The sequence below is a fragment of the Streptomyces bobili genome, assembly GCF_002154575.1.
Taxonomy (GTDB): domain Bacteria; phylum Actinomycetota; class Actinomycetes; order Streptomycetales; family Streptomycetaceae; genus Streptomyces; species Streptomyces bobili.
The window spans coordinates 1-48,283 of record NZ_MUBA01000189.1 but is presented as its reverse complement, the minus strand read 5'-3'; the positions used below and the strand labels follow the sequence as shown (position 1 = coordinate 48,283).

The 48,283-nt window shown below is 70.6% G+C and carries 37 protein-coding genes and 1 pseudogene; 19 read left to right on the top strand and 19 right to left on the bottom strand.

All coding sequences use genetic code 11. The annotated features are described in order from the left end of the window. The first annotated feature begins 256 nt into the window (after window positions 1-256). Both BZL64_RS16145 and BZL64_RS16140 read left to right on the top strand, forming a co-directional pair. Window positions 257-1,132: a helix-turn-helix domain-containing protein gene (locus BZL64_RS16145; RefSeq protein ID WP_086769887.1), complete on the top strand. Its 876-nt coding sequence runs from the start codon at window positions 257-259 to the stop codon at window positions 1,130-1,132. Beyond that, window positions 1,129-1,338, top strand: a complete 210-nt coding sequence (locus BZL64_RS16140; protein WP_086769886.1) for a DUF397 domain-containing protein — start codon at window positions 1,129-1,131, stop codon at window positions 1,336-1,338. Before BZL64_RS16145 ends, BZL64_RS16140 begins: the two co-directional genes overlap by 4 nt. Here BZL64_RS16140 and BZL64_RS16135 read toward each other — a convergent pair. From BZL64_RS16135 to panB, 5 genes and pseudogenes are all read right to left on the bottom strand, one after another. After that, the gene (locus tag BZL64_RS16135; protein ID WP_086769885.1) at window positions 1,328-1,693 is read right to left on the bottom strand and encodes a PH domain-containing protein; all 366 of its coding nucleotides are present in this window, start codon (window positions 1,691-1,693) and stop codon (window positions 1,328-1,330) included. The genes BZL64_RS16140 and BZL64_RS16135 overlap by 11 nt on opposite strands. Before the next feature lie 84 nt (window positions 1,694-1,777). Continuing rightward, on the bottom strand, window positions 1,778-2,260 hold the full coding sequence (locus tag BZL64_RS16130) for a hypothetical protein (protein WP_086769884.1): 483 nt from the start codon (window positions 2,258-2,260) through the stop codon (window positions 1,778-1,780). A 95-nt stretch (window positions 2,261-2,355) separates the two neighbouring features. Next, window positions 2,356-4,071, bottom strand: coding sequence for a methionine--tRNA ligase (gene metG, locus BZL64_RS16125; RefSeq protein ID WP_086769883.1), 1,716 nt, complete (start codon window positions 4,069-4,071; stop codon window positions 2,356-2,358). A gap of 128 nt (window positions 4,072-4,199) precedes the next feature. Next, a pseudogene (locus BZL64_RS16120) lies at window positions 4,200-4,844 on the bottom strand (VWA domain-containing protein); the annotation flags it as partial. A 50-nt stretch (window positions 4,845-4,894) separates the two neighbouring features. After that, entirely contained in the window at window positions 4,895-5,761 is an 867-nt protein-coding gene (gene panB, locus BZL64_RS16115; RefSeq protein ID WP_086769882.1) for a 3-methyl-2-oxobutanoate hydroxymethyltransferase, read from the bottom strand. Between the two features lie 166 nt (window positions 5,762-5,927). Here panB and BZL64_RS16110 point away from each other — a divergent pair, with 166 nt between their 5' ends. From BZL64_RS16110 to BZL64_RS16095, 4 genes are all read left to right on the top strand, one after another. Beyond that, on the top strand, window positions 5,928-7,529 hold the full coding sequence (locus BZL64_RS16110; RefSeq protein WP_086769881.1) for an MFS transporter: 1,602 nt from the start codon (window positions 5,928-5,930) through the stop codon (window positions 7,527-7,529). After that, window positions 7,526-8,242: a TetR/AcrR family transcriptional regulator gene (locus BZL64_RS16105; protein WP_244205357.1), complete on the top strand. Its 717-nt coding sequence runs from the start codon at window positions 7,526-7,528 to the stop codon at window positions 8,240-8,242. The genes BZL64_RS16110 and BZL64_RS16105 overlap by 4 nt, the downstream gene beginning before the upstream one ends. Before the next feature lie 147 nt (window positions 8,243-8,389). After that, complete coding sequence (locus tag BZL64_RS16100; RefSeq protein ID WP_086769880.1) at window positions 8,390-9,448, top strand: endonuclease/exonuclease/phosphatase family protein; 1,059 nt, start codon at window positions 8,390-8,392, stop codon at window positions 9,446-9,448. 86 nt (window positions 9,449-9,534) lie between these two features. Next, entirely contained in the window at window positions 9,535-10,749 is a 1,215-nt protein-coding gene (locus BZL64_RS16095) for an MFS transporter (RefSeq protein ID WP_086769879.1), read from the top strand. Window positions 10,750-10,851: 102 nt separating this feature from the next. On the opposite strand, the gene BZL64_RS16090 is transcribed toward BZL64_RS16095, so the two are convergent. The 4 genes from BZL64_RS16090 to BZL64_RS16075 all read right to left on the bottom strand — a co-directional run bounded on the left by BZL64_RS16090 (window position 10,852) and on the right by BZL64_RS16075 (window position 15,657). Then, entirely contained in the window at window positions 10,852-11,901 is a 1,050-nt protein-coding gene (locus BZL64_RS16090; protein ID WP_086769878.1) for a DUF6215 domain-containing protein, read from the bottom strand. A 193-nt stretch (window positions 11,902-12,094) separates the two neighbouring features. Beyond that, on the bottom strand, window positions 12,095-14,140 hold the full coding sequence (locus BZL64_RS16085) for an NAD(+) synthase (protein ID WP_086769877.1): 2,046 nt from the start codon (window positions 14,138-14,140) through the stop codon (window positions 12,095-12,097). Between the two features lie 237 nt (window positions 14,141-14,377). Next, window positions 14,378-15,001, bottom strand: coding sequence for a DUF305 domain-containing protein (locus BZL64_RS16080; protein ID WP_086769876.1), 624 nt, complete (start codon window positions 14,999-15,001; stop codon window positions 14,378-14,380). Beyond that, window positions 14,998-15,657, bottom strand: a complete 660-nt coding sequence (locus BZL64_RS16075) for a DUF3105 domain-containing protein (protein WP_086769875.1) — start codon at window positions 15,655-15,657, stop codon at window positions 14,998-15,000. Before BZL64_RS16075 ends, BZL64_RS16080 begins: the two co-directional genes overlap by 4 nt. Before the next feature lie 246 nt (window positions 15,658-15,903). Between BZL64_RS16075 and BZL64_RS16070 the strand changes: the two genes are divergently transcribed. Together BZL64_RS16070 and BZL64_RS16065 are read left to right on the top strand one after the other, a co-directional pair. Then, window positions 15,904-16,338: an RrF2 family transcriptional regulator gene (locus tag BZL64_RS16070; protein WP_086769874.1), complete on the top strand. Its 435-nt coding sequence runs from the start codon at window positions 15,904-15,906 to the stop codon at window positions 16,336-16,338. A gap of 33 nt (window positions 16,339-16,371) precedes the next feature. Next, entirely contained in the window at window positions 16,372-16,899 is a 528-nt protein-coding gene (locus tag BZL64_RS16065; RefSeq protein WP_086769873.1) for a hypothetical protein, read from the top strand. A 27-nt stretch (window positions 16,900-16,926) separates the two neighbouring features. On the opposite strand, the gene BZL64_RS16060 is transcribed toward BZL64_RS16065, so the two are convergent. Further along, window positions 16,927-18,111 carry a globin domain-containing protein gene (locus tag BZL64_RS16060; RefSeq protein ID WP_086769872.1) on the bottom strand — a complete coding sequence of 395 codons (1,185 nt, stop codon included), beginning with the start codon at window positions 18,109-18,111 and terminating at the stop codon, window positions 16,927-16,929. Between the two features lie 356 nt (window positions 18,112-18,467). On the opposite strand from BZL64_RS16060, the gene glnA reads away from it, so the two are divergent. Next, on the top strand, window positions 18,468-19,829 hold the full coding sequence (glnA, locus tag BZL64_RS16055; protein WP_073492977.1) for a type I glutamate--ammonia ligase: 1,362 nt from the start codon (window positions 18,468-18,470) through the stop codon (window positions 19,827-19,829). A gap of 85 nt (window positions 19,830-19,914) precedes the next feature. Here glnA and BZL64_RS16050 read toward each other — a convergent pair whose 3' ends face one another. Further along, window positions 19,915-20,493: an Lsr2 family DNA-binding protein gene (locus tag BZL64_RS16050; protein ID WP_158101536.1), complete on the bottom strand. Its 579-nt coding sequence runs from the start codon at window positions 20,491-20,493 to the stop codon at window positions 19,915-19,917. Window positions 20,494-20,899: 406 nt separating this feature from the next. Between BZL64_RS16050 and BZL64_RS16045 the strand changes: the two genes are divergently transcribed. After that, a complete protein-coding gene (locus BZL64_RS16045; RefSeq protein ID WP_086769870.1) occupies window positions 20,900-22,771 on the top strand; it encodes a hypothetical protein in 1,872 nt (623 codons plus the stop codon). A gap of 70 nt (window positions 22,772-22,841) precedes the next feature. On the opposite strand, the gene BZL64_RS16040 is transcribed toward BZL64_RS16045, so the two are convergent. Continuing rightward, the gene (locus tag BZL64_RS16040; RefSeq protein ID WP_086769869.1) at window positions 22,842-23,288 is read right to left on the bottom strand and encodes a VOC family protein; all 447 of its coding nucleotides are present in this window, start codon (window positions 23,286-23,288) and stop codon (window positions 22,842-22,844) included. A 181-nt stretch (window positions 23,289-23,469) separates the two neighbouring features. Here BZL64_RS16040 and BZL64_RS16035 point away from each other — a divergent pair, with 181 nt between their 5' ends. Continuing rightward, entirely contained in the window at window positions 23,470-26,466 is a 2,997-nt protein-coding gene (locus tag BZL64_RS16035; RefSeq protein WP_086769889.1) for a bifunctional [glutamine synthetase] adenylyltransferase/[glutamine synthetase]-adenylyl-L-tyrosine phosphorylase, read from the top strand. 195 nt (window positions 26,467-26,661) lie between these two features. Here BZL64_RS16035 and BZL64_RS16030 read toward each other — a convergent pair whose 3' ends face one another. Continuing rightward, window positions 26,662-27,492: a phosphatase PAP2 family protein gene (locus BZL64_RS16030; protein WP_086769868.1), complete on the bottom strand. Its 831-nt coding sequence runs from the start codon at window positions 27,490-27,492 to the stop codon at window positions 26,662-26,664. 130 nt (window positions 27,493-27,622) lie between these two features. Continuing rightward, complete coding sequence (locus BZL64_RS16025) at window positions 27,623-28,657, bottom strand: LacI family DNA-binding transcriptional regulator (RefSeq protein ID WP_266455895.1); 1,035 nt, start codon at window positions 28,655-28,657, stop codon at window positions 27,623-27,625. Window positions 28,658-29,038: 381 nt separating this feature from the next. Between BZL64_RS16025 and BZL64_RS16020 the strand changes: the two genes are divergently transcribed. The 4 genes from BZL64_RS16020 (at window position 29,039) to BZL64_RS16005 (ending at window position 34,251) form a co-directional block, all read left to right on the top strand. Continuing rightward, window positions 29,039-30,313 carry an extracellular solute-binding protein gene (locus BZL64_RS16020; RefSeq protein ID WP_086769866.1) on the top strand — a complete coding sequence of 425 codons (1,275 nt, stop codon included), beginning with the start codon at window positions 29,039-29,041 and terminating at the stop codon, window positions 30,311-30,313. Between the two features lie 107 nt (window positions 30,314-30,420). Continuing rightward, entirely contained in the window at window positions 30,421-31,422 is a 1,002-nt protein-coding gene (locus BZL64_RS16015; RefSeq protein WP_086769865.1) for a carbohydrate ABC transporter permease, read from the top strand. A 13-nt stretch (window positions 31,423-31,435) separates the two neighbouring features. Beyond that, entirely contained in the window at window positions 31,436-32,341 is a 906-nt protein-coding gene (locus BZL64_RS16010; protein WP_086769864.1) for a sugar ABC transporter permease, read from the top strand. Window positions 32,342-32,556: 215 nt separating this feature from the next. After that, on the top strand, window positions 32,557-34,251 hold the full coding sequence (locus BZL64_RS16005; RefSeq protein ID WP_086769863.1) for a glycoside hydrolase family 13 protein: 1,695 nt from the start codon (window positions 32,557-32,559) through the stop codon (window positions 34,249-34,251). Between the two features lie 132 nt (window positions 34,252-34,383). Here BZL64_RS16005 and BZL64_RS16000 read toward each other — a convergent pair whose 3' ends face one another. Further along, window positions 34,384-34,869 (bottom strand): hypothetical protein, encoded by a 486-nt coding sequence (locus BZL64_RS16000; RefSeq protein ID WP_086769862.1) that lies wholly within the window; start codon window positions 34,867-34,869, stop codon window positions 34,384-34,386. A 337-nt stretch (window positions 34,870-35,206) separates the two neighbouring features. On the opposite strand from BZL64_RS16000, the gene BZL64_RS15995 reads away from it, so the two are divergent. From BZL64_RS15995 to BZL64_RS15980, 4 genes are all read left to right on the top strand, one after another. After that, entirely contained in the window at window positions 35,207-36,580 is a 1,374-nt protein-coding gene (locus BZL64_RS15995) for an alpha-amylase (protein WP_086769861.1), read from the top strand. 161 nt (window positions 36,581-36,741) lie between these two features. After that, window positions 36,742-42,159 (top strand): pullulanase-type alpha-1,6-glucosidase, encoded by a 5,418-nt coding sequence (pulA, locus tag BZL64_RS15990; RefSeq protein WP_086769860.1) that lies wholly within the window; start codon window positions 36,742-36,744, stop codon window positions 42,157-42,159. Window positions 42,160-42,230: 71 nt separating this feature from the next. Next, a complete protein-coding gene (locus tag BZL64_RS15985; protein WP_086769859.1) occupies window positions 42,231-43,853 on the top strand; it encodes a fused response regulator/phosphatase in 1,623 nt (540 codons plus the stop codon). Between the two features lie 44 nt (window positions 43,854-43,897). Continuing rightward, window positions 43,898-44,254 (top strand): 5-carboxymethyl-2-hydroxymuconate Delta-isomerase, encoded by a 357-nt coding sequence (locus tag BZL64_RS15980; protein ID WP_086769858.1) that lies wholly within the window; start codon window positions 43,898-43,900, stop codon window positions 44,252-44,254. 19 nt (window positions 44,255-44,273) lie between these two features. Here BZL64_RS15980 and BZL64_RS15975 read toward each other — a convergent pair whose 3' ends face one another. From BZL64_RS15975 to BZL64_RS15960, 4 genes are all read right to left on the bottom strand, one after another. Further along, window positions 44,274-44,963: a TetR/AcrR family transcriptional regulator gene (locus tag BZL64_RS15975; protein WP_086769857.1), complete on the bottom strand. Its 690-nt coding sequence runs from the start codon at window positions 44,961-44,963 to the stop codon at window positions 44,274-44,276. A 69-nt stretch (window positions 44,964-45,032) separates the two neighbouring features. Then, window positions 45,033-46,067, bottom strand: coding sequence for a PDR/VanB family oxidoreductase (locus BZL64_RS15970; RefSeq protein ID WP_086769856.1), 1,035 nt, complete (start codon window positions 46,065-46,067; stop codon window positions 45,033-45,035). Next, on the bottom strand, window positions 46,067-47,029 hold the full coding sequence (locus tag BZL64_RS15965; protein ID WP_086769855.1) for a metal-dependent hydrolase: 963 nt from the start codon (window positions 47,027-47,029) through the stop codon (window positions 46,067-46,069). The genes BZL64_RS15970 and BZL64_RS15965 overlap by 1 nt, the downstream gene beginning before the upstream one ends. An 84-nt stretch (window positions 47,030-47,113) precedes the next feature. Next, window positions 47,114-48,283 (bottom strand): aldehyde dehydrogenase family protein (locus tag BZL64_RS15960; protein ID WP_143663166.1); only part of this gene is annotated, 1,170 nt, incomplete at its 5' end.

The following is a 48,283-nucleotide window of genomic DNA, read 5'->3' as shown; positions in this document are numbered from 1 at the left end:
CGCGAGGAGCCGGGCGAGGCGGGCGCCTCGCGGCGTGGGGGACAGCAGGACGCTGAAGTGGTCCACGGGCGCGAGGAGTTGGGTGGACTTTTTCTGGTTCACGTCACTGAGCGTGGCCGCGCGCGCTTACCGTGAACAGTGACAGAGCTGATACGTAGGGTGACTGTCCGGAGCTTGTCGGCCGCTGTCCGGATAGTCGGCGAGGGGTCTGCGGGTAGCGGCGTTGCGGCAGGGAAACACGACGGAGGGCTGCGGTATGTCGGTGGACGGTGAGGCCGTACGGCTCACGACCGAGGCGGACGAGCCGGGGTGGGAGGTCGACCCCGACGACGAGTGGGGTGTCGCGGTTCTCGCCACGGTGGGACGGCAGTTGAGGCTGAGGCGGGAGGCCGTGGCCATGCGCGCCGCCGACTTCGCGGTGGCGGTCGGATACGGGGAGGACCTCGTCTACAAAGTCGAGGGCGGGAAGCGGATTCCTCGACAGGAGTACCTGGACAAGGCCGACGAGGTGTTGGGTGCGGGCGGACTCATCGCGGCGACTTGGGAGGACGTGAAGAAGGTCCGGTATCCGAAGAAGGTTCGGGAACTGGGCAAGCTGGAGGCGCAGGCGGTTGAGGTGGCCCTGTACAGCAACCACAACATCCACGGCCTGTTGCAGACCGAGGAACACATGCGGGCACTCTTTGACGCCTGGCTTCCTGCCTACTCGGATGAGGAGACAGAGCGCATGGTGGCCGCGCGGATGGCCCGTCGTTCGATCTTCGATCGGTCACCAGCGCCGACTCTGAGCTTTGTCCAGGAAGAGGTGACCCTGCGCCGCCCGGTCGGAGGCAGAATGGTTTGGCGGCGGCAACTTGAACGTCTACTGGAACTGGGACAGTTGCGGAACGTGTCGTTCCAAGTGATGCCGACCGGCTGTGAGGATCACTTCGGCACGGGCGGGTTGATCGAAGTGCTCAAGTTTCCGGACGGTACAGCGGTAGGGCGCTCGGAAAGTGCGTTCAGCGGTCGCCCAGTGTCCGAGCTGAAGCAGCTCAGGATCCTTGAACTGCGCTATGGCATGATCCGGGCGCAGGCTCTCACGCCCCGAGAGTCGCGGGCCCTCGTCGAGCAGATGCTTGGAGAGACATGATCGGCACCTCCACTGGCCACGACACTGCTGCGCTGGTCTGGTTCAAGAGCAGCTACAGCAGCAGCGGCGACGGCAACGACTGCATCGAGATCGCCACGCCCCCTGACGTGGTGCACGTGCGAGACTCCAAGAACATAGGGGGCCCTCAGCTTGTGTTTGCCCCCGGCGCCTGGGCCGACTTCGTGGCCTACGCGGTTACTGCGTGACGAACTGGGTCAGGATCGCCTGTACCTCGTAGATGTCCACGCCCTTGGTGAACGTCTTCTGGATCGGCGTCGGTGTGCCTGACACCCAGATTTTCAGTTCGGCGTCGAGATCGAAGGTGCCGGCGGTCTCGACCGCGAAGTGGGTGATGCTGCGGTACGGGATGGAGTGGTACTCCACCTTCTTCCCGGTGATGCCCTGCTTGTCGACCAGCAGCAGCCGCCGGTCGGTGAACAGGATCGTGTCCCGGATCAGCAGATACGCGGCGTGCACGCGCTCGCCCTGTCCGAGCAGCCGGGCGTAGTCCTGCTGGGCCGTGCCCGAGTCGATCGTGTGCGCGTTACCGAACAGCGCCATGAAGGTCCCCCTGTGTCATTGGTTTCGCAGAGGGGGACGCCGTCGAGGTGCGGACAGTTGCGCGGCCAGGGTGTGCGGGCCCCGTCAGGTGTCGTACGAGCCGTCCCACGGTTCGCCGAAACCGAGCTGGTCCGGGTACAGCTCCGCCCAGTCCTCGTCGTCCTCCTCGTCCTTGCGGATCACGAGGCCGAACAGGACGTTCTCGTAGGTGAGCTGGAAGGGGCGGATCGCGATGTCCGTGTAGGAGCGGCGGGGCAGGCTGCGCAGGAGCGTGGCCAGGCGGGCGCGGGCGCGGTGGAGGACCGAGTCGTCGCCGTGGGGGTTGCTCTGCTGCTGTGCCCAGGTGCCGGCGCACCAGATGTCCGAGTTCCGGTACCGGCCCTCGGCATCGAAGGTGTGCAGCACCGTGTAGAGACGTTTGTGCTGTTCCCAGCCGTCGTCGAGACGGAAGCCCTGCGGGAACGCGTATGTGACCGATGCGAGGAACTGACCGTCCGCGTACCGACCGATGGACTCGGTGCGGTGCTTCGGCTCGTAGGCGATCGGAATGACCTCGGGGACTGCCATGGCGGAAACCATACGGCTTGGCGAGAACATGTCCAGGCCGGGGTCCCGTGCGGTGGGAGGGACGGGGCCCCGCCCCTCCCACCGCACGGGGCGTGTCACTCGTCGGCGCCGCCGAAGCGCTCCTTGTACGTGGCGAGGTCGTCGTCCGTGAGCTTGGCGAAGAGGACCGGCGGGATCGTGAACGGGGTGCCGGCCGGGACCGCGTCCAGGGCCTTCGCCTCCGCCTCGCTGACCCAGGTCGCCGTGTCGTCGGCCAGCGCGAACGCCTCCCGCATGACCTTCGCCGTCGCCGGGATGAACGGCTCCGAGACCACCGCGTACAGGTGGATCAGGTTCATCGCCGTGCGCAGCGTCAGAGCCGCGCCGTCCATGTCGGTCTTGATCTCCAGCCAGGGGGCCTTCTCCTCCAGGTAGGAGTTGCCCGCCGACCACAGCGCGCGCAGTGCGGCTGCCGCCTTGCGGAACTGGAGGGCCTCCATCTGCTCCTCGTACTCGGCGAGGAGCCGCGCGATCTCCGTGCCGAGCTTCGCCTCGGCCTCGCCGGACGTGCTGCCCGCCGGGACCTCGTCGCCGAAGCGCTTCTTGGAGAACGACAGGACGCGGTTCACGAAGTTGCCGAGGGTGTCGGCGAGGTCCTTGTTCACCGTGGCCGTGAAGTGCTCCCAGGTGAAGGACGAGTCGTCCGACTCGGGGGCGTTCGCCATCATGAAGTAGCGCCAGTAGTCGGCGGGCAGGATCTCCAGCGCGTCGTGCGTGAACACGCCGCGCCGCTGCGAGGTGGAGAACTTGCCGCCGTAGTAGTTCAGCCAGTTGAAGGCCTTGATGACGTCGACCTTCTTCCACGGCGAGCGGGTGCCCAGCTGGGTCGCCGGGAACATCACGCTGTGGAAGGGGACGTTGTCCTTGCCCATGAACTGCGTGTAGTGGACGTCCGCGTCCGACTCCCACCACCAGGAACGCCAGTCACGGTTCTCCGGGTCCTGGTCCGCCCACTCCTTCGTCGAGCCGATGTACTCGATCGGGGCGTCGAACCAGACGTAGAACACCTTGCCGTCCGCCGCCAGGTCCGGCCATGTGTCGGCCGGGACCGGCACGCCCCAGTCCAGGTCACGGGTGATCGCCCGGTCGTGCAGGCCCTCCGTGAGCCACTTGCGGGCGATGGAGGAGGCGAGCACCGGCCAGTTGTCGGCGCGCTCGTCGACCCACGCCTCGACCTCGCCGGCGAGCGCCGACTGGAGGAGGAAGAGATGCTTGGTCTCGCGGATCTCCAGATCGCTGCTGCCGCTGATCGCCGAGCGCGGCTCGATCAGGTCCGTGGGGTCGAGGACGCGCGTGCAGTTCTCGCACTGGTCGCCGCGGGCCTTGTCGTAGCCGCAGTGCGGACACGTGCCGATGATGTAGCGGTCCGGGAGGAAACGGCCGTCGGTGACCGAGTACACCTGGCGGATCGCCCGCTCCTCGATGAAGCCGTTCGCCTTCAGCTCGCGCGCGATCTCCTGCGTGATCTCGCGGTTCTGCGGGGACGAACTCCGGCCGAAGTGGTCGAAGGCCAGGCTGAAGCCGTCGTAGACCGCCTTCTGCGCGTCGTGCGCCTGCGCGCAGAACTCCGCAACCGGCAGACCCTGCTCCTTCGCGGCCAGCTCGGCCGGCGTGCCGTGCTCGTCCGTCGCGCAGATGTACAGGACGTCGTGGCCGCGCTGGCGGAGGTACCGGGAGTACACGTCCGCCGGGAGCATGGACCCCACCATGTTGCCCAGGTGCTTGATTCCGTTGATGTACGGAAGGGCGCTGGTGATGAGGTGTCGAGCCATCGGGGGCTGCTCCCAGGTTGCTATGTACGGAACCTTGAAATCGTAGCCGACATGGGTACGCCGCCCGCTTCCCGTTTTACGGGATGAGAAGCGGGCGGCGTGGGGGCGGGGGGCTGTGCCCCACCCGGCTACGGGCGCCAGGTGGCCAGTACGCCCTCGTACAGCTCCTGGTCCGTCAGCTCGCGGGGGGTCGGGCCCGCGTGGAAGAACGCCGTATTGCCCGTCTTGAGCTTGCGGAGGTAGTCGAACGCCTTGTTCTCGTGCTCGCCGAAGGCGACGAAGGAGAAGAAGAGGGTGGGGTGGTTCGCCGCCGCGGTTGTGAGGGCCTGGGTGGCGGGGGTCTTCGCGTCCGGGGCGCCATCCGTCTGGAAGACCACCAGGGCGGGGGACTGCGCCGACGCGGCGTGCTTCTCGTGGTGCGCCACGACCGCCTCTACGGCGACGTGGTAGCTGGTACGGCCCATGCGGCCCAGCCCCGCGTGCAGGTCGTCGATCTTGTTCTCGGGGTCGGTGAAGGTGAGGTCCGCCGTGCCGTCCAGCTCCGTCGAGAAGAAGACGACGTGGACGGTGGGGGGCTGGGTCTGGGTCTTGGTGAGGTGGGCGGCGAGGGCCAGGGTCTGGTCGGCCAGAGCCTGGACGGAGCCGTCCTTGTAGTAGGCCCGCATCGACGCGGAGCGGTCCAGGACGAGGTACACGTCCGTGGGTGCGGCGTCGGTGAGGTTCAGCTTGGTGAGGGTGGCTGCGGCTGCCTTGTGGGCGGTGAGGAGGTGGGGCGGCGCCGACTGGGGGATGGTCGGCGGGCTGCCGTCGTACCGAGATGGCTCTAGTGGACGGAGTGCTCGTCCTGCGGGAACGTTCCGCCGACGACATCCTCCGCGAACGCCCTCGCCGCGTCTCCCATGACCGCACGGAGATCCGCGTACTGCTTCACGAACTTGGGGACCCGCCCGCCGGTCAGCCCGAGCATGTCGGTCCACACCAGCACCTGCGCGTCCGTCTCGGCACCGGCGCCGATCCCGACCGTCGGGATGTGCAGCACGCGCGTCACCTCGGCCGCCAGCTCCGCCGGCACCAGCTCCAGCACGACCGCGAACGCCCCCGCGTCCTGGACGGCCTTCGCGTCCCGCAGCAGCTGCGCGGCGGCCTCCTCGCCACGCCCCTGCACGCGGTACCCCATGGCGTTGACGGACTGCGGGGTGAGCCCGATGTGGGCCATGACGGGGATGCCGGACTCGACGAGCAGCTCGATCTGCCGGTGCGACCGCTCGCCGCCCTCCAGCTTCACGGCTCCGACCCCGGCCTCCTTGACCAGCCGGGTCGCGCTGCGCAGGGCCTGCACGGGACCTTCCTGGTAGGACCCGAAGGGCAGGTCGCCGACGATGAGGGCCCGCTGGGTGCCGCGTACGACGGCGGCCGAGAGCATGGTCATCTCGTCGAGGGTGACGGGCACGGTGGTCTCGTACCCGAGGTGGCAGTTGCCCGCCGAGTCGCCGACGAGCATCACGGGGATCCCGGCTTCGTCGAAGACGGACGCGGTCATCGCGTCGTAGGCGGTGAGCATGGGCCACTTCTCGCCCCGCTCCTTGGCGGCGGCGATGTCGCGGACGGTGATGCGGCGTGTGCCCTTTCCTCCGTACAGCGCCTTGCTGCCGTCGGAGGACTTCGTCTGGGCAGCCGAAAGCTGCGTCATTGCAACGGCTCCTTCGTCATCTCGAGGCGCCCTCACGGCGTCCCCGGACCACATCCATGGTGGCACCTCGTGCCAGGGAGGGCCAGAGCACCCCCTGTGGGTAAAACCTCAGTAAGAGGATTCGATACGAGACGGTGCCGTATCGAAATGGGTCTACGCTCGAAGCATGACCACACCCGCCGTTCCCGCGACCCCCCGCATACCGGAAGCCGTGCACCGGCGTCGCTGGGCGATCCTCGGCGTGCTGATGCTGAGCCTGCTGATCGTGGTGCTCGACAACTCGATCCTGAATGTCGCCGTCAAGACCATCTCCACCCCGGCCCCCGTCGGCCTCGGCGCCAGCCAGAGCGAGCTGGAGTGGGCCATCAACTCCTACACGCTCGTCTTCGCGGGCCTGCTGTTCTCCGCGGGGCTGCTGGGCGACCGCCTGGGCCGCAAGAAGGTGCTGCTCGGCGGCCTCGCGGTCTTCGGCATCGGCTCCGCGCTCGCCGCCGAGTCCGGCTCACCCGCCCAGCTCATCGCCTTCCGCGCACTGATGGCCGTCGGCGCCGCGTTCGTGATGCCGGCGACCCTCGCCGTCCTGATGAACGTCTTCGAGCGCGAGGAACAGCCCAAGGCGATCGGCATCTGGGCCGGCGGCGTCGGCCTCGCCATCGCCATCGGGCCCATCACCGGCGGCCTCCTCCTCGACCACTTCTGGTGGGGCTCGGTCTTCCTCGTCAACGTGCCGATCGTGATCACCGCCATCGTGCTGATGGTGTGGCTGGTGCCGGACTCGCGCGACCCAGCCCCCGGCCGGATCGACCCCGTCGGTGTCGTCCTGTCCGTCGTCGGCCTGGTCCTGCTCGTCTACGGCATCATCAAGGGCGGCGAGCTGGCCGACTTCACCGATCCGACGGTGCTGGCACGGATCCTCGGCGGACTCGTGGTCCTCGCCGCCTTCGTGGTGTTCGAGAAGCGCAGCGACCATCCGTCCATCGACGTCGGCTACTTCCGCGACAAGGTGTTCTCGGCCGCGATCGGCGTCATCGCGCTGGTCTTCTTCGCCCTGATGGGCGTGACCTTCTTCGCCGTCTTCTACACCCAGAGCGTGCGGGGCTACTCGCCGCTGCAGACCGGTCTGCTGATGCTGCCGCTGGCCGTCGCCCAGCTGGTCTTCGCGCCGCGCGCCCGGCTGGTCGTGAACCGCTTCGGCAACAAGGCCACGACCACCGGCGGCATGCTCCTCATCGCGGCGACGCTGGTCGCGTTCGCCACGCTGGACGAGGACACGCCGATCTGGCTGCTGGAGGTCGTCTTCTTCTTCATGGGCGCCGGAATGGCCCACATCATGACCCCGACCAGCGTCGTCATCATGCAGTCGCTGCCCCGCGAGAAGGCCGGCTCGGCGTCCGCGCTCAGCAACACCTTCCGCCAGGTCGGCGGCGCGCTCGGCATCGCCGTACTCGGCTCCGTGCTGTCGGCGGCGTACCGCACCGGCATCGAGGACAAGCTCGGCGCGGTACCGGCCGGGCTGCGCCACACGGCGGGGGAGTCGATCGAGGGGACCCTGGCCGTCGCGGCGAAGCTCGGCCCGCGCGGCGAGTCCCTCGTCGGCCCGGCCAACGACGCGTTCCTGCACGCCATGCACGTCACCGCGCTGTGCGGGGCCGGTGTCGCCCTCGTCGGCGCGGTCGTCGTGGCCCTGTTCCTGCCGGGCCGGCCGAAGGAGCCCGACGAGGCGGCCGAGGACGCCGAGTTGGTGCACGGAGAGGCGGGACGGCCGTGACGTCCGCCGACAGCGGGACGGCCGCGGAGTCGCCCGCGCAGCCCGTCCGGGGGCGGCCCCGCAGCGAGGCCGTGGAACAGGCCATCGTGGAGGGGACGATGAAGCTGCTGGAGGAGGGCGTGCCGCTCGGGGAACTGTCCATCGAGCGGATCGCCCGCACCGCCGGAGTCGGCAAGGCGGCCATCTACCGCCGCTGGAAGGGCAAGGAGGCACTCTTCGTCGACGTCCTGCGCACCGTCGAGCCGGACGGCCCCGAACTCCCCGGCACCTCCATGCGCGACGACCTCGTGGCGCTGCTGGAGTGGCAGCGCCGGCGCGGACTGGCCAGCCGGTCATCGGCGATCCTGCGCACCGCGCACGCGCAGATGAAGAGCAGCCCCAGGATCTGGGAGGCGTACCACAGCACGGTCATCGCACCCCGGCGGAAGCTGGGCATGGAAGTCCTGCGCCGCGGGCAGCGCGACGGTGAACTCCGCACCGACCTCGATGTCGAGCTGGTCAACGACCTGTTCATGGGCCCGATGCTGGTCCGTGCCGTCCTGCGGCCCGACGCCGACCTCACCGAGGGACTCGCGCAACGGATCGTGGACACCCTGCTCGACGGTCTGCGGCCCCCCGGCGCACCGTCCGTCGGCGGGGCCGCCGCCCCACGGTCCGTCAGTTCCCCGGCGGACCCGGCCGAATGTGCGCGTTCCGTCACAGAACACCCCTGACGGTCCGTGACCGGAACCCCCGGCGGCACTCCGCTCGTCCTCGTGCCCGTTGGGCCGTCATGGGACGGCGGGATCCGAGCCGATCATCCCCTAGGGTCGTACGCACGGGGGAGAGACGGTATGCACGGCAGGCAGTGAGGCGACGGTATGGCGCAGCAGGCGTATGTGGCGGAGACGGACAATGGCGGCCCGGGTCCCGAGCCGCGAGGAGCCCGGCTCCGGAGCCTGCTTGTACGACTGGTCGGACGCCTGTCGGCGGGCTGGCGCGGTGATCCGCGGATCTGGCGCCGCGGCCTCGTCGTCGCCGCGTTGGCGCTGCTGCTCGCGCTGGTGATGCTGGTGCACTCGCGCATCCCCAACCGGTTCGGCAACCTGGGCAGCCTCACGGAGACGTTCCTGCCGTGGCTCGGCGTCTTCATCCCGGTGTTCCTGGTGCTGGCGTTCGTGCGCAGGTCGGCGACCGCGCTGATCGCCCTGCTGCTGCCGGCCGTGGTCTGGCTGAACCTCTTCGGCGGGCTGCTCGGCGACAAGACCGGCAGCGGCGGCGACCTCACCGTCGCCACGCACAACGTCAACGCCGACAACGCCGACCCCTCCGGCACCGCCCGCGACGTGGCCGCCTCCGGGGCGGACGTGCTGGCGCTGGAGGAACTGACCGAGACGGCCGTCCCGGTGTACGAGAAGGCGCTGGCGGCGACGTACCGCTACCACTCGGTGCAGGGCACGGTCGGGCTGTGGAGCAAGTACCCGCTGACCGATGTGGCGGCCGTCGACATCAAGCTGGGCTGGGTCCGCGCGATGCGCGCCACGGTGGCCACCCCGCAGGGGGCGGTCGGCTTCTACGTCGCCCACCTGCCTTCGGTCCGGGTGAAGCTCCAGGCCGGGTTCACGGCCCATCAGCGCGACAAGAGCGCGGACGCGCTGGGTGAGGCGATCGCCGCCGACCCGCTGAGCCGCAAGGTCCTGCTCGGCGACCTCAACGGCACGATGAACGACCGCTCGCTCAACGCCGTCACCTCCCAGATGCGCTCCGCGCAGGGCGCCGCGGGCAGCGGGTTCGGCTTCAGCTGGCCGGCGTCGTTCCCGATGGCGCGGATCGACCAGATCATGGTGACGGGTGTGGAGCCGGTCACCTCGTGGACGCTGCCGCAGACGGGCAGCGACCACTTGCCCGTCGCGGCTCGTGTGAAGGTCACCACGTCGTAACCTCCCGGAATACCGGGCCGGGGAGACTTTGTTCCGTACTTGAACATAAGATGACGGAACTCTCTCCGAAAGGCACAGGCCCCTCCATGCCTCTGGCCCTGCTCGCCCTCGCCGTAGGTGCCTTCGGCATCGGCACGACCGAGTTCGTGATGATGGGCCTGCTGCCCGAAGTCGCCGACGACCTCGACATCTCCGTCCCCACCGCCGGACACCTGGTCTCCGCGTACGCGCTCGGCGTCGTCATCGGCGCCCCGCTGCTCGCCGCAGCCACCGCGCGCATGTCCCGCCGTACGGTCCTGATCTCCCTCATGGTGCTGTTCGTGGCCGGCAACGCGCTGTCCGCGTTCGCGCCCGGCAACGAGTCCCTGCTCGCCGCCCGCTTCCTCAGCGGCCTTCCGCACGGTGCCTTCTTCGGCGTGGGAGCGGTGGTCGCCACGAGCATGGTCGCTCCCGAACGCAAGGCGCGCGCGGTGTCGCTGATGTTCCTCGGCCTGACGGTGGCCAACATCGCGGGCGTCCCGGTCGCCACCCTCATGGGCCAGCGCCTCGGCTGGCGCGCGACCTTCCTGGGCGTGAGCGCGATCGGCCTGGTGGCGATAGCGTCGCTGGCCCTGCTGATCCCGCGCGACCGGGCCGCCGCCCCCACGACCGGCCTGCGCGGCGAACTGGCCGCCCTGCGTTCGCTGCCGGTGTGGCTGGCGCTGGGTACGACGGTCGCCGGATTCGGCGCGCTGTTCTCCGCCTACAGCTACATCACGCCGATGCTGACGGACGGCGCCGGCTACGGCGACTCCAGCGTGACCCTGCTGCTGGCCCTGTTCGGCGTCGGCGCCACGATCGGCAACCTGCTGGGCGGGCGGCTCGCCGACCACGCGATGCGGCCGACCCTGTTCGGCGGCCTGACGTCCCTCGTGGCCGTCCTGGCCCTGTTCCCGCCGCTCATGACGACGGCGTGGGGCGGTGCGCTGGCCGTGTTCCTGCTGGGCGTCGCGGCGTTCGTGACGGGCTCACCGCTCACCATGATGGTGATGGAGAAGGCGGCGGCGGGCCCGTCGCTGGCCTCCTCCGCCAACCAGGCCGCGTTCAACCTGGCCAACGCGGGCGGCGCCTGGACCGGTGGCCTGGTTCTCACGGCGGGCTTCGGCGTGACGTCTCCCGCGTCGGCGGGCGCGGTGCTGGCGGTCCTGGGCCTCGGGGTGGCCGCCGTGGCGTACGCCGTGGACCGGCGGCGGGAGTCCGCCGGCGCGGGCCACGTGGTCGCCACCCACACGCCCGAGCGGGCGGGTGTACTGCAGCACTGAGCGTCTTCGCGGTGGCCACCGGCCCTCGTTCGACCCCTCAGCAGCCGCCTCGTCCATGGCCGCGTCCTCACGCGGCTGGGCCGAGGCCGGCGGCGAGACGTCTCAGCGGACACTCCGCAGGGGGATCGTCGGAAGGATCTTCTCGGCGATGCCGAGGAGGACGCCGTCGTCCGGGAGGGCCCCGGACTCGCTCCACACGGTGATGTCGTAGGAGCCGCCCCGGTCCTTGCTGTCGAGCGCCACGGACAGCGTCCTGGCCAGGGGGCCTTGTTGCACCGGCCCGCTCGACCCCTCGTCCCCGAGACTGATCTCGATCTTCATGGTGGGGTCCGAGGAGAGGAGCGCGGGCCGGCCGAGGACCGTGAGCGTCCTGAGGTCCTTCTCCCCCTCGGTCCCCGCGATCTTCAGCAGGTTCACGTACTGGGCCGTCGACAGCTCGTTGTAGGTGGCCGACAGATTCACGGTGTACGTGTCGAACCTGACCTCGGCCTCCGGCTGGGCGACCTTCCCGTCGGTCAGGGCGGCGGTGTTGCTGGTGCCGGAGGCCGAGGTCGCGATCTCCGTGGGGGTCCCGAGGAGCCGCGCCAGGTCGGGCCGGTTGAGCGCCTCGCACAGCTCGGCACCGGTCACGGGCCGGGGCGTCTTCCCGTAGACCGCGGGCAGCTCCTCGTCCTCCGTGTCCGAACACGAGGCCGCCCGCGCGGTCGAGGTGTCGTCGTCGGACGGCAGCACGTCGGGGCCCAGCCACAGGGCGGCCGCGATCGCCGCGAACACGGCCACGGCCGCGACGGCCTGGCCCCACGGGTTGGGCTCCTTCTCGGCGGTGACCGGACCGGGAGGCAGGCCGGCTCCGGCCGGTGCCGGTCCCGGTGCGGCCAGCTGGGCCTGTGCCCAGGCGCGGGCGACAGCGTCGGTCGGGGCTCCGTCCGCGGGGGCCGCCGGGACGGGGTTCCGGCGCGCGCGCAGCGCCCGGACCACCACGCGGACGCGTATCGCGGTGAACACGAGGAACACCGCGCCGATAACGGCCGCGACCCGGTCCTGATCGTGGACGGCGAGGTAGGTGATGCGTGCGCCGAGGACAGCCCCGAGGACGATGAGCAGCGGTTCGCGGACCCAGAAGGGCAGAACGCGCAGGAGTAGACCGAGCATCCGGTGATCTCACCAGGCCGAGCCCGCGTCCGCCGTGGTGGAGGCCACAATTCCGCAACCCCCGCCCCTGCTCTGCCGAAGCCGAGGTCCCGGCAGGGCCCTACGGGATCGGCGCCGGCGCCCGGGGATCGTCACCTCGGGCCGGCGCCCCGGCACGGCGACGGACTCCCCCGGTCCCGCGGCGACCCGGCGGTCAGCGTTCCGCCACCGCCGGGTCGATGCGGGCGAGGTCCCGCAGCCAGGCCTCCGCCGTGCTGTCGGACGGTGCGCGCCAGTCGCCGCGCGGGGAGAGTGAGCCGCCGGCCGAGACCTTCGGCCCGTTCGGCATGGCCGAGCGCTTGAACTGCGCGAACGCGAAGAAGCGGCGGCAGAACACCTCCAGCCACTGCCGGATCTCCGGGAGGTCGTAGGCGACCCGCTTGGCCTCAGGGAAGTTCGGCGGCCAGGCGCCGGCCTCCGCGTCGTGCCAGGCGTGCCACGCCAGGAAGGCGATCTTCGACGGCCGGAAGCCGTACCGCAGGACATGGAACAGCGTGAAGTCGTGCAGCGCGTACGGGCCGATCCGGGACTCGGTGGACTGCATCTCCTCGCCCGGTACGAGTTCGGGGCTGATCTCGGTGTCGAGGATCGCGGCGAGGATGTCGCCGGTCTCCTCGTCGAACTGGCCGCTGCTGATGATCCAGCGGATCAGGTGCTGGATCAGCGTCTTCGGGACACCGGAGTTGACGTTGTAGTGGCTCATCTGGTCGCCCACGCCGTACGTGGACCAGCCGAGCGCCAGCTCCGACAGATCGCCGGTGCCCAGCACGATGCCGCCGCGCTGGTTGGCGAGCCGGAACAGGTAGTCGGTGCGCAGGCCCGCCTGCACGTTCTCGAAGGTGACGTCGTACACGGGCTCGCCGGAGGCGAACGGGTGGCCCATCTCCTGCAGCATCAGCCGCGCCGTCGGCGTGATGTCCAGCTCGGCCGCGGTGACGCCGAGGGCGCGCATCAGCCGGTGCGCGTTGTCCTTGGTGTGGTCGCTGGTGGCGAAGCCGGGCAGCGTCCAGGCCAGGATGTCGCTGCGCGGACGGCCCGCCCGGTCCATCGCGCGCGCCGCGACGATCAGCGCGTGCGTGGAGTCGAGACCGCCCGACACCCCGATGACGACCTTCGGGCCGCCGATCGAGGCCAGCCGCTGCTGCAGTCCGGCGACCTGGATGTTGTACGCCTCGTAGCAGTCCAGGGCGAGCCGCTCGGCGTCGGCGGGCACGAACGGGAACCGCTCGACGCGGCGGCGCAGCCCCAGGTCGGCGACCGGCGGGGCGAGTGCGAACGACACCGTCCGGAAGTCCCCGGTCCGCGCCGAGTGCGTACGGCGGTTGTCGTCGAACGTGCCCATCCGCGCCCGCTCCTGCCGCAGCAGGTCGAGGTCCACGTCGGCGACCGCGTACTGCTCGTCGAGCGGGAAACGGTCGGACTCCGCCAGCAGCACCCCGTTCTCGTAGATCAGGGTCTGCCCGTCCCAGGACAGGTCGGTGGTCGACTCACCGAGGCCGGCCGCCGCGTAGACGTACGCGGCGAGGCAGCGGGAGGACGCGGAACGGCACAGCAGCTTGCGGTCCTCGGCCCTGCCGACCGTGATCGGGCTGCCCGAGAGGTTGACCAGGACGGTCGCGCCCGCCAGGGAGGCCTCGGCGCTCGGCGGCACCGGGACCCACATGTCCTCGCAGACCTCCGCGTGCAGCACCAGCCCGGGGACGTCCACCGCCTCGAACAGCAGGTCCACGCCGAACGGGACGGCCTCCCCGCCGACCCGGATCGTCCCGCCGCGCTCGTCGTCGCCCCCGGCGATCTGCCGACGCTCGTAGAACTCACGGTAGTTGGGCGGGTAGGACTTGGGCACGACACCGAGGACCCGGCCGCGGTGCACGAGCACCGCGCAGTTGTAGACCCGGTTGCGGTGGCGCAGCGGGGCACCCACGACCAGCACCGGGAGCAGCTCCGACGAGCCCGCCACCACCTCCCGGAGCGCCTCCTCGACCTGGTCGAGCAGCGCGTCCTGGAGCAGCAGGTCCTCGATCGAGTAGCCGCACAGCACCATCTCCGGGAACACGGCGACGGCGACGCCCTCCTCGGCGCACCGGCGGGCGTGGCGCAGGACCGCTCCGGCGTTGGCGTGCGGGTCCGCGATGACGGTGTGGCCCGTGCAGGCGGCGACCCGTGCGAAGCCGTGCTGATAGATCGACCAGAAGTTCACACGCGCAGTGTAATCGTCAGTGCGACGCGATGGGTGGGCGGTGGTCGGAGGCGGGGCCAGGCGGGCCCCCACCGCCCGCCCCCCTGGGGCCCGCGTCCGAGGCGGACGCGGCCGGCGCATCCCGCCGAGCCCGAGCAATTGGCAGCTCCCGGCCGGCGACACGCCGTGGAAGTGGCGGATCGCCGGCCGCTGTCTGCCCATCAGCGTCCACCGAGCGGACCGGCCCCCCCGGGCCGCCTACGGAGTCGGTGTGGCGCCCCGCGACTTGAGCAGGTCCGCCATCAGCTGCATCTCCGACTTCTGCGCCTCGACCATGCCCTGCGCGAGCCGCTTCTCCACGCCCACCGTGCACTTCTCGGCACAGCCCTGAGCCATGTGGACGCCACCCTGGTGATGGGTCGTCATCAGCTGGAGGTAGAAGATCTCGGCCTGCTTGCCGTTCAGCGTGCCGAGCTTCTTCATCTCGGTGTTGGTGGCCATGCCCGGCATCAGCGCGCCGTCCTCGCCGGACGCCATGCCGGCCATGTCCATCCAGGCCATCGGCTCGTCCGAGGACACCTTGGGCAGGCCCCACAGGTCGAGCCAGCCGATCATCATGCCGCGCTGGTTGGCCTGCGTCTGCGCGATGTCGTAGGCGAGACGGCGTACTTCCTCGTCCTTCGTGCGGTCGCGCACGATGTACGACATCTCGACGGCCTGCTGGTGGTGCACCGCCATGTCCCGGGCGAAGCCGGCGTCCGCGGAGTCCACGGAGGGCACCTTCCCGGAACCGGAACCGCTGTCCCCGGCGACGGAGTAGCTGATCGCCCCGGCCGCGACCAGGACACCGGCCACGGCCACGGCGACTCCCGCGTACCTCACTTCGACAGACCGCCCGTGCACGCGGCGCCCGGCTCCGGCGTCTGCTCGCCCTGCACGTACTTCTGGAAGAACGTGTCGACGTTCGGGTCGCTCGCCCCGGTCACCGTCCGCTGGGCCCCCCAAGCGGTCAGCATGATCGGGTCGGCCTGTTTGTCGTCCGGGCTCATCAGCGTGTACGGCGTCTTCTTCACCTTCGCCGCCAGCGCGTCCACCTCGGCCTTCGGAGCCTTGCTGTTGTACGTCACCCAGACCGCGCCGTGCTCCAGCGAGTGCACCGCGTTCACGTTCTTGAGGGCCTCGGTGTAGACGTCGCCGTTGCAGTTCATCCACACCTGGTTGTGGTCACCGCCGACCGGCGGCTCCACCGGGTAGGTCACCGTCTTGGCGACGTGGGTGCGGCCCAGGGTGCCCTTCCACGTCTTCACGCCGTCCGCGCCGGTGACGAAGCTGCCCGAGGTCTTGGCGTCGGCGGCGGGGTCGTCGTCCGACTGTGACTGCACCAGGAACACGGTGCCGGCCACGAGGGCGGCCACCACGAGCGTGCTGGCCGTGATCGTCAGGATCCGGTTGCGCCGCTCGCGCGACTGCTCCGCACGGCGCATTTCCTCTATGCGCGCCTTGCGCGCCGCGCTGGTGTTCTTCTTGGCGGAACCCATGGGGCCTGTCCTTCTGGGGAAAGGGGGCGGAACGGTCGGGTCGTGCGGGGCCTGCGGAGCGGTGCGGTGCTTGCGCGGTGTCCGGTGCTGTTCGAGTCGTTCGGTTCTGCTGATCGTAATGGGGAATCCGGGTGAACCCGTAGGCAGGTCACAGCCAAGGCCGGGAGCGCGGGGCGTGCGGCCGTCGGGCCATAAATCGGAAGCTCAGATGCGCATTATCCGCGCGTCTCCTCTACGCTCACTCCCATGCGGCTCTTGCGATCCACCGACCTGGCGCTGCGCGTGCTGATGCGGCTCACGGTGTCCGGCGGGACCACGCCGACGACCCGTGACGTGGCGGCGGCCATGGAGGTCCCTTACACCCATGCTGCCAAGGTCGTCGCCGAACTTCAGCACATGGGTCTGCTGGAGGCCCGGCGCGGCCGGGGCGGCGGCCTCGCCCTGACGGAGAAGGGCCGTACGGCGTCGGTGGGCGCCGTGGTCCGCGCCTTCGAGGGCGACGGCGACGTCGTCGACTGCGAGGGCGCCACCCCGTGCCCCCTGAACTCCGGCTGCCGCCTGCGCGGCGCCCTGCGACAGGCCCAGGAGGCCTTCTTCGCCTCGCTCGACCCGATCACGGTCGCCGACATCGTCACGAACCCGACGGGCCCGCTGCTGCTGGGCATCTCGGCGCGGGTCTGACGGGGTCGTCGGCGGGACCGTACGGTGCCCCGCATGACATCGCTGATCGCATCCGTCCGCGCGCACGACGAGGCGGCCCTCTTCCTCGCCGGGCCGGGCGACTTCGAGCTGGACCGCGCCGACCACGGCGAGGAGGTCCACCTCGCCTCGGGCGCGCGGCTGGAGGGGTTTGCGGGAGACGCGGCCGGAGGCACGTACTTCTTCTGCGACGACGGCGGCGAGGAGCGCCCGGTCCTGTACGCCGATTCCGAGGGCCGCGCGGCCCTGGTCGCCGTCGGCCTGCCCGAGCTGCTGCGGCTCCTCCTCGCTGTCCCGTGGTGGCGCGACTGCACCGCCTTCACCGCCGAGCAGAGCGGCTGGCTCGCGGCCGAGTATCTGGCGGACCTGCCCGACCTGGCGGCCGACCGGGGCAGGGCCGCCGCGGCCCTCGGGCTCGACCTGCCCTCCGAGGCGGAGGCTCTGGCCCGCCTCCGGGAGGTCGCCTTCGGCGCCGGCCAGGACTTCGTCCTCGTCTTCACGCCGGAGGGCGAGCCCTACGAGCCGCTGTTCACGGGCGCGTGAGGCTCCCCTGCCGCATACGGGCCGTCGTCAGGCCGCCGCCAGCCACAGGTCGGGGCCGAACACCTCGTAGTGCACGTCCGCCGGGGCGACGCCCTTCTCGATCAGCTGGGCGCGGACCGCGCGCATGAACGGCAGGGGGCCGCAGAGGTACGCGCGCGTGCCGGGGCGGACGGGGACGTCCGCGAGGTCGGCGAGGCCCGTGCGGGTGCCCTCGGGGGCGTCCTGCTCGTACCAGAGGTGGACCGCCGCCTCGGGGAGCTTCGCCGTGTACGCCTCGTGCTCGCCGCGCAGGGCGTGGTCGGCGGGGGAGCGGTCGGCGTGGACGACGGTGACCGGGGCGCGGTGCCCGGTCGCCGCCAGGTGGGCCAGCATCGCCGTGATCGGGGTCACGCCGATTCCGGCCGAGGCGAGCAGCAGCGGGGTGTCCGGGGTGTCGTCCAGGACGAGATCGCCGTACGGCTCGGAGAGTTCCAGCACGGTGCCTTCCGTCACGCGCGCGTGGAGGTGGTTCGAGACCTCGCCCTCCGGCGTCGTCCCGCCCGGGACCCGCTTGACGCTGATCTGGCGGAGCGTGTCGCCCGGCGTGCCGGAGAGGCTGTACTGGCGTATCTGGCGGGCGCCGTCGGGGAGTTCGGCGCGGACGGAGACGTACTGGCCGGCGCGGAAGCCGCGGACCGGGCCGCCGTCCGCCGGGCGCAGCCGGAAGGTGACGACGTCGGCGGTCTCCGCTACGCGCTCGACGACCTCCCAGGCACGCCAGACGGGGCCGCCGCCCTCCTCGTGGAGCCGCTTCTCGATGGCGATCAGGGCGTTCGCCATCAGCCAGTAGACCTCGTCCCAGGCGGCTGCCACCTGCGGGGTGACCGCCTCGCCGAGGACCGCGGCGATGGCCGCGAAGAGGTGCTCGTGGACGAGGGCGTACTGCTCGGGCGCGATGCCGAGCGAGGCGTGCTTGTGGGCGATGCGGGCGAGCATCGCGTCGGGCCGGCCGCCGGGCCGTTCGACCAGGTGCGTCGCGAAGGCGGCGATCGATCCGGCCAGGGCCTGGCGCTGGGTGCCGGCGGCCTGGTTGCCGCGGTTGAACAGGTCCCGCAGCAGCTCCGGGCGGGCCTCGAAGAGCCCCGCGTAGAAGCGCTCGGTGATCTCTCCGATGGCGGCGCCGACCACGGGCAGCGTGGCTCGGACGGTCGCTGCGGACTGCTCGGACAGCATGAGGCCTCCTCGGGCTCGCCTGCGCCTCTGTGCGGCGCTCGACTGGACGGCACCGTAGTAAAACTTGCATCTGAGATGCAAATTAAAAAGATGGCCGATGGCGGTGTGCCGGACGGCCGATCGTGAGGCGGATCGGAGGTGGAGGGGGCCGGGCATTACGGATGTCAGTCCGAGCAGGCAAGATGGGCGGGGAGCGGTACACCTGTCGTACGCGAGGCATTCACCCTGAGGTCGGCCGGACGATCAAGGTGCGCAACGCGCATGAAATGGTGTTGTGGTGGGATGCTCAGGTGCCCGACCGCCTCCCGTGATGCGGGAGACAGGCGGCCTGACCAGCAAGGATGGGGAAGCGGAAGATGGACAAGCAGCAGGAGTTCGTGCTCCGGACGTTGGAGGAGCGCGACATCCGGTTCGTACGCCTGTGGTTCACGGACGTGCTGGGCTTCCTCAAGTCCGTCGCCGTGGCCCCGGCGGAACTCGAACAGGCGTTTGACGAGGGGATCGGCTTCGACGGCTCCGCCATCGAGGGCTTCGCCCGCGTCTACGAATCCGACATGATCGCCAAGCCGGACCCCTCCACCTTCCAGGTCCTCCCCTGGCGTGCGGAGGCCCCCGGCACCGCCCGGATGTTCTGCGACATCCTCATGCCGGACGGCTCACCGTCCTTCGCCGACCCCAGGTACGTGCTCAAGCGCGCCCTCGCCCGCGCCTCCGACCTGGGCTTCACCTTCTACACCCACCCCGAGATCGAGTTCTTCTTGCTGAAGGACCGCCCCCTCGACGGCTCGCGCCCCACCCCCGCCGACAACTCCGGCTACTTCGACCACACCCCGCAGAACATCGGCATGGACTTCCGCCGCCAGGCGATCACCATGCTGGAGTCGATGGGCATCTCGGTCGAGTTCTCCCACCACGAGGGCGCCCCCGGCCAGCAGGAGATCGACCTGCGGTACGCCGACGCGCTCTCCACCGCGGACAACATCATGACGTTCCGCCTGGTCATGAAGCAGGTCGCGCTGGAGCAGGGCGTCCAGGCGACCTTCATGCCGAAGCCGTTCTCCGAGCACCCCGGCTCGGGCATGCACACGCACCTCTCCCTCTTCGAGGGCGACCGCAACGCGTTCTACGAGTCGGGCTCCGAGTACCAGCTCTCCAAGGTCGGCCGCTCCTTCATCGCGGGCCTGCTCAAGCACGCGGCGGAGATCTCGGCCGTCACCAACCAGTGGGTCAACTCCTACAAGCGCATCTGGGGCGGCTCCGAGCGCACCGCGGGCGCCGGCGGCGAGGCCCCCTCGTACATCTGCTGGGGCCACAACAACCGCTCGGCCCTGGTCCGCGTCCCGATGTACAAGCCCGGCAAGACCGGCTCGGCCCGCATCGAGGTCCGCTCCCTCGACTCCGGCGCCAACCCCTACCTGGCGTACGCCATGCTGCTCGCCGCCGGCCTCAAGGGCGTCGAGGAGGGCTACGAACTCCCGCCGGGCGCCGAGGACGACGTGTGGGCCCTCTCCGACGCCGAGCGCCGCGCGATGGGCATCGAGCCGCTCCCGCAGAACCTGGGCGAGGCCCTGACCCTGATGGAGCGCAGCGACCTCGTCGCCGAGACCCTCGGCGAGCACGTCTTCGACTTCTTCCTGCGCAACAAGAAGAGCGAGTGGGAGGAGTACCGCAGCGAGGTCACCGCCTTCGAGCTGCGGAAGAACCTGCCGGTGCTGTAGCCCACCCGCTTCGGCACATCGCTTCATGCGGCGAGGGGCCGGTGGCTGATCATCAGCCGCCGGCCCCTCGCCGTTCCGCGCGCGGTCAGGCCGCGGTGGTGCTCCGGGCCGCGTGCCACGCGGCCACGACGTGCTCGGGAAGCGGGCCGCGCGCCGGGACCTCGAGTCCGGTCGAGCGGGCCCAAGCCCGGACCGTCCTCGGGTCGTGGCCGGGCTCCTCGGACATCCGGCCCAGCCGTTCCCGACGGGCGCGGGCGTCGGCCAGCCGTTGCGCCAGTTCCCGAACCTCCGTGTCCAGTTGTTCCGCCGACCGCGGGCGGCTGGCCGGGAACCAGCGGGTCAGCAGCGAGCCGCCGACCGTCAGCAGCATCACCAGCGCACTCGCCGCCACCGGCGCCTCGTCGGCGATCGGCGGCGCCTCCGCCGGGGTCCGGGTGACGAACAGGGCCGCCACCGCGCTGGAGCCGGTGAATCCGATGTAGCCGAGCCAGCCGCTGCACATCCGTGAGAAGGCGTCGTCCGCGCGGGCGCGCACCGCCCTGGCGGCGGCCAGCCCGGCCACGATGCAGGCCGCGTAGGCGAGGACGTACCAGAACGGCTCGGCCGGGGCGAGGGCGTTCAGGGCGGCCCGGGTGCTGGTGCCCGCGCCCAGGAAGAAGATCACACCGTGCCAGCTCGGCCTGGTTCCGTACCAGGTGTTCGGCCGACCGTGGCTGTCCAGCCACCAGGGAAGCGATACCGCCCAGCCGTCCGCGCGCGTATCCTTCCGAACAGAAGAGAAGGCCATTGTCTGCGTCCTTTGCACGCGTCAGTGGTAGAAGATCGTGCCCGATTTCGCCGTCCGGCTCGATTTCTTCTCTTTCACGCGACCCCCCGGTAGTGGCCGGGGGGTCGTTTGTCGATGCTCCCAAGACTGGCGCACCGCGTGGCCGGGAAGCAAGTCTCCAAGGCCTTCGGTGATTTCTTTTTTCGCAGGTCAGAGGGGTTATTTTCATGATTCACTCGTCAAGCCGGAAGTGGATCACATCAAGGGGCTGTCGCCTCTCATGAAGCGCTGCTAGGTTCGCGCGATGGCACCTCCCCCGCACACGCATGTGCTGCTCGACATCGGGATTCACCGGGACCTGATCCGTTATGCCGTCGCGTCCCATATCGCGCGCCTCGAAGAGCGCGGGGAATTCCAGGTGTCGAACAAGGAACTCGCCGTGCGGGTCGGGATGAAGGAGAGCCAGTTCTCCCACGCGCTCGGCGACGCCCCCGACCGGTTCGGCGACGCCCACCTCGCACGGCTCGACCTGATCATGACGGCGCTCGGCGTGGAGCACGCGGGCGGGCTGGGCGCCCTCGCCGTGCGGCTGCGGGGCTCCCAGGACCAGGCGGGCCCGGTCGAACCCCACACCCCGGCCAGCCGGCACGACGAACTCCTCGCCCGCGTGAGCGACGACGAGGACATCGCGCTCGCCCAGGTCGAGGCCCTCGTCTCACAGCTACGCGTCCTGTCCGACCTGCGCAGACCCCTGCACCGGCAGCTGCGCGACCGCCGGGACGCCGTACGGAAACTCGTCGCCCGGCTGATCCTCATCGGCGCCGCGCCCCCCACCCGCCGCAACGTCGAGGCGCTGATCTGGCTGGGCACCCTGTCCGGATACGCCTTCGACCTGATGGCGGGCCAGCTGGAGAAGGCCGTGCGGACAGCGCCCCTGGGCTTCCGGGTCTGGCGGGCGGTCACCAAGAGCGTCCTGCTGAACACCGCGAAGTCCGCCCACGCCGACAAGGCGGCGCTCAACGCCCTGCGCGCCTGTGTGGGCAGGCTGCTGGGAGACGCCGAGAAGCTGCGCATGACGAGCCTGTATCCGGGCCGCTCGCTGGACCTCGAACTCGCCATCGCCGTCCCCGCCGACTGGTCCGCGCCGGCCGGCCCGCAGGACGAGAACGGTGACTGGGTCGGCCGGATGCTGCTCACCAGGGCCCAGAACCGCGACGCCACGCTGCGCGAGCGCGGAACCGCCGCGCACGGTCTGTGGCAGCGGGCCGTCGCGGGCCGCGGATGGGACCGCGCGGTCGTCGGACGTCATCTGGAAGCGCTGATAGGCGACTTCGAGGACGCCCGCGACCGGCCGGACATCGCCGCCGGCCTGCGCTGGACCGCCGCCACGCTCCGGGCGGTGATGGAGCGGGACGAGGGGGTGTGCAACGACTGGCCGCACACCGACGAGCCGTGGTTCCACGCCGTGATGGACGCCGCCGCGCGTCTCGGGGCCGACCCGAGCATCCCGGACCACGTACGGCCGGGGACGCGCAAGCTGTTCGAGCACGCCCTGCTCCAGAACGCCGGGGTCTCGCGACGCCAGGCGATCGACACCATCGTCGCGGCCGGCTGGGCCGAGCAGGTCGCCACCGCGCTGATCGAGATTCTCGCGCGGGAGGAGGCCGAGTCCTGGCTGCGCATCCGGGCCCTGTTCGCGCTCGGCTTCCTCCAGTGCCGTTCCGAACAGGTCGAGGACGCCCTGGTGGAGGCGTGCCTCGTCGCCCACGACAAACTGACCGGGCAGAAGCACCCCGGCGACCATCCGGCCACCGTCACCGAACTGCACGCCGCGCTGTTCAGCGTGGGCGACTGCTTCGGCGCCCGCGGCGCGGAGGCGCAGGCCCGCACGGTCCGCAAACGGCTCAAGGACGTCCTGGAGCAACTGGCGGGCAACGGCAGCACCAACACCCCGCAGGCCTGGCCGGTCGCCCGCGCCACCGCCTATCTGCTGACGGTCACCGCGCAGGACCGCGAGGACGACCGCCCCGACCTGGCCGAGGAACTGCTCACCGTCCTGACCCGGCACCGCGACGAGGTGACCAGGAAACTGAGCGTCTGGGCCCTCGACTTCCGCTTCGACGACGACGAGAAGCACACGGTGCGGCCTCTGATCGCGGCGGCCGGGGCGTCCTGAACGGTGCGGGACGGGCGTACGCGGAGCGGCGCGGGCGTTCGCGGAGGCCGGGGAGCCACTTCTGCTCCGGCTACTCCTGGTCCCGCCGCGCGGCGAGGTCCGCGAGAAGCCGGTGCAGGGGTTCCGTCGCGCGGCGGCGGTACTCCTGGATCGCCCAGCCGTTTCCGTCGGGATCCTTGAAGTACATGAAGGTCGCGCCGTCCTGCGGGGCGAACTGCTGCGGCTCGCTCACCTCCAGGCCGCGGGCGGTCAGCTCCTCGTAGGCCGCCTTCGCGTCCGTCACGCAGAGCTGCAGGCCGTGGTACGACCCGGGAGCGGGCGTACCCGTCGGCACCTGGAGGCCCTCCGACAGGGCGATCGAACAGCCCGAGCCGGGCGGCGTGAGCTGCACGATCCGTACGCCTTCCATCACCTCGCCGTCGAGGTCCACATGGAAGCCCAGCTTGTCCCGGTAGAACTCCTTGGCGCGGTCCACGTCGGACACCGGCAGCAGGATGACTTCGAGGGTCATGTCCATCGCGTGACTCCTTCGTCGCGACCATGGTGAAGGCCGTACGGCCGCTTCGGGCAGCCCCGAGGCACACGGCCGCCTCCCACACAACCCGAAACCCGGCCGGGGCGCCACCGTGGCGGCGCGGGTTACGCTCAAGCTCGTACGACCTTGATCGGAGCCGAGGAGGCCGGGGATGACGGGGCCGATGACGGGGCCGGGGCGCAGAAGCAGCACCTTCACGCGACTGCTGCGGCACGGGTTCACCGATGCCTCCGCCGCCGAACGTCTCCTGGACGGCGCCGAGCTGTCGCCCGTGCGCAACGACCCGGTGCTGCTCGAAGCCCTCGGCCGCACCGCGGACCCCGACCTGGCCCTGCACGGACTCGTCCGGCTGCTGGAGGCCCAGCCCGGCGCGAGCGCCCGGCGGGAGCTGCTCGACACGGTGATAGCCGCCAAGCCGCTGCGCGACCGGCTGCTCGGCGTCCTCGGCGCCTCCGCCGCCCTCGCCGACCACCTCGCCCGGCACCCCCGCGACTGGGAGGCCCTGGTCACCTACGAGCCGCGCGACCTGCACCCCGGCGTGGAGGAGTTCGAGCGCGGGCTCGCCGAGGCCGACGATCCGGTGTCGCTGCGCGTCGCCTACCGGCGCTGCCTGCTGTCCATCGCCGCCCGCGACGTGTGCGGGACCACCGACCTCGCCGAGACTGCCGCCGAACTCGCCGACCTCGCCACCGCCACCCTGCGGTCCGCCCTCGCGCTCGCCCGCGCCGCCGCCTCCGACGACGCGGCCCTGTGCCGGCTCGCGGTGATCGCCATGGGCAAGTGCGGCGGACACGAGCTGAACTACGTCTCCGACGTCGACGTCATCTTCGTGGGCGAGGCCGCCGACGGCGCCGACGAGGGCAAGGCGCTGCGCGCCGCCACCAAGCTGGCCGCGCACATGATGCGGATCTGCTCGGAGACCACCGTCGAGGGGTCGATCTGGCCCGTCGACGCCAACCTGCGGCCCGAGGGGCGCAACGGCCCGCTGGTGCGGACCCTCAGCAGCCATCTCGCCTACTACCAGCGCTGGGCCAAGACCTGGGAGTTCCAGGCACTCCTCAAGGCCCGGCCGGTCGCCGGGGATCTCGAACTGGGCGCGGAGTACGTCACCGCCGTGGCACCGCTGGTGTGGCAGGCCGCCGAGCGGGAGAACTTCGTCCCCGACGTGCAGAAGATGCGGCGGCGGGTCGTCGAGAACATCCCCGTCGCCGAGGTCGAACGCGAACTCAAGCTCGGCCCCGGCGGACTCCGGGACGTCGAGTTCGCCGTACAGCTGCTCCAGCTGGTCCACGGGCGGGCCGACGCGTCGCTGCGCAGCGGCACCACGCTCGACGCCTTGCAGGCGCTCGCCGCCGGCGGATACGTCGGGCGGACCGACGCCGTACAGCTCGACGCCGCGTACCGTTTCCTGCGGTCCATGGAGCACCGGATCCAGCTCTACCGGCTGCGCCGCACCCACCTCGTCCCCGTCGTCGAGGGCGATCAGCGGCGGCTCGGACGGTCCCTCGGCCTGCGGACCGACCCGGTGGCCGAGCTGAACCGCGAGTGGAAGCGGCACGCCGCCGTCGTACGGCGGCTGCACGAGAAGCTGTTCTACCGGCCGCTGCTGGACGCGGTGGCCCAACTCCCCTCCGGCGAAGCGCGGCTGAGCACCCAGGCCGCCCGCGAGCGGCTCGTCGCCCTCGGTTACGCCGATCCGGCCGCGGCCCTGCGGCACCTGGAGGCGCTGGCGTCAGGCGTGACCCGCAAGGCGGCGATCCAGCGCACGCTGCTGCCCGTGCTCCTCGGCTGGTTCGCCGACTCCGCCGATCCGGACGCCGGACTGCTCAACTTCCGCAAGGTGTCGGACGCGCTGGGCAAGACGCCCTGGTACCTGCGGCTGCTGCGCGACGAGGGGGCCGCCGCGGAGAACCTCGCGCGCGTCCTGTCCGCCGGGCGACTCGCGCCCGACCTGCTGATGCGGGCGCCCGAGGCCGTCGCGCTCCTCGGCGACGGTGACGCGGGCGGGCTGGCCCCGCGCGGGCGGGCCCACCTGGAGCAGGAGATACTCTCCGCCGTCGGCCGCGCCGACAGCGCCGTCCAGGGCGTCACCGCGGCCCGCGGGGTGCGGCGACGGGAGCTGTTCCGTACCGCCGCCGCGGACATCGTCGCCTCCTACGGCACCGAGGCGCAGCCCGTCGAGGCCGACCAGGGCGCGCTCGTCGACCTCGTCGGCGGGGCCGTCTCCGACATCACCGCCGCCACCCTCTCCGGCACCCTGCGGGCCGTCGTACGGGACGGGTGGGGCGACACCCTGCCCACCCGGTTCGCGATCATCGGCATGGGCCGGTTCGGCGGGCACGAGCTGGGCTACGGCTCCGACGCCGACGTGCTGTTCGTGCACGAGCCGCGGGAGGGGGTCGACGAGCACGAGGCCGGGCGGGCCGCCAACGCCGTCGTCTCCGAGATGCGGCGGCTGCTGCAGGTGCCCAGCGCCGACCCGCCGCTGCTCGTCGACGCCGACCTGCGGCCGGAGGGGAAGTCCGGGCCGCTCGTGCGGACGCTCAAGTCGTACGAGGCGTACTACCGGCGGTGGTCGCTGGGGTGGGAGTCGCAGGCGCTGCTGCGGGCGGAGCCGGTCGCCGGGGACGAGGACCTGGGGCGGCGGTTCGTCTCGCTGATCGATCCGCTGCGCTATCCGCGGGCCGGGCTCGGGGACGACGCGGTGCGCGAGATCCGGCGGCTGAAGGCGCGCATGGAGGCCGAGCGGATGCCCCGCGGGGCCGATCCCAAGCTGCACACCAAGCTGGGGCCGGGCGGGCTGTCGGACGTCGAGTGGACCGTGCAGCTGCTGCAACTGCGGAACGGGGCCGAAGAGGCGGGTCTGCGGACCACGCGTACGCGCGGGGCGCTGGCCGCCGCCCGTGCGTGCGGGCTGCTGTCGGAGGAGGACGCGGCGACGCTGGACGAGGCCTGGGTGCTGGCCACCCGCGTGCGCAACGCGGTGATGCTGGTGCGGGGGCGGGCCGGGGACACGTTCCCGTCCGATCCTCGCGAGCTGGCCGCCGTGGGGCGGTATCTGGGATACGGGCCCGGTCATGTGGGGGACATGCTCGACGACTATCGGCGGACCGGGCGGCGGGCCCGAGGGGTTGTGGACTCGCTGTTCTACGGAGCGTGACCGCTTGTGCGGGGGCGGGAGCGTTGTGGGGCGCGGGCCGTGGCGGTGCGTCGAGCCCGTCGCCGTTGGGCGTACTGCCGTCCCTTTTGTGTTCTACGGGGCAGAGACGGGCTACGCGACGGGCTTTCGACGCACCGCCACGGCCCGCCTCCGTGGGTTTCGGCCATTCCTCACGGCCATCGCTGCCGTATGTGGCTATGGGTTCTGTGGGGGGTGTCGCGGCAGGGACTGGGGGAGGGCTCCGTACCAGGTGCGGGTCACCGTGTAGCCGAAGGCCAGGCAGATCATGCCGCCCACCGCGTCCAGCCAGAAGTGGTTCGCCGTCGCGACGATGACGATCAGGGTGGCCGTGGGGTAGAGGAGGCCCAGGATGCGGACCCAGGGGAGCTTGGCCAGGGTGAAGATCGTCAGGCCGCACCACAGGGACCAGCCGATGTGCATCGAGGGCATCGCGGCGTACTGGTTCGACATGTTCTTGAGGTCGCCCGAGGCCATCGAGCCCCAGGTCTGGTGGACGACCACCGTGTCGATGAAGTCGTTGCCGTTCATCAGGCGTGGGGGAGCCAGTGGATACAGGTAGTAACCGGCCAATGCCACGGCTGTGGTGGCGAACAGGGTCAGGCGTGCTGCTCCGTAGCGGCCGGGGTGGACTCGGTAGAGCCAGATCAGTACGGCCAGGGTCAGCACGAAGTGCAGGGTGGCGTAGTAGTAGTTCATGCCGACGATGAGCCAAGTCACCGCGTTGACGCCATGGTTGACGGACTCCTCGACGGCGATGCCGAGGTGGTGCTCCATCCGCCAGATCCAGTCGGCGTTGCGCAGGGCCTCGGCGCGCTGCTCCGGGACCGCGTTGCGGATCAGTGAGTACGTCCAGTAACTCACCGCGATCAGCAGGATCTCGAACCAGAGGCGCGGGCGGCGCGGAGTGCGCAGGCGCGGCAGCGGACCCGGGCGTTGTGCGGCCGTCACAGGCGCTGGAACGGCCTGTTCGCGGCCTTCCAGTGACGTCACGGTCGATTCACCCATGGACAGAGAGTCTGCCAGAAAAGCCTTCTTCTCCGATCATCCCCTGGTCCGATACGGCCCGCATGTTCTTCCACCCGCGGGCCCTCAGGGGATACGGCGAACGTACTGCCCGAAAACGGGCCTCTCCGACCTACGGACGATTGCGGTCACCGGGGGCCGAGGCCGTCGAGCCGCGGACCACCAGCTCCGGCATGAACACGAACTCGCTGTGCGGGGCCGGCGTACCGCCGATCTCCTCCAGCAGGGTGCGCACCGCGGCCTGGCCCATCGCGGGCACCGGCTTGCGGACCGTCGTCAGCGGCGGGTCGGTGAACGCGATCAGCGGGGAGTCGTCGAAGCCGACGACGGAGATGTCGTGGGGGACGGACAGGCCGCGCTGGCGGGCCGCCCTTATCGCGCCGAGGGCCATCATGTCGCTGGCGCAGACCACCGCCGTGCAGCCGCGGTCGATGAGGGCCATGGTGGCGGCCTGGCCGCCCTCCAGTGTGTAGAGGGAGTGCTGGACCATGTCCTGCTCGACCGTCTCCGCGTTCAGCCCGAGGGTGTCCTGCATGGCGCGGACGAAGCCCTCGATCTTGCGCTGGACCGGCACGAAGCGCTTGGGGCCGAGGGCCAGGCCGATCCGGGTGTGGCCCAGGGACGCGAGGTGGGTGACCGCCAGGGTCATCGCCGCCCGGTCGTCGGGGGAGATGAACGGCGCCTGCACCTTGGGGGAGAAGCCGTCGACGAGGACGAAGGGCACGCCCTGCGCGCGCAGCTGTTCGTAGCGCTGCATGTCGGCGGTGGTGTCCGCGTGGAGACCGGAGACGTAGATGATGCCGGCCACCCCGCGGTCCACCAGCATCTCGGTCAGCTCGTCCTCGGTCGAGCCGCCCGGGGTCTGGGTGGCGAGGACGGGCGTGTAGCCCTGGCGGGTCAGAGCCTGGCCGATGACCTGGGCCAGGGCCGGGAATATGGGGTTCTCCAGCTCGGGCGTGATCAGACCGACCAGGCCCGCGCTGCGCTGGCGCAGGCGGACGGGGCGCTCGTAGCCCAGGACGTCCAGTGCGGCGAGCACGGACTGGCGGGTGGTGGGAGCGACGCCGGGCTTCCCGTTGAGGACGCGGCTGACGGTCGCTTCGCTCACGCCCGCCTGCGCGGCGATGTCGGCAAGCCGTGTGGTCACAGGGGTGGACTGTACCGGCCAGGTGTCCCCTTGCACACCAAACGGGCGCCGCGGGCGACCTGTTGGACGGCCCCGGCCGGGCTGCTGCGTCATCGCACTCCCTCGTGAAAGTGATGGCAAGAGCTTGCAGAGTCTTGCACAACCCGTCTCTGACCGCTCCACCGTTGGAAACAAGCGTCTCATGACGGTCGCCAACAGGTCACGCCCGAATAACTTCGGAGATCCCTTGCACTTCTTTTCTGCAAGCTCTTTCGCAACGCTTACATCGCTGTTACGTTCTGGACGCCCGGCCGCCCCAAAGGTGCAGTCGGCAAGTCGACAGGGACGGCGGACGGGGCCGTTTCCTGAGCAACACGGGCTTTCACCCTCAAGGAGAACTCAATGCGGCGTGGCATAGCGGCCACCGCGCTGGTGGCGTCCCTCGCCCTCGCGGCGACGGCCTGCGGCGGCAGTGACGACAGCGGCGACTCGGCCGACGGCCCGGTCACCATCACCTGGTGGGACACGTCCAACGCCACGAACGAGGCGCCGACGTACCAGGCCTTGGTCAAGGAGTTCGAGGCCGCCAACAAGGACGTCAAGGTCAAGTACGTCAACGTCCCCTTCGACCAGGCGCAGAACAAGTTCGACACCGCCGCCGGTTCCAAGGGCGCGCCGGACGTGCTGCGCTCCGAGGTCGGCTGGACCCCCGCCTTCGCCAAGAAGGGCTTCTTCCTGCCGCTCGACGGCACCGAGGCCCTCGCCGAGCAGGCCAAGTTCAAGCCGAACCTGATCGAGCAGGCGAAGTACGAGGGCAAGACGTACGGCGTGCCGATCGTCACCGACACCCTCGCGCTCGTCTACAACAAGGCGCTCTTCGCCAAGGCCGGCATCACCGAGGCCCCCAAGAGCTGGGACGACCTGAAGAAGGCCGCCGCCACGATCAAGGACAAGACCGGAGTGGACGGCTACTGGGGCTCGACCCAGGCCTACTACGCCCAGTCCTTCCTCCACGGCGAGGGCACCGACACGGTCGACGCCGACGGCAAGAAGATCACCGTCAACTCGGCGGAGGCCAAGAAGGCGTACGGCACCTGGCTCGGCCTGTTCGACGGCAAGGGCCTGCACAAGGCGGACACCACCGCCGACGCCTACGCCCACATCCAGGACGCCTTCGTCAACGGCAAGGTCGCCGCGATCGTCCAGGGCCCGTGGGAGATCACGAACTTCTACAAGGGTTCGGCGTTCAAGGACAAGGGCAACCTGGGCATCGCCACCGTCCCGGCCGGCTCCACCGGCAAGGCGGGCGCCCCGACCGGCGGCCACAACCTCTCGGTCTACGCCGGCTCGGACGCCGCCCACCAGAAGGCCGCGCTGAAGTTCCTCAACTTCATGACCTCCGCGAAGTCCCAGGCGGCCGTCGCGCAGAAGAACTCCACGCTGCCGACCCGCGACGACGCCTACACCGCCGAGGTCAAGGCCGACCCGGGCATCGCCGGCTACCAGACGGTGCTGTCCGCCGCCCAGCCGCGCCCGGCGCTGCCGGAGTACAGCTCCCTGTGGGGCCCCCTGGACACCGAACTGCCCAAGATCGCGGGCGGCAAGGTCTCCCTCGACAAGGGCCTGAGCAACGCCGAGACCGCCATCGCCAAGCTGGTGCCGGACTTCAGCAAGTGAGCCCCGAGTGGCCGCCGGATCACCCCGCGCACGTGGGGTGATCCGGCGGCCACCGGCCTGTCCCAGCCCGCCCCTGATCTCTTCGAATTTCCAGAAGGTGTCGAACCATGACAGTCGCCATCGACCGCGCGACCGGCAAGCGCCGCGGTGACGCGCCGCGCCCCGGGCTGGGTCAGCGCCTGAAGCACGGTTACCAGAAGCACTGGTACGCCTACGTCATGATCGCCCCCGTGGTGATCGTCCTCGGCGTTCTCGTGCTGTACCCCCTCGGGTACGGCATGTACCTCACCCTCACCGACGCCAACAGCCTCAACACGGGCCGCACGATCGGCGCCAACGAGATCGAGGCCACCTACAAGTTCATCGGCCTGGACAACTACGCCGACATCCTGTGGGGCGAAACCGCCTACGACCGCTTCTGGTCGCACTTCATCTGGACGATCGTCTGGACGGCCGCCTGTGTCGGCCTGCACTACACCATCGGTCTCGGCCTCGCCCTCCTGCTCAACCAGAAGCTGCGCGGACGCACCTTCTACCGGCTGATCCTGGTCCTGCCCTGGGCCGTGCCGACCTTCGTCACCGTCTTCGGCTGGCGGTTCATGCTCTCCGACGGCGGCATCATCAACTCCGCCCTGGAAAGCCTGCACCTGCCGACACCGCTGTGGCTGGAGGACACCTTCTGGCAGCGGTTCGCCGCGATCATGGTCAACACCTGGTGCGGTGTGCCGTTCATGATGGTCTCCCTGCTGGGCGGCCTCCAGTCCATCGACTCCACGCTCTACGAGGCCGCGGAGATGGACGGCGCCAACGCCTGGCAGCGGTTCCGTTACGTCACCCTGCCCGGCCTGCGGTCGGTCAGCTCGACCGTCGTGCTCCTCGGCGTCATCTGGACCTTCAACCAGTTCGCCGTGATCTTCCTGCTGTTCGGCACCACCGCGCCGGACGCCCAGATCCTTGTCACCTGGGCGTACTACCTCGGCTTCGGACAGCAGCCGCGTGACTTCGCCCAGTCGGCGGCCTACGGCATCCTGCTGCTGGCCATCCTGATCGTCTTCACCTCGTTCTACCGCCGCTGGCTGAACCGCAACGAGCAGCAGCTCGCGATCTGAGGCAGGAGTTCCCATGAGTACCACCACCGTCGAGACCTCCGCCGACGCGACCGAGCGGCCCGCGGCCGGCCCCGCCAAGGGCACCGGGCGCGGACAGCGCGGGATCGTCACCTCGCTCGCCTCGCACGGCGTGCTGATCACCGCCTCGCTGATCGCGCTCTTCCCGATCGCCTGGCTGGTCTACCTCTCCCTCGGCCCGGACAAGGACGACTACCTCCACCCCGGGGGCATCTGGTCCAAGATGACCCTGGACAACTACTCGTTCGTCCTCCAGAACACGAACTTCTTCGACTGGCTGAAGAGTTCGCTGATCGTGTCGCTGGGCACCACGGTGATCGGCGTGATGATCGCCGCCACCACCGGTTACGCCGTGTCCCGCATGCGCTTCCCGGCCTACCGCAAGTTCATGTGGGTGCTGCTGGTGACCCAGATGTTCCCGGTCGCCGTGCTGATGGTGCCGATGTACCAGATCCTCTCGGACCTGCAGCTCATCGACACCTACCTCGGCCTGATCCTGGTCTACTGCACGACCGCGGTGCCGTACTGCGCCTGGCTGCTCAAGGGCTACTTCGACACCATCCCGTTCGAGATCGACGAGGCCGGCCGGGTCGACGGACTGAGCCCCTTCGGCACCTTCGCGCGGCTGATCCTGCCGCTCGCCAAGCCGGGCCTCGCGGTAGCCGCGTTCTACAGCTTCATCACGGCCTTCGGCGAGGTCGCCTTCGCCACCACGTTCCTGCTGGACGACGAGAAGTACACGCTTGCCGTCGGACTGCAGAGTTTCGTCAGCGAGCACGACGCCCAGCGCAACCTGATGGCCGCCACCGCCGTACTGATCGCGATACCGGTTTCCGCGTTCTTCTACCTCGTGCAGAAGAACCTGGTGACCGGCCTGACCGCCGGCGGCACCAAGGGCTGACCCTCCGGACCCTCCGTCGGGAGGGCCGGCCCCACCAGACCCGAGGCGGCCGCGGTCACCATCCGACCCCGCTGTGACCGCGGCCGCCTCGTCAGCACCGCCGTACGACCGTGTACGACCCTGTACGACAGCTGTATGCACGCCTGATCCCGATGACTCGTCCCCCACGCTCGACCTCGCGCGAGCCAGGGGACCCCCACCGCATCAAGGAAGCCATGAGCCAGCAGCACTCCGCCGCCCCGGCCCCGACCACCCGGCCCGACCCGGCCGTCGCCACCGTCGCGCAGCGCGGCGACTGGTGGCGGGACGCGGTCATCTACCAGGTGTACCCGCGCAGTTTCGCCGACAGCAACGGCGACGGCATGGGTGACCTGGAGGGCGTACGCTCCCGTCTCCCGTACCTGCGAAGCCTCGGCGTGGACGCCGTGTGGCTCAGCCCCTTCTACGCCTCGCCGCAGGCCGACGCCGGCTACGACGTCGCCGACTACCGTGCCGTGGACCCCATGTTCGGCAACCTGCTGGACGCCGACGCCCTGATCCGCGACGCCCACGACCTGGGCCTGAGGATCATCGTCGACCTGGTCCCCAACCACTCCTCCGACCAGCACGAGTGGTTCAAGCGGGCGCTCGCGGAAGGCCCCGGCTCCCCCCTCCGGGACCGCTACCACTTCCGCCCCGGCAAGGGCGCGCACGGCGAACTCCCGCCCAACGACTGGGAGTCCATCTTCGGCGGCCCGGCCTGGACCCGGATCACCGAGCCCGACGGCGCCCCCGGCGAGTGGTACCTGCACCTCTTCGCGCCCGAGCAGCCCGACTTCAACTGGGAACACCCGGCCGTCGGCGACGAGTTCCGCTCCATCCTGCGGTTCTGGCTCGACATCGGCGTCGACGGCTTCCGCATCGACGTGGCACACGGCCTGGTGAAGGCGGAGGGCCTGCCCGACCTGGGTTCCCACGACCAGCTGAAGCTGCTGGGCAACGATGTCATGCCGTTCTTCGACCAGGACGGCGTGCACGAGGTCTACCGGCAGTGGCGTCTCGTCCTCGACGAGTACGCGGGCGAGCGCATCTTCGTCGCCGAGGCGTGGACCCCGACCGTCGAGCGGACCGCCAACTACGTCCGTCCCGACGAACTGCACCAGGCCTTCAACTTCCAGTACCTGGCGACGGAGTGGGACGCGGCCGAGCTGAAGGTCGTCATCGACCGCACCCTGGACGCCATGCGCCCGGTCGGCGCCCCCGCCACGTGGGTCCTGTCCAACCACGACGTCACCCGGCACGCCACCCGCTTCGCCAACCCGCCCGGCCTCGGCACCCAGATCCGCACGGCGGGCGACCGCGCGCTGGGCCTGCGGCGCGCCCGCGCGGCCAGCCTGCTGATGCTGGCGCTGCCCGGCTCGGCGTACGTCTACCAGGGCGAGGAGCTGGGACTGCCGGACGTCGTCGACCTGCCCGACGAGGTGCGCCAGGACCCGGCGTACTTCCGCGGCGCGGGCCAGGACGGCTTCCGCGACGGCTGCCGCGTCCCGATCCCGTGGACCCGTGAGGGTTCCTCGTACGGCTTCGGCGAGGGCGGCTCCTGGCTTCCGCAGCCCACCGGGTGGGGCGAGCTGAGCGTCCAGGCCCAGCAGGGCGTGCCCGGCTCGACGCTGGAGCTGTACCGCTCGGCGCTGGAACTGCGCCGGTCCCTGCCGGATCTCGGCGCGGGCGACTCGGTGGAGTGGCTGCGCGCCCCGGAGGGCGTCCTGGCGTTCCGGCGCGGTGAGTTCGTGTGCGTCGCCAACACGAGTGGAGAGTCGGTGACGACTCCGGCGTACGGCCCCGTCCTGCTCGCCAGCGGTGAGCTGACCGAGGCGGACGGCGAGGCGAAGGTGCCGGCGGACACGACGGTGTGGTTCACGACGGCCTGACCTGAGGCCGACCTGAGGGGGTAGGGCCCGCCGACCCAGTTGTTCGGGGGCAGCGGGCCCCTGCCGCTTCGGCAGTACGCCGGAAAGCCGCGGGTATTCGGGCCGAGAAAGGGGTCGGCTCGGCCGAGGGAATTACAGCGCGCCTGTTCCCTGGTCATTGAGAAGTCCGACCCTGGTAGCCACGAGCGTGCCGTTGGCACCGGCATTTTGGGGCACAGGCAGGATCTTTTCGCTGCTGCACAGCAGTTGGACCTTGCCCGCACTCGCCAGTGTGACGGTCCCCGTCGCGCTGAGCGAAGCCTCGTTGTAACCGCTACCGCGAGGCGTTGTCATGTTGGGTCCTGCAGTGACCCTGCACCTCGCCTGGTCCGCGTAGATCAGGTGGGCCGAACCGGTCAAGGTGTAGGTCCCGGCAGGCAGCGTCAGAGCGACGACCTGCGTGTACGTACTGCCGATGTCGCGCACTGCCGTGGCCTTGTAGACATCTCCCGGAGCCGCCGACACGGCGCCCGCGGCGGACTGAGAAGCGGATGCGGTGGCCCCCGCGTAGGTGACTCCCAGCGCGGTTACGGCGATGGCCGAAATTCCTACGGCCCTGATCTTCGCGATCCTGCTCATGACCGACTTCCCCCCAAAGATAGTTCTGGATCAACGTCCGCAAAAGTACAGGGCGCACAGCTCGATCGGGCGGAATATGTCAGGCGGGGACGGGTCGTAACCTGTCCGTAGATTCAGTTCGTATTCCGTTCACCGACGAGCTGAGGGTGGGGGGTGTCAGGTGAAGGTGCCGACGGACACCACGGCGCCGTTCGCCACCGCCTGACGGCCCCCGAAACTTCTTGCATCAACTTCACACGGCCTGCTGCCCTTTCAGGCGACGGGCCTCTAGCATCTGCGTCACCGCAAGGTTGCGGGAATCTTTCAGCAAGAACCTTCAACGTCGAAGGAACCCCACATGGCACGCAGAACCCTCTCCGGGGCGCTGGCCCTCTCGGCCGCCGCCCTTGTCATGACCCCGTCGCTGGCGCAGGCCTCCCCGCCCGGCACCAAGGACGTCACCGCCGTCCTCTTCGAGTGGAACTTCGCCTCCGTCGCCAAGGAGTGCACCAACACGCTCGGCCCCGCCGGCTACGGATACGTGCAGGTCTCGCCGCCCGCCGAGCACATACAGGGCGCGCAGTGGTGGACGTCGTACCAGCCGGTCAGCTACAAGATCGCGGGACGTCTCGGTGACCGCACGGCCTTCCAGAACATGGTGAACACCTGCCACGCGGCGGGTGTGAAGGTCGTCGTCGACACCGTCGTCAACCACATGTCCGCGGGCGGCGGCACCGGCACCGGCGGCTCGTCGTACACGAAGTACAACTACCCCGGCCTGTACTCCTCGTACGACTTCGACGACTGCACCTCCCAGATCGGCAACTACGCCGACCGCTGGAACGTCCAGCACTGCGAACTCGTCGGCCTCTCCGACCTGGACACCGGTGAGGACTACGTCCGCCGGGCGATCGCCGGGTACCTCAACGACCTGCTCACCCTCGGCGTCGACGGCTTCCGCATCGACGCGGCCAAGCACATCGACACCGTCGACCTCGCCAACATCAAGTCCCGCCTGACGAACCCGAACGCCTACTGGAAGCAGGAGGTCATCTACGGCAGCGGCGAGGCCGTCCAGCCCACCGAGTACACGGGCAACGGGGACGTCCAGGAGTTCCGCTACGCCTACGACCTCAAGCGGGTCTTCAACAGCGAGAACCTCGCCTACCTGAAGAACTACGGCGAGGGCTGGGGCTACATGAACGGCTCCGTCTCCGGCGTCTTCGTCGACAACCACGACACCGAGCGCAACGGCTCCACGCTGAACTACAAGGACGGCGCCACCTACACGATGGCCAACGTCTTCATGCTGGCCTGGCCCTACGGCGCCCCGGACGTCAACTCCGGCTACGAGTTCTCCGACACGGACGCCGGCCCGCCCAACGGGGGCTCGGTCAACGCCTGTTGGCAGAACGGCTGGAAGTGCCAGCACGCCTGGCCGGAGATCCAGCGCATGGTCGCCTTCCGCAACGCCACCCGCGGCCAGTCGGTGACCAACTGGTGGGACAACGGCGGCGACGCCATCGCCTTCGGCCGGGGCTCCAAGGGTTACGTCGCCATCAACCACGAAAGCGGCTCCCTGAGCCGGACCTACCAGACCGCACTGCCCGCCGGGACCTACTGCAACGTGCAGAACAACACGACGGTGACGGTCGGTTCGAGCGGCCAGTTCACCGCCACCCTGGGCGCGAACACCGCGCTGGCCATCTACGCGGGCAAGTCGAGCTGCTGACCGCCTGACAGCAAGGGTCGTTGAAATTTCTTTCTGTTACTTTCACGACCCTTGCTGTAAGCCTTTCGTCAGGGTTACGGTCGCGCCGGCGCCCGGCGACACCGTCGTCCCGTGGCGCAGGGGTCGGACCCAATGAGCCGTAATCGCAAGGAGTTCACACCTTGACACCGAGATGGCCGGCGCCCGGGACGCGCCGCACCACCCATGCCGGACGGGTCGCCGCGGTCACCGCGGTCGCCCTCGCGGCGGCCCTCGTGCAGCCCCTCGCGGCCCGCGCCGCCACCCCGCCGCCGCCTCCCTCCGACGCGGCGCTGGCGAAGACCGCCGCCCGGCACGACCTCACCCGCGAGCAGTTCTACTTCGTCCTGCCTGACCGTTTCGCCAACGGGGACACGAAGAACGACCGGGGCGGGCTGACCGGTTCCCGCCTCGCCACCGGCTACGACCCCACCGACAAGGGCTTCTACCAGGGTGGCGACCTCAAGGGCCTGACCCAGCGCCTCGACTACATCAAGGGCCTCGGCACCACCGCCCTGTGGATGGCGCCGATATTCAAGAACCAGCCCGTCCAGGGCACCGGGAACGACGCGTCGGCCGGATACCACGGTTACTGGATCACCGACTTCACCCAGGTCGACCCGCACTTCGGCACCAACGCGGACCTCGAGACCCTCATCGACAAGGCGCACGCCAAGGGGATGAAGGTCTTCTTCGACGTCATCACCAACCACACCGCCGACGTCGTCGACTACGAGGAGAAGTCCTACGGCTACCTCGCCAAGGGCGCCTTCCCGTACCTGACCGAGGACGGCGAGCCCTTCGACGACGCCGACTACGCGGGCGGCACCTCGGGCGGCGCCGGGGACTTTCCCGACGTGGACGCCGACGCGTTCCCGCGCACGCCCACGGTGCCGTCGGCGAAGAGGAACCTCAAGGTTCCCTCCTGGCTCAACGACCCCACGATGTACCACAACCGGGGCGACTCCACCTTCGCCGGCGAGAGTTCGGCGTACGGCGACTTCTCCGGTCTCGACGACCTGTGGACCGAGCGTCCCGAGGTCGTCCAGGGCATGGAGAAGATCTACCAGCGCTGGGTGCGCGACTTCGGCGTCGACGGCTTCCGCATCGACACCGTCAAGCACGTGAACATGGAGTTCTGGACCCAGTGGGCCACCGCCCTCGACGCCTACGCGGCGAAGCGGGGCCGCGACGACTTCTTCATGTTCGGCGAGGTCTACTCCGCCGACACGGCCGTCACCTCCCCGTACGTGACCCAGGGCCGCCTCGACGCCACCCTCGACTTCCCCTTCCAGGAGGCGGCCCGCCAGTACGCCTCCCAGGGCGGCAGCGCCAGGAAGCTGGCTGCCGTCTTCGGTGACGACTACCGGTACACCACCGACAAGGCCAACGCCTACGAGCAGGTCACCTTCCTCGGCAACCACGACATGGGCCGCCTCGGCCACTTCCTGAACCAGGACAACCCCAAGGCCACCGACGCCGAACTCCTCGCCAAGGACAAGCTCGCCAACGAGCTGATGTTCCTCAGCCGCGGCAACCCCGTCGTCTACTACGGCGACGAGCAGGGCTTCACCGGCGCGGGCGGCGACAAGGACGCCCGCCAGACCCTGTTCGCCTCCCGCACCGCCGACTACCTGGACGACGACCAGATCGGCACCGACCGCACCCACGCCGACGACGCCTACGACACCCGCGCCCCGCTCTACCGGCAGATCAGCGCCCTCTCCCAGCTCCGCAAGGCCAACCCGGCCCTGGCCGACGGCATCCAGACCGAGCGGTACGCGGCCGACGGCGCGGGCGTCTACGCCTTCTCCCGCACCGACGCGAAGAACGGCACCGAGTACGTGGTCGCCTTCAACAACGCGAGCGAGGCCAAGTCGGCGACCTTCGCCACCGGTTCGGCGGGCATGCGCTTCGGCGGCCTCTACGGCACGGACGCCGTGGTCACCTCCGACGCCGACAAGAAGATCACCGTCACCGTCCCGGTGGGCGCCGCGATCGTGCTCAAGGCGGCCGGAAAGCCCACCGCTCCTGCGACCGAGCCCACCCTCGCTCTCAAGGCCCCGGCCGCCGGAGCCACCGGCACCGTCGAGATCGCCGCCGACACCGACGGCGGCCGGCTCAACCGCGTCGTCTTCGCCGCGCAGGTCGGCAACGGCCCGTGGCGGACACTGGGTTCCGCCGACCACGCCCCGTACAAGGTCACGCAGGTCATCGGCAAGGACGTACCGGCCGGAACCGCCTTGCGCTACAAGGCGGTGGTGATCGACTCCGCCGGGCGGACCGCCTCACGGACCGCCGCCTCCACCACCGGCACCCCGCCGGTGCCCGAGACCCCCACCGCCTCCTCCCGCGACTACGCGGTCGTCCACTACAAGCGCACCGACGGCGACTACCCGAACTGGGGCCTGTACGCCTGGGGCGACCTCGCCGAGGGCGAGTCGACGAACTGGCCCGACAGTCACCCCTTCACCGGCCGCGACGCGTACGGCGCCTTCGCCTACGTCAAGCTCAAGCCCGGCGCGAGCGGCGTCGGCTTCCTCGTCATCGACGGGGAGGGCAACAAGGACGTCTCCGCGGACCGCACCATCGACGTCACGAAGACCGGCGAGATCTGGATCGAACAGGGCAAGGAGACCGTCCTCACCGAACGGCCCGAGCAGCCCGCGCAGGGCCGGAGCAAGGCCGTCCTGCACTACCACCGGGCCGACGGCGCCTACGACGGCTGGGGCCTGCACACCTGGACGGGCGCCGCGCAGCCCACCGAGTGGTCGAACCCGCTGAAACCGGTGCGCACCGACAGTTACGGCGCCGTCTTCGAGGTGCCCCTCACCGAGGGCGCCACCAGCCTCAGCTACATCCTCCACAAGGGCGACGAGAAGGACCTCCCCACCGACCAGTCACTGGATCTCACGGCGAGCGGCCACGAGGTGTGGCTCCTCGACGGGCAGGAGAAGTACCTCCTGCCGCAGCCCGCCGGCTCCGCCGCGGCCCTCGACCTGAGCACCTCGAAGGCGGTCTGGATCGACCGCGACACCGTCGCCTGGAACGGCTCCGAGGCGGCTGCCTCCACCCAGCTGCTGTACTCCCGCACCGGCTCGATCGCGGCGAAGGACGGCGCGCTCACCGGCGCCGACCAGCGCTGGCTGCGGCTCACGAAGAGCACGCTCAGCGACGCCCAGAAGGCGAAGTTCCCGCATCTGAAGAACTCCACCGCCTGGACCGTCGACCCGCGTGACCGCGACCGCGTCCGCGAGGCCCTCCGCGGGCAGGTCGTCGCCTCCCAGCGGGCCGTGAACGGCGCCGTCCTCGCCGCCACCGGTGTGCAGACCGCGGGCGTCCTCGACGACCTGTACGCGGGCGCGACGAAGGCTCACCTCGGTCCCACGTTCCGCGACGGCCGTCCCACCCTTGCCGTCTGGGCGCCGACCGCGCAGAAGGTGACCCTGGAACTCGGCGGCTCCACCGTCGGGATGAAGCGGAACGACGCCACCGGCGTCTGGTCCGTGACCGGCCCCAAGTCCTGGAAGAACAAGGCCTACCGGTACGCCGTCACGGTGTGGGCGCCCAGCGTCCGCCAGGTCGTCACCAACAAGGTCACCGACCCCTACTCCGTCGCCCTGACCGCGAACTCCGAGCGCAGCCTCGTCGTCGACCTGGCCGACAGGTCCCTGGCGCCCAAGGGCTGGTCGAAGCTGGCCAAGCCCGCCGCCGTCCCCCTCAAGGACGCACAGATCCAGGAACTGCACGTCCGGGACTTCTCGGTGGCCGACCGCACGGCCGCCGACCCCGGCACCTACCTCGCCTTCACCGACCGCGACAGCGACGGCTCGAAGCACCTGCGCGAGCTGGTGAAGTCGGGCACCTCCTATGTCCACCTCCTGCCCGCCTTCGACATCGCCACCATCCCCGAGAAGAAGGCCGACCAGGCGACCGTCGACTGCGACCTCGCCTCCTACCCGGCCGACTCCGACAAGCAGCAGGAGTGCGTGGGCAAGGCCGCCGCCAAGGACGCCTACAACTGGGGGTACGACCCCTACCACTACACGGTCCCCGAGGGCTCCTACGCCACGGACCCCGACGGCACCGCCCGTACCGTCGAGTTCCGCGAGATGGTCAAGGCGCTGAACCAGGACGGCCTGCGCGTCGTCATGGACGTCGTCTACAACCACACCGCCGCCGCCGGACAGGCCTCCACCAGCGTGCTCGACAAGGTCGTGCCCGGCTACTACCAGCGCCTCCTCGCCGACGGCTCGGTCGCCAACAGCACCTGCTGCGCCAACACGGCCACCGAGAACGCCATGATGGGCAAGCTGGTCGTCGACTCCCTCGTCACCTGGGCCAAGGAGTACAAGGTCGACGGCTTCCGCTTCGACCTCATGGGCCACCACCCCAAGGCCAACATCCTCGCCGTCCGGAAGGCGCTCGACGCGCTCACCCTCGCCAAGGACGGCGTCGACGGCAAGAAGATCATCCTGTACGGCGAGGGCTGGAACTTCGGAGAGGTCGCCGACGACGCCCGCTTCGTCCAGGCCACGCAGAAGAACATGGCCGGGACGGGCATCGCCACCTTCTCCGACCGGGCCCGTGACGCCGTCCGCGGCGGCGGCCCCTTCGACGAGGACCCCGGCGTCCAGGGCTTCGCCTCCGGCCTCTACACCGACCCCAACTCCTCGACCGGCAACGGAACTCCGGCGGAGCAGAAGGCCCGCCTGCTGCACTACCAGGACCTCATCAAGGTCGGGTTGAGCGGCAACCTCGCTGCCTACCGCTTCACCGACACCGACGGCAAGGACGTCACCGGCGCCCAGGTCGACTACAACGGCGCCCCGGCCGGCTACGCGGACGCCCCCGGCGACGCCCTCGCCTACACCGACGCCCACGACAACGAGTCGCTGTTCGACGCCCTCGCCTTCAAGCTCCCGGCGGACACCTCCGCCGCCGAACGGGCCCGCATGCAGGTCCTGGCGATGGCCACGGCCACCCTCTCCCAGGGCCCGGCGCTCTCCCAGGCCGGCACCGACCTGCTGCGCTCCAAGTCCCTCGACCGCAACTCCTACGACAGCGGAGACTGGTTCAACGCCATCCACTGGAACTGCGCCGACGGCAACGGCTTCGCCGGCGGACTGCCCCCGGCCGCCGACAACGCCGCCAAGTGGCCCTACGCCAAGCCACTGTTGACCAAGGTCGGGGTCGGCTGCGCCCAGATCGACGGCGCCTCCGCCGCCTATCAGGACCTGCTGAGGATCCGTACGACGGAGAAGGCGTTCTCCCTCGGCACGGCCGCCCGGGTGCAGTCGGCGCTCTCCTTCCCGCTGTCCGGCAAGGACGAGACACCCGGCGTGATCACCATGGAACTCGGTGATCTGGTCGTTGTGTTCAACGCGACGCCCGACGCACAGCGCCAGCGGGTCGGCTCCCTGGCCGGGACCGGATACCGCCTGCACCCCGTGCAGGCCGCTGGAACCGACCCCACCGTGAAGTCCGCGGACTATGCGGCACCGACCGGCACCTTCACCGTTCCGGCACGAACCGTCGCCGTTTTCACCCGCACTTCCTGACAATCGCATTACCTTGGTGGAGCAGACCTCGAACCGGGTCTGCTCCACCGGTGTGTCCGGGAGTCGAGGGGATGGACGCCAACGGCAGGCGGACCGAGGTGACCGTACTGGTCGTGGACGACTCCACGGCCGGCCGGTTCGCCCTGGGCAAGCTGCTGCGCCGGGCCGGCCACCAGGTCGCCACGGCCACCACCGGCCGCGCGGCACTCGCCGAACTCGACGCGCGGCTGCGCGCGGGCACCCTGCCCGACGTGGCCCTCGTCGACGTCGACCTGCCCGACATGAGCGGCTTCGACCTGTGCCGTCGGATCAAGGCCCGCCCGCACATGGCCGGGCTGCCCGTCGTGCACTTCTCCGCCGCCCCGCTCGCCCCGGCGGACCGCTGCCAGGGACTGGACGCGGGCGGCGAGGCCCAGCTCGCGATGCCCGCACAGCCCGGGGAGGTCGACGCCGTCGTCCGGGCCGCCGTCCGGGCCGCCCGGCTGCGCGCCGACGACCACGCACTGGCGCGGCGGCTGTCCCTGCTGTCGGAGACGATCGTCTCCGTCCAGGCGGCCCGCTCCCCGCAGGAACTCGCCGACGCCGCGGCCGACGGCACCGCCCGCCTCACCGCGGGCCCCGCCGCCGTCTTCGTCCTCGGCCCCGACGACGAGCTGTACCGCGGTACCTCCCGCGACCGCACCTCGCCGGCACTGCCCGACGCGGGCGCCCACCGCGCCGTGGCCGCCCTCCTCCGCCGGCTCACCCGCGGACAGAGCGGGGTGCGGATCACCACCGTGCCCGCACCGCTGTGGCCCGCCGGATTCTTCCGGCCCGGCGTGGAGCACGACGCCCGGCTCGCGCTGATCCCCACCGGTGACGGCCGGGCCGCGGTGTGCCTGGCCACCCCCACCCGGGGCGTACGCCGCGTCGACCCGGAGAAGGAGGCCCTGGTGGCCCGGCTCGCCCAGGCCACGGTCCTCGCCGCCGAACCGCTCCTCATGTACCAGGTCGAGCGGCACGTCGCCCTCACCCTCCAGCACAGCTTCCTGCCCCAGCCGCACCGGCTGCCCGAACTGCCGGGCGTCGAGGTCGCCGTCCGCTACGTGCCCGCGTCACGGGACGCCGAGATCGGCGGCGACTTCTACGCCGCGCTGCGCACCCCCGAGGGGCACCTGGCCGCGGTCGGTGACGTCGTCGGACACTCGCTGGAGGCGGCCACCGTCATGGTCGAGATCCGGCACGCGCTGCGCGCCCACTGCGTCGAGGAGAGCGACCCGGCCGTGCTCGCCGAGCGCCTGGACCGGATGCTCCGGCACTACCACCCCGAGGTCACCGCCACCCTCTGCCTGGTCCTCATCGACCCCGGCACCGGGCGCGTCCGCATCGCCAACGCCGGCCACATCCCGCCGCTGATCATCCGCGACGGCACGGGCGCCGACTACGCCAAGGCCTCCGGCCCGCTCCTCGGCCTCGGCGTGCCCCACCCGCCGCCCACCGAACTGGTCCTCGACCCCACCGACCGGCTCCTGATGGTCACCGACGGCCTGATCGAGACCAGGGGCATCGACCTCGCCGTGTCGATGGAGCACCTGCGCGCCGCCGCCACCGGCGCGCTGCCCGGCCTGGACGCCCTGTGCGACACCCTGCTCGACTGCTTCGGCCACGAACGGGAGGACGACATCGCCATGCTGGCGCTGCGGCTCGCGCAATAGGCTGACCTTTGTCGCCCACCACCGGGCCGTCCAGAAGGAGTGCCATGCCGCAGATCACCGTCGACTACTCCGACCGGCTCGCCGACGACTTCGACCGGCCCGGCTTCGCCACCGCGCTGCACGAGGCCGTGGTCGAGATCGCCGCCGCCAAGCCCCCGGCCTGCAAGACGCGGTTCCGCCGCACCGAGGACGTCACCGTCGGCCCGGACACCGAGGGCCACGCCCTCGTGCACGTCCACATCGCGCTGCTGGCCGGCCGCACCGAGGAGACCAAGGCCAGGCTCACCGAGGCGGTCCTCGAACTGCTGCGGCAGCACGTGAAGCCGGCGGCGGAACTGTCCGTGCACGCCTCCGCCGAGGTACGCGACCTCGACCCCTCGTACCGCAAGTACGAGGAGTAGGCAGCCTGCCCGGACCGCCCTACGACGCCAGCGCGATCAGCCGGGTCACCAGGTCGCCGAACGGGCCGTCGGCCGGCTCCTTGCCCAGGGCCGGCCGCAGCAGGGCGCGCAGTTCGTCGTCGTAGGCGGCGGTGACGGCGGTCAGGGCGGCGAAGTCGCGCACCAGCTTGACCTCCAGCTCCTCGCGCGGGATGCGCCGCCCGTCCAGCCAGATCAGCGCGGTCGACTCGGCGAGCGAGATCCAGGAGCGGACGACCAGTTCCAGCCGGGCGGGCGCCTCGGACACCTCGAGATGCGACAGGATCTGCTCGTAGGCCGCCTGGCGCACGGAGTCGACGAGCGCGTTCGTGGTGGAGGAACCGACCGCCGGGCCGCCGCGCATCAGGGCCGAGAACCCGGGGCCGTGCGCGTCGACGAAGTCGAAGTAGCGGCGCATCACCCGCAGCAGCCGGGCTCCCAGCGGCCCTTCGCGCGGCTCCGCGAACCGGCTCGCCAGATCCTCCGAAGCCCGCTTCAACGCGGCCTCGTACAGGCTGAGTTTGCCGGGGAAGTAGTGATAGACGAGCGGCCGCGAGATGCCCGCGGCCGCCGCTATCTCGTCGATGGAGACCTCGTCGGGGGAACGACGGGCGAAGAGTTCGAGAGCGACGCCGATCAACTGCTGCCGCCGCTCCTCCACTCCCATTCTGCGGCGAACCCCGGTAGTCATGCGAACACCTTACCGATCGGATCCGGACGCGAACGGATCAGGACCGACCGTGGTGTTCGCACGGCCTCCTCACATGTCGAGCACCAGACGGTCGCTCCGGGACCGGGACACACAGATCAGCATCGAGTCGCCACGCTCCGCGTCGGTCAGCCACTCGTCCCGGTGCTCGACCTCGCCTTCCAGCACCTGCTGCCGGCAGGTCCCGCAGAAACCCTGCTCGCACGAGTACGCCGTGTCCGGCAGCTCGGCCCGTACCGCCGCCAGCACGGACGAGTCCGCCGCGACCGTCAACACCTTGCCGCTGCGCCGCAGTTCGACCTCGAAGGCGCCGCCGCTCACCACCCCGGCGGCGAACCGCTCGAACCGGACGTCCGGCACCCGCTCCGCCACCGCCGCCAGGAGCCCCTCCGGCCCGCAGCAGTAGACCGCGGCCTTCTCGGGCAGGTCCGCGAACAGCGCGTCCAGGCCGGGCCGCCCGTCCTCGTCCTCGGCGACCACGGTCACCCGTCCCGGCCCGAGCCGCACGACCTCCTCCAGATACGGCATCGAGGCCCGCGTCCGCCCGCAGTACAGCAGCCGCCACTCGGCGCCGTCCGGCAGGGACCGCAGCATCGGCAGGATCGGCGTGATCCCGATGCCGCCCGCCACGAACACGTAGGAGGGGGCGTCGACGAGCGGGAAACGGTTACGCGGCCCCCGCACCTCGATCTCCATGCCCTCCCGGAGCTGCTCGTGCACCTCCCGCGAGCCGCCCCGCCCGTCCTCGACGAGCCGGGTGGCGACGGTGTACGACGAGGTGTCCGCCGGGTCCCCGCACAGCGAGTACTGCCGCACCAGCCCCGACGGCAGCACCAGGTCCAGATGCGCTCCCGGCTCCCAGCCCGGCAACTCCCGCCCCTCCAGGCGGAGTTGCACGACCCCCTCGGCGACGGTCTCGTGCGAGGCCAGCAGCAGCCGCAGCGCCCGCGACCGGGGCCGCCCGGACACCGGCTCGTCCAGGGCCGGCATCGGCCACAGCGGCGAGCCCTGGACACGGCGCCGCAGCGCCCGCCGGACCAGCAGCGCGGCGCCCGCGAAGGCGACGACGGTCAGCGGCTTCGGCATCACGCGGCTCCCTGGCCCTGGCTCTTGCCCTGGCCCTCGGCGGCGGTGTCGGCCGTCGTGGTGGCGGACTCGGCGGCCAGCGCGGCGGGGGAGGAGGCCAGATAGGCCACCGCCTGCGCCGTCGACGCCTCCTGGGAGGGGTGATAGGTACGGCTCAGATAGCGCGGTATCGACCTCAGCAGAGCGCCGGTCGCCGGCAGCGTGCCCCGCCGGCCGCGCACGTAGAACGCCGTGAAGGAGGCGCGGCCGTCGACCAGCGTCGGATCGTTCTCCATGAAGAACCGGGCCCCGCGCTGCCACAGGAACACCAGCGCGGCGAACGCGACCGCCCAGGTCCGCACCCGCCGCCGGTAACCGCCGTCGACATGCGTGAACAGGTCGAAGGCGACCGAGCGGTGCTCGACCTCCTCCGCGCCGTGCCAGCGCAGCAGATCCAGCATGGTCGGATCGGCGCCCCGCCGGTCCAGCTCCCCGGCGTTGAGCACCCAGTCGCCGAGGAACGCCGTGTAGTGCTCGATGGCCGCGATCAGCGCCACCCGCTCCAGCAGCCACCAGCGGCGCGCCCGCCCCGGCGGCAGCGTGCGGTCCCCGAGCAGCTTCTCGAAGAACCAGTCGATCTGCGCGGTGTACGGCGTCGGGTCCAGCCCCTGCTCCCGCAGGTGCGGCAGGACCTCGTCGTGGGCCTGGGAGTGCATGGCCTCCTGCCCGATGAACCCGATGACGTCCTCGCGCAGCCGCTCGTCCCGGATGTGGGGCAGCACCTGCTTGTACACGTGCACGAACCACCGCTCACCGGCCGGCAGCAGCAGGTGCAGCACGTTGATGGTGTGCGTGGCGAAGGGATCCCCCGGCACCCAGTGCAGCGGGGTGCCCTCCCAGGAGAAGGACACCTTCCGCGCCTTGAGCGCGACGCGTTCGTCCTCGACCGGCTGGGGCGTCCGGGCGCCCTTCTTGTTAGACATGGTGTCAATGTACTGACGGGTAAGGCGGGGGTGAACCCCTGTGCACGCTCAAAGTTCGCCGGGCCGCCACGGACTGCGAGCCGCTCAGTGCAGCCCCCGGATCGACCGCCCGCCCTCCAGCGTGCCTTCCAGCCCGGCCTGCGCCCCCTGCTTCGTCGGGACGGCCAGCTGGCTGCCCTTGCCGGACGCACGCACCCCGCCCGTCGTGCGTACCGACTCGGTGTCCTTGTCGCCGGCGGCGAGGAGGTACCAGCTGCCCGCCTCCGACTTCCACAGCACCCCGGCCAGCACATGCGGATCACGCGGACCGCAGGCCGGAACGTCCCCGGCCTGCGCCGTGACCGCCCCGAACAGCCCGCCCGGCGTGTGGAACTGGGCCAGCACCCGGCTCCCGTCGCCCCGCCAGGTGTCGGCGCGCGTGCACACCCACCCGGCCTGTCCGCCGGAGTCGGGCAGCGGCTGACGCGCGTACGCCCAGGCGTTGACCGACCGCACGCCCTGCGCCCGGACCTCGCCCAGCGAGCAGGCGAACGGCGCCCAGCTACGCAGCGCCTCCGCGCCCGTCGCCTCCTTCGGCGCGGTGGGCCGCCCCGCGGTCAGCCGGGCGGGCACCAGCTCACCGAGGTCGCTCAGCAGATACGACCCCGAGGCGTCGGTCACCTGGAGCACGTTCCACGTGGTGCAGGCGCCGACGCGGGTGGCGGGGCTGGACAGCGGCGAGGTGATGCCCTCGGCCAGCGTCAGGTCCATCACTCCGGCGCCCGGCTTGGACAGATCCCGCTCGGCCGCCTTCGACACCCAGGGGGCCGTGAGATAGCGGACATTGCCGTCGGCCCGGTCCAGGACCACCGCCGCGGCCTCGGCGCCGGTCGCGCCGTCCACCCGCGCGAAGTCCAGCGCCGCCCCCGCCGTGCCGTCCTTCGGTTCGGCGTAGCGGGCGATGCGCAGGCCGTCGTACAGGATGACCACGCGGGCCGTGGCGACATCGCCCGCGTACAGCAGCTGGGGCGGTCCCGCCGGGCCGCCGGACGGGGTGCCGGGCGTCGACGAGACGCGGACCCGGTCGCCGGGGCGGGCCCAGACGGCGAGGGCGCGGCGCAGCAGCGCGTCGTGGTCCTTCTCGGACGGCTTCAGCACGAAGGTGTTGCCGCACGCGATGGCCATGGGGAACATCCACATGGGCACCATGGCCGGGAAGTTGAACGGCGTGATGCCGGCGACGACACCGAGCGGCTGCCGGATCGAGGCCACGTC

Coding starts and splice junctions, on each gene's coding strand:
- BZL64_RS16145 (WP_086769887.1), top strand. CDS start 257: ATGTCGGTGGACGGTGAGGCCGTACGGCTCACGACCGAGGCGGACGAG.
- BZL64_RS16140 (WP_086769886.1), top strand. CDS start 1,129: ATGATCGGCACCTCCACTGGCCACGACACTGCTGCGCTGGTCTGGTTC.
- BZL64_RS16135 (WP_086769885.1), bottom strand. CDS start 1,693: ATGGCGCTGTTCGGTAACGCGCACACGATCGACTCGGGCACGGCCCAG.
- BZL64_RS16130 (WP_086769884.1), bottom strand. CDS start 2,260: ATGGCAGTCCCCGAGGTCATTCCGATCGCCTACGAGCCGAAGCACCGC.
- metG (WP_086769883.1), bottom strand. CDS start 4,071: ATGGCTCGACACCTCATCACCAGCGCCCTTCCGTACATCAACGGAATC.
- panB (WP_086769882.1), bottom strand. CDS start 5,761: ATGACGCAGCTTTCGGCTGCCCAGACGAAGTCCTCCGACGGCAGCAAG.
- BZL64_RS16110 (WP_086769881.1), top strand. CDS start 5,928: ATGACCACACCCGCCGTTCCCGCGACCCCCCGCATACCGGAAGCCGTG.
- BZL64_RS16100 (WP_086769880.1), top strand. CDS start 8,390: ATGGCGCAGCAGGCGTATGTGGCGGAGACGGACAATGGCGGCCCGGGT.
- BZL64_RS16095 (WP_086769879.1), top strand. CDS start 9,535: ATGCCTCTGGCCCTGCTCGCCCTCGCCGTAGGTGCCTTCGGCATCGGC.
- BZL64_RS16090 (WP_086769878.1), bottom strand. CDS start 11,901: ATGCTCGGTCTACTCCTGCGCGTTCTGCCCTTCTGGGTCCGCGAACCG.
- BZL64_RS16075 (WP_086769875.1), bottom strand. CDS start 15,657: ATGGGTTCCGCCAAGAAGAACACCAGCGCGGCGCGCAAGGCGCGCATA.
- BZL64_RS16070 (WP_086769874.1), top strand. CDS start 15,904: ATGCGGCTCTTGCGATCCACCGACCTGGCGCTGCGCGTGCTGATGCGG.
- BZL64_RS16065 (WP_086769873.1), top strand. CDS start 16,372: ATGACATCGCTGATCGCATCCGTCCGCGCGCACGACGAGGCGGCCCTC.
- BZL64_RS16060 (WP_086769872.1), bottom strand. CDS start 18,111: ATGCTGTCCGAGCAGTCCGCAGCGACCGTCCGAGCCACGCTGCCCGTG.
- glnA (WP_073492977.1), top strand. CDS start 18,468: ATGGACAAGCAGCAGGAGTTCGTGCTCCGGACGTTGGAGGAGCGCGAC.
- BZL64_RS16045 (WP_086769870.1), top strand. CDS start 20,900: ATGGCACCTCCCCCGCACACGCATGTGCTGCTCGACATCGGGATTCAC.
- BZL64_RS16040 (WP_086769869.1), bottom strand. CDS start 23,288: ATGGACATGACCCTCGAAGTCATCCTGCTGCCGGTGTCCGACGTGGAC.
- BZL64_RS16035 (WP_086769889.1), top strand. CDS start 23,470: ATGACGGGGCCGGGGCGCAGAAGCAGCACCTTCACGCGACTGCTGCGG.
- BZL64_RS16030 (WP_086769868.1), bottom strand. CDS start 27,492: ATGGGTGAATCGACCGTGACGTCACTGGAAGGCCGCGAACAGGCCGTT.
- BZL64_RS16020 (WP_086769866.1), top strand. CDS start 29,039: ATGCGGCGTGGCATAGCGGCCACCGCGCTGGTGGCGTCCCTCGCCCTC.
- BZL64_RS16015 (WP_086769865.1), top strand. CDS start 30,421: ATGACAGTCGCCATCGACCGCGCGACCGGCAAGCGCCGCGGTGACGCG.
- BZL64_RS16010 (WP_086769864.1), top strand. CDS start 31,436: ATGAGTACCACCACCGTCGAGACCTCCGCCGACGCGACCGAGCGGCCC.
- BZL64_RS16005 (WP_086769863.1), top strand. CDS start 32,557: ATGAGCCAGCAGCACTCCGCCGCCCCGGCCCCGACCACCCGGCCCGAC.
- BZL64_RS16000 (WP_086769862.1), bottom strand. CDS start 34,869: ATGAGCAGGATCGCGAAGATCAGGGCCGTAGGAATTTCGGCCATCGCC.
- BZL64_RS15995 (WP_086769861.1), top strand. CDS start 35,207: ATGGCACGCAGAACCCTCTCCGGGGCGCTGGCCCTCTCGGCCGCCGCC.
- BZL64_RS15985 (WP_086769859.1), top strand. CDS start 42,231: ATGGACGCCAACGGCAGGCGGACCGAGGTGACCGTACTGGTCGTGGAC.
- BZL64_RS15980 (WP_086769858.1), top strand. CDS start 43,898: ATGCCGCAGATCACCGTCGACTACTCCGACCGGCTCGCCGACGACTTC.
- BZL64_RS15975 (WP_086769857.1), bottom strand. CDS start 44,963: ATGACTACCGGGGTTCGCCGCAGAATGGGAGTGGAGGAGCGGCGGCAG.
- BZL64_RS15970 (WP_086769856.1), bottom strand. CDS start 46,067: ATGCCGAAGCCGCTGACCGTCGTCGCCTTCGCGGGCGCCGCGCTGCTG.
- BZL64_RS15965 (WP_086769855.1), bottom strand. CDS start 47,029: ATGTCTAACAAGAAGGGCGCCCGGACGCCCCAGCCGGTCGAGGACGAA.